Source organism: Pseudomonas sp. (genome assembly GCF_049590575.1).
Lineage (GTDB): Bacteria > Pseudomonadota > Gammaproteobacteria > Pseudomonadales > Pseudomonadaceae > Aquipseudomonas.
This window is the reverse complement of record NZ_JBAWDE010000392.1, coordinates 1-47,607: the sequence shown is the minus strand read 5'-3', so window position 1 is coordinate 47,607 and position 47,607 is coordinate 1. Positions and strand designations below refer to the sequence as shown.

Genomic DNA, 47,607 nt, shown 5'->3' with positions numbered 1-47,607 from the left:
GATGAACTGAAGCAACTCACTGTCGAATCCCGCATAACTCTTTGTTTACCAAGGAGTTTTCCGTTTCGACTGCGCCGGAAGTGGGGCGAATTATAGACTTCCAGAATCTGCCGTCAAGCCTTAATTTGGTTTTTCTATCAACCAGCCCTGAAACCTGCAATTCCCTTCTATATAGAGAGAAGCAACAGGACAGTTGAGCAATATATTGCTCAATGCCAAACAGTTAAGCATCATAGCGCCTTCTTATATATACGACCTCGGACGAACACCCCCTAATGACCACCTCCCCTCGCAGCCTAGCCTCGGCATTGTTCCCGGTGGGCCTGTTGTTAATCGCAATGGCGTCCATCCAGTCCGGCGCGTCGCTGGCCAAGAGCATGTTTCCTATCGTCGGAGCCCAGGGCACGACCGCCTTGCGCCTGATCTTCGCCAGCGTGATCATGCTGCTACTGTTACGCCCTTGGCGCGCCAGGCTGACAGCTAGATCCCTGCGCACCGTGGTCGTTTACGGAATGGCACTGGGCGGCATGAACTTTCTCTTCTATATGTCCTTGCGCAGCGTGCCACTAGGCATCGCGGTAGCCCTCGAATTCACCGGGCCGTTGGCAGTAGCCATCTATGCTTCGCGGCGCGCGGTAGACTTCCTGTGGATTGCGCTGGCGATCATCGGCCTTCTATTGTTGATCCCCATGGGGGAAGCCAGTGCCGGGATCGACGTGGTCGGAGCAGGCTACGCATTGGGCGCTGGTGTGTGCTGGGCGCTCTATATCCTGTACGGCCAGAAAGCCGGTAACGATAACGGCGTGCAGACCGCCGCCCTTGGCGTGATGATCGCCGCATTGTTTATCGCCCCCATCGGCATCGTCCATGCGGGTGCCGCTTTACTGACTCCAGCTTTGATTCCAGTGGCTATCGCCGTCGCCATACTGTCTACGGCCCTGCCCTACACGCTGGAGATGGTCGCGCTGACTCGCCTGCCCGCCCGCACATTCGGCACCCTCATGAGCATCGAACCTGCATTCGGCGCGCTCTCTGGTCTGCTTTTCCTCCATGAGCACCTATCCCTGGCGCAATGGCTGGCTATCACCTGCATTATTCTGGCCTCCGTAGGGGCGACAGTCACCATGCGCAAAGAGTCGACGCCGCTGGTTCCGGCGGATTGAAACATCTTTGATTGTAGCTCTGGCATTTGCCGCGCATTTAGGCCATGTTTAAGCCGTAAACGAATGTCATTCATGGAGATTTTCGACAGGGACAGCGCCAACGCTACACTCGAGAGCGAGTAGAGCCAGCTTCAAGCATAAAGAAGCGGCTATTAAGGATAGGAATGAAGCGAATTTTGATACTGTTAATGGTCGTGGTAATTACTGGCTGCGCGGCGACCACCAAGACAGAAGTAAAACGGGGCAAAAAAGGGCTGCATATCAACTGTTCCGGCCTCTCATCTTCTTGGGACCAGTGCTACACCAGTGCAACCAATTCGTGCGGCGCCAAGGGCTACCGGGTTATCGCCAAGTCTGGTGACAATTCCGAAGAGCCAGGGGACTACCCCTTCGGTCTCAACCCTGCCGGCTACACCAGCCGTAGCATGATTGTCATCTGCAAGTGATCGTCCGAGCAGTCCGTCCGCGACTGCTCATATTTAATTACTGATACAAGTCCGCCCCTTTACGGCGCGGCGGCGACGCAACCGGTGGCCCCATTACCAAACGCTTCGCCCGCGAAGGCTACGTGGCCTGCGTCACACGCCGCAGCACCGACAAATTGCAGCCTTTGGTTGACGGTATCCAATCGGCCCATGGCTTCGCCTGCGACGCGCGTAAAGAAGAAGACGTGATCGCGTCGAACAGATCGGAACCGAGCTGCGAGCCATTGAAGCGTTCGTGTTCAACATCGCCGCCAATGCGCCCTGCAGCACCCTCGAGGAAAATCCGCGCGCAAGTATTTCAAGACAGGGGAGATGGCCTGGTTCTCCGGCTTCCTGAATGCGCATGAAGTGGCCAAGCGCATGGTCCCCGCCATCGAGGCACGATCCTGTTCACCGGTGCCATTGCCGGCCTGGGTTCGAATACCCGGTGCGCCCAGCATGTTTGTAGGCAACTAGCTGTTCTTCGGTCAGGACCGTCTGGATTTTGTGCGCGAAGCCCTGAACTAGCTGTCTATCGCCAAGCGCTGTTGCCGGTGAATAACTGCACCTGATCAAATGGCTGCAGTACGCACCTGCAGCCATTCAAGCGCCGCGCCATTGAGCAGCGGGCTCAAGCGCTCACGCACCTCAGCGTGATAAGCGTTGAACCACTCACGCTCGTCCGCCGTAAGCAGCGACGGCTCCAGGCAGCGCGTGTCGATCGGGCACAGGGTCAGGGTTTCGAATTTGAGGAACTCACCGAATTCGGTCTTGCCCGCTTCACGGTTCAATACCAGGTTCTCGATACGCACGCCCCATCGCCCTGGGCGGTAAGTGCCCGGCTCAATGGACGTGATCATGCCCGGCTGCATCGCGGTCTGCGGTGCGGCGGCGGCCTGGTAGGCGATCACCTGCGGGCCTTCGTGGACATTCAGGAAATAACCTACGCCATGCCCGGTACCGTGGCCGTAGTCCACGCCTTCAGCCCAGATAGGCGCGCGCGCAATCGAATCCAGCAGCGGCGATAGAATGCCCTTGGGGAAATGCGCACGGGACAAGGCAATCACGCCTTTCAACACGCGGGTGCAATCGCGCTTCTGCTCGTCGCTTGGCGTACCGATCGGCACCATGCGCGTGATATCCGTCGTGCCACCCAGGTACTGGCCACCCGAGTCGATCAGCAGCAAGCCATCACCCTCGATCAGCGCATGCTCTTCTTCGGTGGCGTGGTAATGCGGCATCGCGCCATTGGCGTTATACGCGGCAATGGTGTTGAAACTCAGCGACACATAACCCGGGCGACGGGTGCGCGCAGCGGTCAGGTGTTCGTCGATGGTCAGTTCAGTGATGCGCTCGCGCCCCAAGGCGCTGTCGAGCCAGGTGAAAAATTCGCACAGCGCCGCGCCATCCTGCTCCATGGCCTGACGGATATGCTGCGCATCAGCCAGGCTTTTACGCGATTTAGCCAGGGTGGTCGGGTTCAGCCCTTCGACCAGCTTGACGCCGGCATCGAGGTTTTCCAGCAAGCCTGCGGTCACGCGCGCCGGGTCGACCTGCAGGCGGGCGCCCGAGGGTACCGCGCGCAGCGCATCCGCCACTTCGCTGTAATCACGCAACGTGACGCCGTCCTGCTCCAGCACGACTCGCAGCTCGGCATCGACCTTGCTCAGCGCGACAAACAACGTCGCTTGCTGTTGATTGATCAACGCAAAGGACACGAACACCGGGTTGAACGAAACGTCGCCACCACGCAGGTTGAATAGCCAGGCGATGTCATCCAGGGTGGCAATGAAGTGCCAGTCGGCGTCCTTTTCCTTCAAGCTGGCACGCAATGCGGCGAGTTTCTCAGCACGGCTGACCGTGGCTTGCGGCGGCAAGTGCTGATAGATCGGTTGGTTGGGCAACGGCGGGCGGTCTTGCCAGACTTCATTGAGCAAGTCGATATCGGTACGCAGGCGCGCGCCGCGTTCCGCCAGCTTGCCGCCCAAGGTGCGTGCCGAGGCCACGGCCATCACCGCGCCGTCGACTGCCACCACACCGCCTTCAGGCGTTTGCTCGGCCAACCACTCCAGCGGCCCGGGCTGGCCGGGTTGCAGTTTGACCAACTCGATGCCGCTGCCCTTGAGCTCTTTAGTCGCCTGTTCCCAGTAGCGGCTATCCGCCCACACACCGGCGAAATCCGCGGTGACGATCAGCGTACCGACCGATCCATGGAAACCCGACAACCACTGACGGCCTTGCCAATAACCCGGCAAATACTCGGACAAGTGCGGGTCGGCCGACGGCACCAGCAGGGCGTGAATGCCCTCGCGGCTCATCAGTTCACGGGTGTGCGCCAGGCGCTGGGGTACCGTTCCATGGGACAAAAGCTGCGTACTCATTGTGTCTCCTGCTGACCACGAATAATTATTATGTGTTGCGAATGAACAATCAGACCGCCCAGAACGCCGGCGCACTGGCCAGTGCAGCCTTGATCAACTGCGCGGCCTGGTCGATGTCCTGCTCGGTGGTGAACCGGCCCAGGCTCAAGCGAATGGTGCGACCGGCGCTGCGCGCGTCGTGGCCCAACGCCAGAAGCACGTGGGACGGTGCATTACTTGCCGAGTTGCAGGCCGAGGTTGCGGAAAAAGCGATGCCCGCACTCAGCGCGGCGGAATTAAATTCACCCTCGCCAAACGTAAGGCTGAGGGTGTGGGGAATGCGTTGGGTCGGGCTGCCATTGAGGCGCACGCCAGGCACCGACTCCAACTGGTCGAGCAAGCGCTGGCGCAAGGCGACGATCACCGCCTTCTCGTCAGCAAAAGACTTAGCCGCCAGCGCGAACGCGGTGCCCATGCCCGCGATCTGGTGGGTGGCCAATGTGCCGGAGCGCAAGCCGCCTTCGTGGCCACCGCCATGAATCTGCGCCAACACTTTCTGTTGCGCCCGTGGCCCGACATACAGCGCGCCGATACCTTTGGGGCCATACAGTTTGTGCGCGGAAAACGACATCAAATCCACTGGCCACTCAGCCAGATCAATCGCCACCTTGCCCGCGCCCTGGGCCGCATCCACGTGCAACAACGCGCCGTGTTCACGCACACGGGCGCCGATGGCCGGGATGTCATTGAGAGTGCCCAATTCGTTATTCACCAGCATCAGCGACACCAGGAAAGTGTCCTCGCGCAAGGCTTCGCTCACCGCGTCGGCGCTGATCAACCCGTCTGCGTCCGGCACCAGATAGGTCACCGCCACGCCGGCTTCCTGCAACTGCCGGGCGGTATCCAGCGTGGCTTTGTGCTCGATCTGGCTGGTGATGATATGCCCACCCGCCACGCCCCGCGCCTGGGCTACACCCTTGATGGCGAGGTTGTTGGATTCGGTGGCGCCAGAGGTCCAGACGATTTGCTCAGGCTGGGCACCGACCAATTCAGCGACCTGGCGACGCGCCTGCTCAACCGTTTGCCGGGCCGCTTGGCCGAACGCATGGGAGCTGGACGCAGGATTACCAAAATTGGCATTGAAGCCCAGGCACTCGACCATCACCTGGATGACCCGCTCATCCACCGGGGTGGTGGCGGCGTAGTCGAAGTACAGCGGACGTTTATTCATGACAGTTAAGACTCGCAGAGCAGGTTCCCGAGAGCAGCGTCTCAGGGGCGTCGACCGGGACAGAGATTGTCAGGTTTACCGGATCGAGTGCCATTAAAGAAGGACCACTTTATGTAAATGTGCGTAGGAACGCTCCTGAAATTCAGCTTAACAGGCTGAAGTCGCCGAATGGCAAACAAAAAGCCCGAGGTTCCTTAGGGGAAGCCTCGGGCTTTTTGCCGCTGTGCGCAGGCTCAACTGGGACGACCATGCAAGGTCACGCTGCGTTCGGCATTCATTTCGCCTTGGCGATCAAAGCCGAAGGGTTTCTGTGGCTGGCCGGTCAGTGCGGCGCGTTGCTGTTGGTATTCATCAAACGACAACCCGCGACGGCCAAGTGCCTCCAGGGCCAACTGTTTGGTTTCTTCTGCCGTGTAGGGGCGCAGTTCAGGCGAAAGATGGTTCGCACAACCGGCAAGGACGGAGGCGACAAGCAATAAGGAAACAGCGAGAAATCGGTTCATGGCGGTAGCTCTGCGAAGTAGGTTTCAAGTCAATGAACACAGGCTACTCCCGCCCAGGCACGCTGAAAAATCACCTCCCGTGATAGTTGCTATCAACCGCCGATACACCTTCGATAGCGGCGGCTATATATTCCTTTACGACCTATAAATATGGAAATACGTTCGTTTACGGAATAAACGTAACACTCTATAACTGGCTTTCATCTGCCCGTTACTGTTGCCCACGCAACTGTTGCCCGAGCAACAGCCATTCAACAAATCAGCAGTCAGACAACACCGGCTTTTTCAGCAGTGAACCTGCAGCCCTTGCCCATCAAGGCCTGTAGCCGTTGGTACAGCTCTTGCTCAACGCCTGCACCACACCTGCTATGAACCACTGTTGAAAAAGGAACTGTTCATGACCCGTCCACTGAATGTCGTTGCCCTCTCCGGCGGAACCTGGCGCCCGTCGCGCACGCTCGTGTTGACCCAAGCCCTGCTGGCCGAACTTGCCACCCTGCTGCCGATCCAGTCCACCCTGATCGAATTGGGCGATATTGCCCGGCCATTGGGCGCTGCACTGTCGCGCGAAGAGTTGCCGGCCGAGGTCGAGGCGCGACTGTTGGCCATCGAACAGGCCGACCTGCTGATCGTCGCCGCGCCGGTGTATCGCGGCTCCTACCCGGGGTTGCTCAAGCACCTGTTCGACCTGGTGGGCCTCAACGCGCTGATCAACACGCCAGTATTGCTTGCCGCTACCGGCGGCAGCGAACGGCACGCACTGGTACTCGATCATCAACTGCGCCCGCTGTTCGCGTTCTTCCAGGCCCTGACCCTGCCGATCGGGGTCTACGCCACCGAAGCCGATTTCACCGATTACCAAATCACCAGCGAGTTACTCAAAGCCCGTATTCAACTGGCGGCAGAACGCGCAGCGCCTTTGTTTGCCGCGCACTCCCCCTCCCTGCTGAAAATCGCTTAAGGATTTGTCATGGATGTTTTCTGGTTTCTGCCGACTCACGGCGACGGTCATTACCTGGGCACCACCCAAGGTGCGCGGCCAGTCACTCTCAATTACCTGAAGCAAGTCGCCCAGGCGGCTGACAGCCTGGGTTACTACGGCGTGTTGATTCCTACCGGGCGCTCGTGCGAAGACTCCTGGGTCATCGCCTCGGCACTGGTGCCATTGACCGAGCGTTTGCGTTACCTGGTGGCGATTCGCCCGGGGATTATCTCGCCGACGGTTTCCGCACGCATGGCTGCGACCCTGGACCGCTTGTCCAACGGCCGCTTGCTGATCAACGTGGTGACCGGCGGCGACCCCGACGAAAACCGTGGCGACGGCAGCTTCCTCGACCACGCCGAACGCTACGAAGTCTCCGACGAATTCCTACAGATCTGGCGCCGCGTATTGCAGGGTGAGTCGGTAGATTTCGAAGGCAAACACCTGCGTGTGCAAAACGCCAAGGCACTTTACCCACCGGTGCAGAAGCCTTATCCCCCCCTGTACTTTGGCGGTTCCTCCGACGCCGCCCACGACCTCGCCGCCGAACAGGTCGACGTGTACTTGACCTGGGGCGAGCCGCCCGCCGCCGTCGCCGAAAAACTCGCGGATGTACGCGAACGCGCTGCCCGCCACGGGCGCACCGTGAAGTTCGGCATTCGCCTGCATGTGATCGTGCGCGAAACCGAGGAAGACGCCTGGAAAGCCGCCGACAAACTGATTGAACACATCAGCGACGAAACCATCGCCGCCGCGCAAAAATCCTTTTCGCGCTTTGACTCCGAAGGCCAGCGACGCATGGCTGCCTTGCACGACGGGCGCCGCGACAACCTGGAAATCGCTCCCAACCTGTGGGCCGGTGTCGGCCTGGTGCGTGGCGGTGCCGGCACCGCGTTGGTGGGCAACCCGCAGCAAGTGGCCGAGCGCATCAAGGAATACGCGGACCTGGGAATCGAGAGCTTCATCTTCTCCGGCTACCCGCACCTGGAAGAAGCCTATCGCTTTGCTGAACTGGTGTTCCCGCTGCTGCCGGAACCCTACGCCAGCCTTGCCGGGCGTGGCATCACCAACCTCACCGGCCCGTTTGGCGAAATGATCGCCAACGATGTACTGCCGGCCAAAGCCTAGTGACGCAGGGATTTGCTTTAAGTGGGAGCCAGCTCCCACCTCTGAATGCCCTCGCCAATCAGAACGTGCTCGGCTTTTGACCTTATTGAGGAACACCGTGTGACAGCCAAACCCCACAGCGTCCTGCCATCCCCTTTGCAGACCGCCAGACTGCTGGCCGCCAAATTCGCCCTCACTGCCGTCGAACGCGACGAGCGCGGTGGCACCCCCAAAGCCGAACGTGACGCCCTGCGCCAAAGCGGTCTGTTGGCCCTGAGCATCCCCACCCAGTACGGCGGCCTTGGCGCGCGCTGGAGCGAGACATTGGGCATCGTGCGCGAACTCGCCAAGGTCGACAGCTCCATCGCGCATGTCTTCGGTTTTCACCACTTGATGCTGGCCACCGTGCGCCTGTTTTCGCGCCCGGACCAATGGCAGCCCTGGTTCGAACAGACCGCGCGTAAAAACTGGTTTTGGGGCAACGCCCTCAACCCGCTGGACACACGCACGCTGGTCAAGGATTTCGGCGGCTGGCGCGAATTTTCCGGCAAGAAAAGCTTCTGCTCCGGCGCCAGCGATTCGGAAATGTTGATCGCCTCAGCGGTGGATCAAAGCGCCGGCGGCAAGCTGCTGATCGCCGCGATTCCCAGCGGCCGCAGCGGCATCACCCTGCACAACGACTGGAACAATATCGGCCAGCGCCAGACCGACAGCGGCAGCGCCAGCTTTGAGCGGGTGCGTGTCGAGGAGTCGGAATTGCTGCTCGACCCAGGCCCGCTGAGTACGCCGTTCGCCTGCCTGCGCCCGCTGATCGCGCAGTTGACCTTCACACATATGTTTCTCGGGATTGCCGAAGGCGCCTTTGAAGAAGCGCGCAACTACACCCTGACCGAAACCCGCGCCTGGCACAAATCGTCGTCCGATGACGTACGCCAAGACCCCTACGTGCTGCATCACTACGGCGAGTTCTGGGTTGCCCTGGAGGGCGTGCGGCTGTTGGTGGAACGCGCCGCCGAGCGGCTCGACCAGGCATGGGCCAAAGGCCCGAGCCTCAGCGAAAACGAGCGCGGCCAACTGGCGATAGCCATCGCCACCGCCAAGGTCGCCGCCACCCGTCAGGGCCTGGACCTGTGCAGTCGCCTGTTTGAAGTCACCGGGGCACGCTCCACCCACGCCTCGCTGCGCCTGGACCGGCACTGGCGCAACCTGCGCACGCAAACCCTGCACGACCCGGTGGACTACAAACTCCACGAACTGGGGGACTGGGCGTTGAACCAGTCCCTGCCGATTCCGACGTTCTATTCCTAAGAGAGGTGCCCATGCAGCTTTTAACCTTACCGCCCTCGCCCGCACTCGCGACCTCGATCCGCGCCACGGCCCAGGTCTTCGAAGACCCGAAATCCCAGGCACTGCTCGACCATATCCAGCAAGTGGCGCCCAGCGAAGCCAGCGTGCTGATCATCGGCGAGACCGGCACCGGTAAAGAGCTGGTGGCACGCCATATCCACAACCTCAGTGCGCGGCGCAACCGGCCGTTCGTGGCGGTGAACTGCGGAGCGTTCTCCGAATCGCTGGTGGAGGCCGAACTGTTCGGGCATGAAAAAGGCGCGTTTACCGGCGCCCTCAGCGCCAAGGCCGGCTGGTTTGAAGAGGCCGACGGCGGCACGTTGTTCCTCGACGAAATCGGCGATCTGCCGATGGCGATTCAGGTCAAGTTGCTGCGCGTATTACAGGAACGTGAAGTGGTGCGCCTGGGTTCGCGCAAGAGCATTCCGATTGATGTGCGCGTACTGGCGGCGACCAATGTGCAGCTGGAGAAAGCCATCAATGCCGGGCATTTTCGCGAAGACCTGTATTACCGCCTCGACGTGGTCAGCCTGGAACTCAGTCCCTTGCGCGAGCGCCCCGGCGATATCCTGCCGCTGACCCGGCACTTTATCGAAGCCTACAGCCAGCGCCTGGGCTACGGCCCGGTCACCATCAGCCGCGAGGCCGAACACAAACTCAAGAGTTACAGCTGGCCGGGGAATATCCGCGAGCTGGAAAACGTGATTCACCACACCTTGCTGATTTGCCGCAACGGGCTGATCGAGCGCGACGACTTGCGCCTGTCGAACATGCGCATCGAGCGTCAGGACGACAGCCAGCACGGCGCCGACAACAGCGCCGAAGCATTACTGGAACGGGCCTTTCAAAAGCTCTTCGAAGAGCAGGCCGGCGCCCTGCATGAGAAGGTCGAAGATGCGCTGCTGCGCGCCGCCTACCGTTTCAGCCATTACAACCAGGTGCACACCGCCAACTTGCTGGGCCTGAGCCGCAACGTCACGCGCACCCGGCTGATCAAGATCGGCGAGCTGGCGGTGAACAAGCGCCGGCCGGGAGAAAACGTGCAGGGCGAACGGATGCTGCATCTATCCATTTAGGCGGCAGTGCAGCGCGTTGTCATGGCTGCGCTCGAAGCTGCGCAGCACCTGGAACGATCCAAAGGTCACGGCTGTGGCTTGGTGGGCACGGATCAGCGTCCAGAAATCCTCCTCGCCGTGCTCGAAGCATTTGAACGCCGCCTCGCCGTCCTCGCGCGAGCGCCATTGCAGGTAATTGAGTACCCGCCGCCCGTCATCGCTGACCTGCACGCTCGCATTGATAAAGCCGCCATGGCCCTGGGCCAGGCGCTCGCTTTGGGTGGACAAGGCCGCCACCAGGGCAAGTTGCTGCTGGGGCTCGATCTGAAACTCGATCAATTGAGTGAAGCTGCGACTTTTCTCTGATACCTGCATGAACACTCCCCTTTCTTTGTAGGCAGAATCTTGCGATTCGATGCCACGCAGGGTAAAACCTCTAGTTAAGTCAAGGTCAAGCGCTGTTTGGGAGTTTTTACATGCTCAACAAGGAACTCACCGTCGGCCAACTCGCGGCGCGCAGTGGCGTGGCGGTTACCGCCCTGCATTTCTACGAGTCCAAGGGGCTGATCAAAAGTAACCGCAACGCTGGCAATCAACGGCGTTATCCACGGGACGTGTTGCGGCGCGTGGTGGTGATCAAAATCGCCCAACGCCTGGGCATTCCGCTGGCAACGATTGGCGAAACCTTGCAGACGCTGCCGGACGGGCGCACGCCCAACGCCAAGGATTGGGAGCGTTTGTCGGCGCAGTGGCGGCAAGACCTGGATGACCGGATCAACAAGCTGATGCTGCTGCGCGACAAGCTCAATGGCTGCATTGGTTGCGGGTGTTTGTCGCTGGAGGCGTGCCCGCTGCGCAATCAGGGTGATCAGCTCGGTGAGCAGGGGCCAGGGGCGCAGCTGCTCGAGCCGACCGTGGCGCCCTGATCTGCAGGCCAGGTGAAACGTGGCCTATAGTGAAAGGGACGTGCCTCCATCACCACCACCCAAGGAGAACGATATGCGCACTAAACCCATTCCCGAGGGCTATCACAGCGTCACGCCTTATATGGGCATCGACAAAGCGGGCGAAGCCATCGAGTTCTACAAGAAAGCCTTCGGCGCCACGCAGGTCATGCGCCTGGACATGCCCGACGGCAGGATCGGCCACGCCGAGCTGCGCATTGGCGACTCGGCGATCATGCTGGGTACGCCTTGCGATCAAATGGCCCTGCGCAATCCGGATGAACACACCAGTGTCGGTTTGCACCTGTACGTGAACGACGTCGATGCGCAATTCAAACAAGCGATTGCCGCAGGCGCCTCGGTGGTTTCCGAGCCGAAAGACCAGTTCTATGGCGACCGGTCCGCGAGCGTGAAGGACCCGTTCGGGCACCTGTGGTTCCTCGCTACGCGCCAGGAAGACCTGACCGAAGGGCAGATCCGCGAGCGCGCCGAAGCCATGTTCAAGCAAGGCTGATGCACAGGGAGCCGGGCCACCGGCTCCTACACACTTCATGAACCCCTCCTCCACGCTTTCGCCCTTGCCGCGAACGCCGCGCGACTCCAGGATGCAGGCAGTCATCACAAGGAGTCATTCCATGTTCGCCGGATTCCAGAAAGACCAGTGCCACGTCAATGGCGTGGACATCAGCTACCGCAAAGGCGGCACCGGTCCCGGCCTGCTCCTGCTGCACGGGCACCCGCAAACCCATGTCATCTGGCATAAAGTCGCCGAGCAACTGGCCGAACACTTCACCGTGGTCGCTGCCGACCTGCGCGGTTATGGCGACAGCAGCAAGCCGCCAGCCGATGACCAACACCTGAACTATTCGAAACGCGAAATGGCCCGCGACGGCCTCGAACTGATGCAGGCCCTGGGCTTCGAGCTATTTTCGGTGTTGGCCCACGACCGCGGCGCCCGCGTAGCCCATCGCCTGGCGCTGGACCACCCCAAGGCGGTGCAACGCATGGTGTTGCTGGATATCGCGCCGACGCTGTCGATGTATGCGCAAACCGACGAAGCCTTCGCCCGTGCCTATTGGCACTGGTTCTTCCTGATTCGCCCGGCGCCGCTGCCGGAAGCCTTGATCGAGAGTAACCCCGAGCTGTACCTGCGCAGCGTGATGGGCAGCCGCAGTGCCGGGCTCAAGCCGTTTACCGATGAAGCCTTCGCCGAATACCTGCGTTGCCTGCAACTGCCGGGCACCGCCACGGGTATCTGCGAGGACTACCGTGCCGCCGCTGGCATCGACCTTGAGCATGACCAGGCCGACATCGACGCCGGGCATCAACTGACTCTGCCGCTGTTGGTCATGTGGGGAGCCGAGGGCACGGTCGGCCGCTGCTTCGAGCCGCTCAAGGAGTGGCAGAAAGTCGCCACCGACGTGCGTGGCAAAGCCCTGCCGGCCGGCCACTACATCGCCGAAGAAGTCCCCGAGTTGCTGCTTGGCGAAGTCCTGACCTTCCTTCACTGAACGTGCGGTATCGCAGTGCTATTCTGGCGGCTCATGCCGCCACGCCTGTTTCCGATGACGAATAAGAAAGATACCGTGCCCCTGCCCGAAGACCTGCGGGTATTCCTGACCGTGATCCGCAAGGCCGGTTTCGCTGCCGCCGCCGATGAGCTGGGGTTGTCGCCTGCCTACGTCAGCAAGCGTATCCAGATCCTCGAAACCACCCTGGCCACGCGCCTGCTGCACCGCACCAGTCGGCGTATCGCCCTGACCGAGGACGGTGAACGGGTGCAACGCTGGGCCGTGCGTATCCTCGAAGACTTCCAGCAACTCTCCGATGAGCTCTCCGACGCCCACGACAGCCCGCGTGGGCGCCTGCATTTGTGCAGCAGTTTTGGCTTTGGCCGCAACCATGTGGCGCCGGCTCTTTCGTTGCTGGCAGAGCAGTACCCGGACCTGGAGATTCGCCTGGACCTGTTTGATCGCGTGGTGGATATCGTCAGCGAAGGTTTCGACCTGGAGATTCGCGTGGGCGATGACATCCCTGGCCAGCACATCGGCCGGCGGCTGGTGAGCAATCGCCGGGTGCTGTGTGCAGCGCCGGCTTATCTGCAGCGTCGTGGTACGCCGCTGCACTTGAGTGACCTGGAACAGCACGACTGCCTGGTGCTCAAGGAGCGTGACAACACCTTTGGTATCTGGAACCTGGAACGCGACGGCGCCCAGCAAAGCGTGCGCGTGCGCGGGCCGCTGTCGTCGAATAATGGCGAGATTGTGTTGCAGTGGGCGTTGGATGGGCGTGGGGTATTGCTGCGTTCGATGTGGGATGTGAAGCCGCTGCTGGAACAGGGGAAACTGGTGCAGGTGCTGCATGGCTATACCCAGAGCGCCAACGTGTGGGCGGTGTACCCGACACGGTTGGCGTATTCCGGGAAGCTGCGCGCCTGCGTGGAGTTTTTGCAGGAGCACTTCAAGGGGCTCTCTGTTTAACCGAATCAAAAAGGCAGTGTGTCAGTTGAGCCAGGGGTTGGCTTGCAGGTGCCGAGCCTCGAAGGCCTTGATCGCGTCACTGCGCTGCAAGGTACTGCCGATGGCATCCAGGCCCAGCAACAGCGCAGTCTTGCGCAGCGTGTCGATCTGGAATGGAATCACTTGGCCATCGGCCAAGCGAATCTCCTGCTGTTCAAGGTCAACACTGATCCGCGCCTGTTCCGCCTGGCTCACGGTCTGCCCCAACCGCTGCGCCGCCGCCTCTTCCAGCGTAATCAACAACACCCCATTACGTTGGCAATTGTCATAAAAAATCCCGGCAAAACTGCTGCCGATCAACGCCCGAATGCCCATCTGCTTGAGCCCCCACACCGCGTGTTCACGGCTGGAACCACAACCAAAGTTCGGCCCCACCACCATAAAACTCGCGCCCTGCCAGGCCGGTTGGTTCAGCACAAACGCCGGGTTGGGTTCGCCGTTGGGCAAAAAGCGCAGGTCAAAAAAAAGCCCACGGTCCAGCCCACTGCGGTCGATGCCCTTGAGGAACTGCTTGGGCATGATCACGTCAGTGTCGATATTCGCCGCCAGCATGGGCGCGGCCTTGCCGGTGATCAGGGTGAAGGGTTGCAGGCTCATGGGCGGTCTCCAAAGTGGCGAATGTCTGTCAGGCGGCCGGTGATGGCGGCGGCGGCAACCATCGCCGGGCTCATCAGGTGGGTGCGCGCGCCAGCACCCTGGCGGCCTTCAAAGTTGCGGTTGGTGCTGGAGGCGCAGCGGTCGCCGGCGGCGAGCACATCGTCATTCATCGCCAGGCACATCGAGCAGCCCGACTGGCGCCATTCGAAACCGGCGTCGATAAAGATCGCCGCCAGCCCCTCGGCTTCGGCCTGGTCACGCACTTCGGTGGAGCCGGGCACGATCATCGCCCGCACATGGTTGGCCACGTGTTTGCCGCGCACCACGCGGGCGGCGTCGCGCAGGTCTTCGATACGTGCGTTGGTGCAGGAACCGATAAAGGCGTGGCTGATCACGATATCGCTCAGCGGCATGCCGGCTTCCAGGCCCATATAGTCGAGGGCGCGGCGCATGTCCTGGCGCAGGATCAGGTCGCTGACGTCCTGCGGGTCGGGCACGCGGGCGCCGATGGGCGCGGCCTGGTCGGGGCTGGTGCCCCAAGTGACCATGGGTTCCAGGGTGCTCGCGTCGAGGTGCACTTCCTGGTCGAACACGGCGTCGGTATCCGAATAGAGTTGGCGCCAGCCCAGCAATGCCTGCTCCCACAACTCACCCTTGGGCGCGCGGGGCTTGCCCTTGAGGTAGGCGAAGACTTTTTCGTCCGGCGCCATGAACGCGCCTCGCGCGCCTGCTTCTACGGCCATGTTGCAGATGGTCATGCGTGCTTCGACGCTCAATGCGTCGAGGGTCGAACCGCGAAATTCAATTGCATAACCTGTCGCACCGGACGCGCCGATCCTGCCGATCAGCGCCATGATCACGTCCTTGGACGTAAGGTCTGCGGCCAGCGCGCCGTCGACGGTCACCCGCATGCTTTTGAGGCGCTTGTAAACCAGGGTCTGGGACGCCAGCAGGTGTTCGATTTCCGAGGTACCGATACCAAAACCGAATGCGCCGAGGGCACCGTAGGTGGTGGTGTGGCTGTCACCGGCGGCGATCACCATGCCCGGCAGGATAAAACCCTGCTCCGGGGCGATCACGTGTTCGATGCCCTGGCGCTTGTCGAGGATGTCCAGCAGCTCGATGCCGAAATCACGGCAGTTTTGCGCCAGGTACGACACCTGCCGCGCGCCGCCCGCATCCGGCATTGTCGCGGTGCGTCTGGGGGTGGTGGGGTTTACATGGTCGACCACGGCCAGCGCCGTGCCGGGCCGCCACACCTTACGCCCGGCCTCGCGCAGGCCACTGAATGCCTGCGGGCTGGTGTATTCGTTGATCACCTGGCGGTCTATATAAAGCAGCACATGGCCCTGGTCATCCAGGGGGCACACTGTGTGGGAATCGATGTGTTTGTCGTAGAGGGTTCTGGCAGTCATTTGTCTTAAGGCTCACTCAACGGTATGAGCCCATCCTACGCAGCCACCCGGCCCCATCAATGGCGCCTGGGTGATGGCTTGGAACATGTTTCGTGTTCGATCGCGGCAATTCAGCCCTGCGAATGTGAATCTGAAACATTTACTTGCATCTTCGGCTTAGGGTTTTCCTGTTCTCATCCGTCTTAACTTAGATACAGCCCGTCGCGTCAGCAAAAGCTACGACTGGCCTTTTCCGGGCCTCCATCGCCCCCCTCCGATCAAGACCTCATTCACATGTCGAAGAAGTCACGCTCCAAACTCTGGTTTCTCGTACATAGCTGGCTGGCCTTGCCCATCTGGTTCTTTGTACTGATCGTCTGCGTCACCGGCACCCTGGCGGTGGTCAGCCAGGAAATCGTCTGGCTGGCCAACCCGGATATCCGCGCAAGCAAGCCGTCGGACGATGCCGAACTGCTGAGCTACGACCAGGTCATCAGCGCGATCAAGCGCGCCGAGCCCCAGGTGATCGTGCAGTCGCTCAGCCGCCCGGATGAATCGCACTTCGCCCTGAGTGTCGACCTCAGTTACCCCGACGGGCGCTCGGTCGAGGTCTACGTCAACCCCTACACCGGGGCGATCCAGGGGATCAGTCCGTCGTTCGACTTCCGCCAGTTCACCCGCGCGCTTCACGGCTGGTGGCTGGTGCCGTTCACCAATGGCTTCAGCTGGGGCTGGTACCTGGTGTCACTGCTCGGCCTGCCGTTGCTGGCGTCGCTGGTCACCGGGCTGGTGGTCTACAAGAAATTCTGGAAGGGCTTTCTCCGGCCGACCCTGCGCGTGCGCCACGGTGCGCGGATCTTCTGGGGCGACTTCCACCGCCTGAGCGGTATCTGGTCGATCTGGTTTATCGCGGTGATCTCCATTACCGGCACCTGGTTCCTGATCCAGGCGATCCTGTTTGACAACCAGATTTCAATCTCCAGCGAGCCCATCGTGCCGGTGATCGCCCGCGAAAAAGTCCCGACGTCGGCGCCCGGCGTGCCGGCACCGATGATTGCCGTGGATGACGCAATCGCAATCGCGACCCAGCGTATCCCAGGGCTGGAGGCGAGTTTCGTCAGCCTGCCGTTGAACGCCTACAGCCACCTGCAGATCGGTGGCCGAGGCTGGTATCCGTTGATGTACCAGACCGCGCAGATCAACCCGTATGACGGTGAAGTCGCCTCGGCGCACCTGCTGTCCGACCGCACCAAGCTGGAGTTTGTCACCGAGTCCATGCGCCCTCTGCACACCGGCGACTTCGGTGGCATCTGGATCAAGCTGATCTGGGCATTCTTCGGCCTGGTGCTGAGCATGATGGTCTTGAGTGGCCTGCTGATCTGGACCAAGCGCACCGCCCTGGCCACCCTTAACGCCCTCAAGCGCAGCAACCAGGCGCCGCGCCAACCGGCGTCGATCCCGGCGTTGCAGGCTGAAACCTCGGAGGCGAACCCATGAGCAAGGTCACTGCCGCTGCACCGCCTTCGCCACTGCGGGCCTTTTGGCTGAAATGGCGCTTCCATATCAACGTACTGCTGTTGCTGGTGCCCCTGGGCTTCATGCCCAAGTATTTTTCCGAGGCGGCCCTGTTTCGCGGCGACACCGGCATCGGCGAGCGCGTGGCGGGTGATGTGCAGGTGGGGCCCTGGAGCCTCAAGCTGGCCGAGTTCCGCAATGAAGGCCCACGCCCGAACCCGGCCGGCCCGATGAAGTTCTTCAATGCCGCCCTGTGCGAAACCTGTACCGAGCAGGTCAAGGCCACTTACCTGCGCATCGGCAAACCGCGCAGCCTGCGGGCCGCCGGGGTGATCTTCTTCGGCACCCCATACCGCATGGGCGCTGCCCTGCCCGTGCCGGCACGCACACCTGTCGACGCCGAACTGTGGGTCACCATGGAAGGCTGGGACGGCACCGTGCACCAGGGTTCCATCCCGCTGAGCCAGGCCTCGCCTGCCACTATTGCCTGGTTGAACAAGCAAGGAGTTAAACCATGACGTTGACGCCCCTGTCCCGTGTCTGCATTGCGCTGTTACTCGGCGCCGGCTTCAGTACCACTGCACTGGCCCACAACCCGATGTGCGAGTGCAAGGAAATCCCCGGCGAGCAGATCCAGTGCACCGGCGGTTTCTCCGATGGCAGCGGCGCCCCCGGCGTAACCCTGGATGTGATCGGCTACGACGAAACCATCCTGGTGCCCGGCAAGCTGGGCCAGGATTCGACCCTGACCTTCAAGAAGCCGTCGGCGGAGTTCTATGTGCTGTTTGACGCAGGCCCTGGCCATGTCGTCGAAATCGACCAAGCGGATATCCAGCCTCAATGAGCACGACACAGGTTGTACGCCCCGCCGGTGCTGGCCATGAAACCCTTTACGTCCTGCTGCTGTGCCTGATCATCCTCGCGGTGGCCGGCACGGTGGTGGCGCTGCACGGCGAAACCCAGGAAGTCGCCGCCGTGCCCAGCCACCAACTGGACGCACGCCGCGACCTCAGCGCCGCCGAGCAAGGCATCTATGCCGACTTGCGCGTGACCCTGGATGAAATCCACTTGCTGCAGGCCGAGCAAAACACGCTGCCCACGCCCGAGCAGCTGGCCGAGGAAGGCTTTGCGCCCTTCGCCCAGGACGCCAGTTCGGTCAGCCGTGGCGACCATCGCTGGCAACTGCTGGCGCCTTCGGCCTACCTGGGCTTGAGCCAGACGCCCGACACCAGCGGCTCGCTGCTGATGCGCGTGCACGGCGCCGAGCCGGATATCTGGCTCAACCGTCAAGCCAACCTCGCCGCCCCCTCTGACCTCACTGACCAGGCGCTGATCGCAGCGGGCTGGCGGCAGGTGGTCGCGCAATTCGATGCCGGCGTCACCCGCCAGCACCGTCACTGAACGAGAAGACCGATTGCCCATGTCTATTTCATCTCCCCTGTTGCGCCTGTTGCTGGTTGGCCTGCTCAGCCTGATGCTGGCCCCCCTGGCAAATGCCGAGGCGGCCAAACGCCTGCGCATCGGCATCACCCTGCATCCTTATTACAGCTACGTGGCGAATATCGTCGGCGACAAGGCCGACGTGGTGCCGCTGATTCCGGCCGGCTTCAATCCCCACGCCTACGAGCCGCGCGCCGAGGACATCAAGCGCATCGGCACCCTCGATGTGATCGTGCTCAACGGCGTCGGCCATGACGATTTCGCCGACCGCATGATCGCCACCAGCGAGCGCCCGGACATCGCGGTGATCGAAGCCAACGCCAACGTGCCGCTGCTGGCCGCTACCGGCAATGCCGCGCGCGGTGCGGGCAAGGTGGTCAACCCGCATACCTTCCTGTCGATCAGCGCCTCGATTGCCCAGGTCAACAACATTGCCCGCGAACTGGGCAAACTCGACCCGGACAACGCCAAGACCTACACCCAGAACGCCCGCGCCTATGGCAAGCGTCTGCGCCAGATGCGCGCCGACGCCCTGGCCAAGCTGACCAGCGCACCCAACCCGGACCTGCGCGTGGCCACGGTGCACGCGGCCTACGACTACCTGCTGCGTGAGTTCGGCCTGGAAGTCACCGCCGTGGTCGAGCCGGCCCACGGTATTGAGCCAAGCCCCAGCCAGCTGAAAAAAACCATTGATGAATTGCGCGCGCTGGACGTGAAGGTGATCTTCTCGGAGATGGATTTCCCCTCCTCCTACGTCGACACCATCCAGCGTGAATCCGGGGTCAAGCTGTACCCGCTGTCACATATTTCCTACGGCGAATACAGCGCCGAGAAGTACGAAGTGGAAATGACCGGCAACCTCAATACCGTGGTGCGGGCCATTCAGGAGTCGGGGGCATGACGGCGGCGGAACACCTGCAGGTCGCCAGCATTGGCCCGACCATCGATTTTGACCAGGTCTCGCTGACCCTTGGTCGTACCATGATCCTCGACGGCGTGAGCTTTCAGGTACAACCGGGCAGCATCCATGCATTAGTGGGCCCGAACGGCGGCGGTAAAAGCTCGCTGATCAAGACCCTGCTGGGGCAAACGCCGCATCAGGGTCGATTGAGCCTGCAATGGCCAACCGCCCCCGGCACCATCGGCTATGTGCCCCAGGCGCTGGAGTTCGACCGTGGCCTGCCGATGACGGTCGACGACTTCATGGCTGCCATGTGCCAACGCCGCCCGGCGTTCCTCGGCCTGTCCAGACATTACGCCGCGGCGATCGGCGAGGCCCTGGAGCGGGTCGGCATGCAAGACAAACGCAAGCGGCGCATGGGTGCCTTGTCCGGTGGTGAGCGCCAGCGCGTGCTGCTGGCCCAGGGCCTGATCCCGGCGCCACACCTGCTGGTACTGGATGAGCCAATGTCGGCCCTCGATGAGGCGGGTATCCAGGTGTTCGAACGTCTGCTGAATGACTGGCGCCTGGCCGGGATCACCGTGCTGTGGATCGAGCATGACCTGGAAGCCGTGGGCCGTCTGGCCGACCGCGTGACCGGGCTGAACCGCCGCGTGCTGTTTGACGCCACGCCAAAAGCGGCGCTGACCCCGGACCGCCTACTCACCCTGTTCTCCACCCACCCTCGGAGCCCGGCGCAATGAGTTATGAAGCGTTTCGCTTGATGGTCCAAGGCTGGGCCTCTTCCGGTTACCTGCCGGAGGCGCTGGCCTATGGTTTTGTGGTCAATGCCCTGCTCGCCGGTTTGCTGATCGGCCCGGTGCTGGGCGGCCTGGGTACGCTGGTGGTGGTCAAGCGCTTTGCGTTTTTCTCCGAAGCGGTCGGGCACGCCGCGCTGACCGGGGTGGCCGTGGGCATCCTGTTGGGTGAACCCTACACCGGCCCCTATGGCAGCCTGTTCGGCTACTGCCTGTTGTTCGGCATCCTGCTCAACTACCTGCGCAACCGCACGGGGCTGGCGCCGGACACCTTGATCGGCGTGTTCCTGTCGGTGTCGCTGGCGTTGGGCGCGAGCCTGCTGCTGATCCTGGCGGGCAAGATCAACGTGCACATCCTCGAAAACGTCTTGTTCGGCTCGGTGCTGACGGTCAACGGCAATGACCTGCTGGTATTGGCAATTGTCGGTTCGCTGGTGATGGCCCTGGCGCTGCCGCTGTACAACCGCATCATGCTCGCCAGCTTCAACCCGCAGCTGGCGGCGGTGCGCGGCGTGGCGGTAAAGACCCTGGACTATCTGTTCGTGATCCTGGTGACGCTGATCACCGTGGCGGCGGTCAAGGTGATCGGCGCGATCCTGGTCGGCGCGCTGCTGGTGATTCCAGCCGCGGCGGCACGCCTGCTGAGCCAGTCGCTCAAAGGCTTTTTCTGGGTCTCGGTGGTGATCGCCACCGTCAGCACCCTGTGCGGCATCCTGCTGCCGATCATTTTCGACCTGCCTGTTCCGTCCGGCGCCGCGATCATCCTGATGGCCGGCATTTTCTTCGCGCTCGCCGCCATCGCACGCGGCACTGTGCCCAGCCTCAAAGGAAATCTTGGATAATGCGCCCTGTTTTTCGCCCACTGGCCCTGGCCATCGCTTGCTTGATCAGTCCCTCGGCGCCGGCTGCCGTTGACGGCTTCCAGACCCGCGATTTCGTTGCCAACAACGGCCTAGGGCACGCCGCGCTGAGCAAGACAAAATCGGTCAAACCGCTCAAGGTGCTGGCCTCGCTGCCTATTACCTATGGGCTGGCCGACGTGCTGCTCAAGGGCACCGACGTGCAGCTGGAACGCGCGGCGCCAGCCAACCTGCCGGGCTCACGGCAGGTGTCGTACTTCACCGGCCGTGGCGCGCCGGCCTTGAATACCCTGGCCCAGGACGCAGACGCGGCGATCGGCCTGCGCTCTCTATGGCCGGATGACCCGCTTTACCCGGTGGCGCGCCGTAGCAATATCCGCATCGTTGAAGTCGATGCCGCGCGCCCGGTAGACGGCGGCTTGCCGGGGATCGCCGTGCAACCGGGCAGCACCGATGGCCTGAACAGCCAGCCGTGGCAATCGAGCAATAACATGGGGCGCATGGCCGATGTGATGGCCGCCGACCTGAGCCGCCTGGCGCCCGGCGCCAAGCCGAAGATCGACGCCAACCTCGCGGCCCTCAAGCAGCGCCTGCTCAAGCTGACTGCCGACAGCGAAGCGCGGCTGGCCCAGGCGGACAACCTGAGTGTGCTCAGTTTGAGTGACCACTTCGCTTACCTGGTCAGCAGCCTGAACCTGGAGCTGCTCAGCACCGACCCGCGCCCCGATGCCGACTGGACGCCTGAAGCCTTGCAGAAACTGACTGCCGACTTGAAAGACAACGACATTGCCGTGGTGCTGCATCATCGTCAGCCCAGTGAGGCCGTGAAGGCCGCCGTCACCGCGGGCGGTGCACAGCTGCTGGTGCTGAACGTCGACGGCGTGGAGCCGGTGACCGAGCTGGAAACCAATGTGGATCAGGTGATCAAGGCCCTCGCGCCCTGACGCCTGGAGGGCAGCCTTCTGTGCCAAGCAGTCCTCTGTGGCAAGCCTGCTCGCCACAGGAAGCCTGCCTCCCATAACAAACCCGCCGTCCATGACAAGTTTGGCAGCCACACGGGTTAAACCACATCCACGCCGACATGAATCGCATCATGCCGCCAGAACTCCAGGTCGCAGTCGATCAGCCGCTGGTGCTGGTCATAATTGACCCGGGCAATCCGCAGGCCTGGGCTGCCGACTGACACGCGCAACGCGGCGGCAGCTTCCACCGGCAGTGACGTCGGCACGATTTCGAAACGCACCCGGCCATAGTGCAAGTCGTACTTGCGGGCATACAGCTCGGTCATCGACTGATTCAAATCGCAGGCCAGAATCCCCGGAAAATACTGCGGGTTGAGGTAATGCTCCACATACAGCACCAGCCGCCCATCGATCCGCCGCCCCCGGCAGATCTGGATCACACTGGACAACGCCGGCAACTGCAACCAGGCGCACACCGCCGCCGACGCCGGTTGCAGCCGCGCGCTGATCACTTCAGTCGAGGCTACACGCCCCTGGTCGTTGACCATCGCGTGAAAGTGGCTGCGCTGCATCAGGTTGTAGGCCAGGCGCGGCGGCGAAACAAACCAGCCGCGGCGCTCCTCGCGGTAAATCTGCCCCTGGGCTTCCAGTTGTAACAAGGCTTCCCGCACGGTAATCCGAGTGGTACCAAACAACTCGCTGAGTTTGCGCTCGGCGGGCAGTTTACTGGCGGGCGGCAGCAGGCCATGGTCGATCTGCTCTTGCAGCGCCAGCCCGATGGATGTCACCGCCTTGATTGCCTCATCACGCATCAACGTTACCTATCTGGACTAGACCAGCACCGTTCAGGTGCACAAAACGCGCTGTATTCGGGCTTCTGCCATGGCGTGCCAGCCTAGGCAATACAGATGACCGACAGATGACAGCCCCTGTCGAACCGCTGCACCACACCCTGCAATACATCGGCCAAGTCCATGGCCTGCGGGCGCTTGGGCATGGTCTACGCTGAGTCTGAAGTGAGCGACACCCGCGATTTAAAAACGACATCGACATGAAACTGTCATCCATCACGCCTAGATTGGCTCAGGTATTGCTGACCTAGACCAACACCACCGCAAACGTCGACAAAAACGCAGCGTTGAAAACGCCCAAAGGAGCTTCGGATGAAACAGCTTTTCCTGGCATCACTGTTAGGCTCGACCATTGCCATGTGCACCGCCGCCATGGCCGCTGATACCGATTTAAAAACCCTTGAAGCTGCCGCCAAGACAGAAGGCGCGGTCAACAGTGTCGGCATGCCCGATGACTGGGCCAACTGGAAAGGCACCTGGGACGACCTCGCCAAGATTTACGGCCTGAAACACATCGACACCGACATGAGTTCGGCCCAGGAAATCGCCAAGTTCAAAGCCGAAAAAGACAATGCCAGCGCCGATATCGGCGACGTCGGCGCCGCCTTCGGCCCGATCGCGGTGAAGCAGGAAGTCACCCAGCCTTACAAACCGTCGACCTGGGCCCAGGTGCCGGATTGGGCAAAAGACAAAGACGGTCACTGGGCCCTGGCCTACACCGGCACCATCGCGTTTATCGTCAACAAGAAGCTGCTGCACGGCTCCGAAGTCCCCCACAGCTGGGCTGACCTGCTGACCGGCAAATACAAGGTGTCGGTCGGTGACGTAAGCACTGCGGCCCAGGCCTCCAACGCGGTACTCGCCGCCGCAATCGCCAACAAGGGCGATGAAAAGAACATCGCACCGGGCCTGCAATTTTTCACCAAGATCGCCCAGCAAGGTCGTCTCGGCCTGTCCAACCCGACCATCGCCACCATGGAAAAAGGCGAAATCGAAGTGGGCATCGTCTGGGACTTCAACGGCCTGAGCTACAAAGCCAAGATGGCCAACCCGGATGACTACGTGGTGCTGATCCCGTCGGACGGTTCGGTGAAATCCGGCTACACCACCATCATCAACAAGTACGCCAAGCACCCGAACGCCGCCAAGCTGACCCGCGAATATATCTTCAGTGATGCCGGCCAACTCAATCTGGCGCGTGGCAATGCGCGTCCGATCCGCGCCGAAACCGATCTGAAACTGCCGGAAGATATCGCCAAGAACCTGATTCCGGGCGAGCAGTACACCAAGGCCAATCCGCAGCCGATCAAGGATGCCGATGCCTGGGAAGCGACCTCCAAGAAGCTGCCACAGCTGTGGAACGAGCAGGTCATCGTAGAAATGAAGTAAGCGTTCTACTTGATCGAAACGCGGTCAGTGTGGGAGCTGGCTTGCCTGCGATAGCTGTCTGACATTCGGCATCCATGTCGACTGATACACCGCCATCGCAGGCAAGCCAGCTGCCACATTTGATCCGGTTTCAACCGACAAAAGATCCAAGCCCATCTGTTGCGGAGCGCCAGCCCCCATGAAGCACAATGTCATCCTTGTGGTGCTCGACGGCCTCAACTTCGAGGTTGCGCGGCACGCCATGGGACACTTGCAGGCCTATGTCGGCGCAGGACGCGCAGCCCTCTACACCCTGGAATGTGAACTGCCCGCGCTGTCCCGCCCATTGTATGAGTGCATCCTCACCGGCGTGCCACCGATCCAGAGCGGCATCGTGCACAACAACGTCTCGCGCCTGTCCAACCAGCGCAGCATTTTCCATTACGCCACCGAGGCCGGCCTTACCACCGCAGCGGCGGCTTACCACTGGGTGAGCGAGTTGTACAACCGCACGCCCTTCCTCGCCGCCCGTGATCGTCACACCGACGACAAGGCGCTGGCGATCCAGCACGGGCTTTTCTACTGGAATGACCATTACCCGGATTCGCACCTGTTCGCCGACGCCGAAAGCCTGCGCCGCACACACGCGCCGAATTTCCTGGTGGTGCACCCGATGAATATCGACGACGCCGGCCACAAGCACGGCCTCGACACCCCGCAATACCGCAACAGCGCACGCTCGGCCGACATCATCCTGGCCGACTACCTGCAATCCTGGCTCGATGCCGGTTACCAGGTGCTGGTGACCGCTGACCACGGCATGAACAATGATCGCTCCCATAACGGCCTGTTACGGGAAGAGCGCGAAGTGCCGCTGTTTGTCCTCGGCGATGCCTTCAGCCTGGACGCGAATGCCGCGCCGAAACAGACCGACCTTTGCGGCACCGTCTGCGAACTGCTGGGCGTGCGCCACGACAAACCTGTGTGCCGGGAGCTGTTGAAATGACCCGCAGCAAATGGCTGGCGCTGCTTTGCCTGGTGCCCTTCGCGCTGTTCTTTATCGTGTTCGAAATCGCCCCGCTGGTCTGGGTGCTGATCAACAGCCTGCAAACCGAAGAATCCGGCTGGGGCCTGGACAACTTCACGCGGATCTTCAGTTCGAAGTTCTACCTGCAAGCGATCCAGTTCAGCCTGGAGATCAGCTTCTACTCGAGCATCTTCGGGATCATCATCGCCACCCTGGGCAGTTACTCACTGCGCCGAGTGGATTCGCCGCTGCGCAACTTCGTCACCGCCTTCGCCAACATGACCAGCAACTTTGCCGGCGTGCCGCTGGCCTTTGCGTTCATTATCCTGCTGGGCTTCAACGGCAGCATCACCATCATGCTCAAGCAGGCGGGGATCATTCAGGACTTCAACCTGTACTCCAAAACCGGCTTGATCATCCTTTATACCTACTTCCAGATTCCCCTCGGCGTGCTGCTGCTTTACCCCGCATTCGATGCGCTGCGCGAGGACTGGCGCGAGTCGGCGGCGTTGCTCGGCGCCAACGGCTGGGACTTCTGGCGGCATATCGGCCTGCCGGTGCTCACCCCTGCCCTGCTCGGCACCTTCGTGATCCTGCTGGCCAACGCCCTGGGCGCCTATGCCACGGTGTACGCGCTGACCACCGGCAACTTCAACGTGCTGCCGATTCGTATCGCCGGTCTGGTGTCGGGGGATGTGTCGCTCGACCCGAACATGGCCAGCGCCCTGGCCGTGGTGCTGGTGGCGCTGATGACCGTGGTCACCGTGGTCCATCAACTGCTGCTCAAGAGGAGCTACCATGTCTCGCGCTGAAGCCGGCCCGGCCTCCCTCTACCACCGCGTGGTGGTGTACCTGTTGTTTGCGATCCTGGTGCTGCCGCTGATCGGCACGTTCGTCTACTCGATTGCCAGCAGTTGGTGGGCGACCATCCTGCCCGCCGGTTTTACCCTGAAGTGGTACGTGCAACTGTGGAGCGACCCGCGCTTCCTGATCGCCTTCGGCCAGTCATTGCTGGTGTGCGTGGGCGCGCTGGTCCTGTCGGTGCTGCTGATCCTGCCGCTGCTGTTCGTGGTGCATTACCACTTTCCCAGGCTCGATGCGCTGATGAACATCCTGATCCTGCTGCCGTTTGCGGTGCCGCCGGTGGTGTCGTCGGTGGGCCTGCTGCAACTCTACGGCTCGGGGCCGCTGGCGATGGTGGGTACGCCGTGGATTCTGATCGGCTGCTACTTCACGGTGGCGCTGCCGTTCATGTACCGCGCGATCACCAACAACCTGCAAGCCATCAACCTGCGCGACCTGATGGACGCCTCGCAACTGCTCGGCGCCAGCACCTGGCAGGCGGCAATTTTCGTGGTGCTGCCGAACCTGCGCAAAGGCCTGATGGTGGCGCTGTTACTGTCGTTCTCGTTCCTGTTCGGCGAGTTCGTGTTCGCCAATATCCTGGTGGGCACGCGCTATGAAACCCTGCAGGTGTACCTGAACAACATGCGCAACAGCAGCGGCCATTTCACCAGTGCCGTGGTGATTTCCTATTTCTTCTTTGTGCTGGTGCTGACCTGGGCCGCCAACATCTTGAACAAGGACAAAAGCCAATGAGCTTCGTCAGCGTCCAACACCTGCAAAAAAGCTACGCCGGCACGCCGGTGTTCAGCGATATCAACTGCGAAATCGCCAAGGGCGAGTTCGTCACCCTGCTCGGCCCCTCCGGCTGCGGCAAGTCGACCTTGTTGCGCTGCATCGCCGGCCTGACCTCGGTGGACAGTGGGAAAATTCTGCTCGATGGGCAGGACATCGTGCCGCTGAGCCCACAGAAGCGCCATATCGGCATGGTGTTCCAGAGCTATGCGCTGTTCCCCAACATGACCGTGGAGCAGAACGTCGCGTTCGGCTTGCGCATGCAAAAGGTCAATGCCGACGACAGCCACAAACGCGTGCAGGAAGTACTGCAACTGGTGGAGCTCAAGGACCTGGCCGGCCGTTACCCGCACCAGATGTCCGGCGGCCAGTGCCAACGGGTTGCCCTGGCCCGCTCCCTGGTCACCCGCCCGCGCCTGTTGCTGCTGGATGAACCGCTGTCGGCGCTGGATGCGCGGATTCGCAAGCACCTGCGCGAGCAGATCCGCCAGATCCAGCGCGAGCTGGGCCTGACCACGATTTTCGTCACCCATGACCAGGAAGAAGCCCTGACCATGTCGGACCGGATTTTCCTGATGAATCAGGGAAAGATCGTGCAGAGCGGCGATGCCGAGACCCTTTACACTGCGCCAGTGGACGTATTCGCCGCCGGATTTATCGGCAACTACAACCTGCTGGATGCCGACAAGGCCAGCCAGTTGCTGCAACGGCCGGTCAGCGGGCGCATTGCGATTCGCCCGGAGGCCATCGAGCTGAGCCGCAGCGGCGAACTCGACGCGCTGGTGCGCAGCCACAGCTTGCTCGGCAACGTGATTCGCTACCGCATCGAAGCGCGTGGCGTGGAATTGGTGGTGGACGTACTCAACCGCTCGGCCGGCGACCTGCACCCGGACGGCCAGCGTCTGGCACTTTCCATCGACCCGAGTGCGCTGTGTGAAGTAGCCTGATGCAACGATTTATTGAGAGAGCGTGACGGATGGCATTGGTAATTTTTGATTTGGACGACACCCTGATCCACGGCGACTGCGCCACCCTGTGGAGCGAGCAGATGGGCCGCCTGGGCTGGGTCGACCCCGAATCGTTCATGCGCAGGAACAACGAGCTGATGGACGCCTACGGCCAGGGCAAGCTGGCTATGGAAGACTTCATGGACTTCAGCCTGGAGCCGATGATCGGCCGTACCCCGGAAGAAATCGAGCACTTGGTGGAGCCATGGGTCGAGGACGTTATCGAACCGCTGATCTACAGCGACGCCACCAAGACTATCGCCCGCCACCGTGCGAATGGCGACCGGATCCTGGTGATTTCCGCTTCGGGCACACACCTGGTCACGCCGATTGCCGCGAGAATCGGCATCGACGAGGTGCTGGGGATTGATCTGGAGGTCGGTCATGGTGTGTACAGCGGGCGCACGGTCGGCGTACTCACCTATCGCGAAGGCAAGATCACGCGCTTGTTGGAATGGTTGGAGCAGGAAGGTGAAACACTGGAGGGCGCGTATTTCTATTCGGATTCGCGCAATGATTTGCCGTTGCTGTTGAAGGTGGATCACCCGCAGGTGGTGAACCCTGACCCGGTGTTGCGCGAGCAGGCTGAGCAGGCCGGCTGGCCGATTCATCACTGGGTCTGACTCAATCGAGATTCCGATGTGGGAGGGGGCTTGCTCCCGATGGTGGTGTGTCAGATGAAACATTCTTCACTGATCCACCGTCATCGGGGGCAAGCCCCCTCTCACATTGACTGCATTTCAAATTGAAATCAGGCCAGGCTTTCGTCAATCACCAACACCAACTTCCCGGAAATCTGATTACTCGCCAGTGCCTCGAACGCCGCCTCGGCGTCCTTGATCGGGAAGGTCTTCGCCAGTTGCGGCCTCAGCCGCCCTTCGACAAACAACGGCCAGACATGCTGGCTCAAATCACTGAACAGATCCGCCTTGAACTGATCGCTGCGGCTGCGCAGGGTCGAGCCGAGCAACTGAATACGCTTGCCGAGCACTTGGGCCAGGTCCAATTGCGCCTCGCGGCCGCCCATCAGGCCGATCAACACCCAGCGGCCGTCCAAGGCCAGCAGCTTGAGGTCCAGCGCTGCATAGTTGCCGCCGACCGGGTCGAGGATCACATCGAATGGCCCGAAATCCCGCAGCCCGTCGATGCCGTCGGTACGGACTACGCCGCCTTGGGCGCCCAAGGCTTCGCAGTACGCCAGGCGCTCTGCCGAGCCGACACTGACCCAGCAAGGGCTGCCAAACGCTTTGCACAGCTGGATCGCCGCCGAGCCCACGCCACTGGCACCCGCGTGCAGCAGAACTTTCTCACCGGGTTTCAGGCCCGCCAGCTGGAACAGGTTGAGCCAAGCCGTGCTGTACACCTCAGGCAAGGCCGCCGCTTCAACCAGCGACAAACCTTCAGGCACCGGCAGCACATGGCGTGCGTCCACCACCACGTCTTCGGCCATGCCACCGCCGGCCAGCAGCGCGCAGACGCGGTCGCCGACTTGCCAGGACGAGCCCGCGCCGACTTCGCTGATCACCCCGGAACACTCCAGGCCGAGTACATGGCTGGCGCCGGCCGGTGGCGGATACAGACCCGCGCGCTGCAATAAATCGGCGCGATTCAGGCCCGCAGCCGCCACACGAATGCGAACTTGGCCTACATCGCAGGTAGGACTTGGTTCTTCCAACCACTCCACATGACCTTCAACGCCTTGCAATGCTTTCACAGTGCCTCCATAGTGAGTCTGGACTGAGCCCGTAGCTGTAGCATCGGGTTTTTTGCATTATGCGACCGGACCATATGGAACCGGCTCCCTCAAAGACGGCCTAATATGCGTTATCAATTGCCCCCGCGTCGAATCAGCATGAAGCATTTGTTCCCCAGTACCGCCCTCGCTTTTTTCATTGGTCTCGGCTTCGCGTCGATGTCGACCAATACGTTCGCAGCCAACAGCTGGGACAATCTTCAGCCTGATCGCGATGAGGTGATTGCCAGCCTTAACGTCGTCGAGTTGCTCAAGCGTCATCACTACAGCAAGCCGCCGCTGGACGACGCTCGCTCGGTGATCATCTATGACAGCTACCTCAAGCTGCTGGACCCGTCGCGCAGCTACTTCCTGGCCAGCGATATCGCTGAGTTCGACAAGTGGAAGACCCAGTTCGACGACTTCCTCAAGAGCGGCGACCTGCAGCCCGCGTTCACCATCTACAAGCGTTACCTGGACCGTGTCAAAGCGCGTCTGGACTTCGCCCTGGGTGAGCTGGACAAAGGCGTCGACAAGCTCGACTTCACTCAGAAGGAAACCCTTCTGGTGGACCGCAAGGACGCCCCTTGGCTGACCAGTAACGCCGCGCTCGACGACCTGTGGCGCAAACGCGTCAAGGACGAAGTGCTGCGCCTGAAGATCGCCGGCAAAGAGCCCAAGGCCATCCAGGAACTGTTGACCAAGCGCTACAAGAATCAGCTGGCACGTCTGGACCAGACCCGTGCCGAAGATATCTTCCAGGCTTACATCAACACCTTCGCGATGTCCTACGACCCGCACACCAATTATCTGTCGCCGGATAACGCGGAAAACTTCGATATCAACATGAGTCTGTCGCTGGAAGGCATCGGTGCCGTCCTGCAAAGCGACAATGACCAGGTCAAGATCGTGCGTCTGGTGCCCGCAGGTCCGGCGGACAAGACTAAGCAGGTCGCCCCGGCCGACAAGATTATCGGTGTGGCCCAAGCCGACAAAGAGATGGTCGATGTGGTCGGCTGGCGCCTGGACGAAGTGGTCAAGCTGATCCGTGGACCGAAAGGCAGCGTGGTGCGCCTGGAAGTGATCCCGCACACCAATGCGCCGAACGACCAGACCAGCAAGATCGTGTCCATCACCCGTGAAGCGGTGAAGCTCGAAGACCAGGCCGTGCAGAAGAAAGTCCTCAACCTCAAACAGGATGGCAAGGACTACAAGCTGGGCGTGATTGAAATCCCGGCCTTCTACCTGGACTTCAAGGCGTTCCGCGCCGGTGACCCGGACTACAAGTCCACCACCCGTGACGTCAAGAAGATCCTGACAGAACTGCAGAAGGAAAAAGTCGACGGCGTGGTCATCGACCTGCGCAACAACGGCGGCGGTTCCCTGCAGGAAGCCACCGAGCTGACCAGCCTGTTTATCGACAAGGGCCCGACCGTGTTGGTACGCAACGCTGACGGCCGCGTCGACGTGCTTGAAGACGAGAACCCAGGTGCCTTCTACAAAGGCCCGATGGCGCTGCTGGTCAACCGCCTCTCGGCTTCGGCTTCGGAGATTTTCGCCGGCGCCATGCAGGACTATCACCGTGCACTGATCATCGGCGGCCAGACCTTCGGTAAAGGCACCGTGCAGACCATTCAACCGCTGAACCATGGCGAGCTGAAACTGACCCTGGCCAAGTTCTACCGGGTTTCCGGCCAGAGCACCCAGCATCAGGGCGTCCTGCCGGATATCGATTTCCCGTCGATCATCGACACCAAGGAAATCGGCGAAAGCGCCCTGCCGGAAGCCATGCCGTGGGACACCATCCGCCCTGCGATCAAGCCGGCATCGGACCCGTTCAAGCCATTCCTGGCGCAGTTGAAGGCTGACCACGACACGCGCTCCGCCAAGGATGCCGAGTTCGTGTTTATCCGCGACAAGCTGGCCTTGGCCAAGAAGCTGATGGAAGAAAAAACCGTCAGCCTTAACGAAGTGGATCGTCGCAAGCAGCACACCGACATCGAAAACCAGCAACTTGTCCTGGAAAACATCCGCCGCAAGGCCAAGGGTGAGGATCCACTCAAGGAGCTGAAGAAAGAAGATGAAGACGCGCTGCCGACCGAAGCTGAAAAAACCAAGCCGGAAGACGACGCCTACATGGCCGAGACAGGCCGGATCCTGCTGGACTACCTGAAAATCAGCAAGCAGGTGGCCAAGCAGTAAATGATGGCGATTTAGTCTGATCACCCCCCGGAGTGTCATCATATAGACATCATTCTGTCGTGAAATGAAGGACCGCTGGCATTGAGCCTGCGGTCCTTTTTTTTCGATCGAGATCGCCATGACCATGACCGAACAGCTGAGTGCACTGGGCTCTATCCTGGCTCAAGGCAGTTTGCACAGCCTGTTCCAACCGATCATTTGCCTGTCCGAGCGGCGCATCCTTGGCTATGAAGCCCTAAGCCGTGGCCCCTCCAACAGCCCACTGCACTCCCCCGTCGCCCTGTTCTCCGTAGCCAGCCATGCGGGGCGCCTCAGTGAACTGGAGATCGCCTGCCGCGAAAGCGCGTGCCGACGCTTCAGCGAACAGAAGCTGCCGGGCAAGCTGTTTCTGAATATCTCGCCGGAATCCCTGATGGAGACCGCGCACCAACCGGGGCGCACCCTGCAACTGCTGCGCGATTTCGGGATCCCGCCGAGCCAGGTGGTGATCGAACTCACCGAGCAAACACCTACCGACGACTTCGACCTGCTGCAAACCGCCTTGCACCATTACCGTGACATGGGCTTTGCCATCGCGCTCGATGACTTGGGGGCCGGCTATTCCAGCCTGCGGCTGTGGTCGGAGTTGCGGCCGGATTACGTGAAGATCGACCGGCACTTTATCGACGGTATCCATCAGGACGCGCTCAAACGCGAATTCGTCGGCTCCATCCTGCAAATCGCCAGGGCCTCCCGTGCGCAGGTAATTGCCGAGGGCATCGAGCTGCCCGAAGAGCTGGCGGTACTCACTGAAATGGGGGTCGACCTGGTCCAGGGCTACTTGCTCTGCCGTCCGCAAGAGCATCCGCCGCAGGAGGCTCGCTTGATGCTGCCCAAGCCGGACAACGCCAACATCGCCCCCAGCGAAGAAGCCAGCGACCTCAGCGGGCTGCTCAGCGAACAACCGGCGGTGGACCAGGACACCGCCACCGCCCAGGTGCTGGAGTCGTTCCGGCGCCAGGCCAACCTCAATTCGCTGGCGGTGCTGGATGGGCGCGGTCACCCGGTTGGCATCGTGCATCGGCATTCGCTGTCAGACGCCCTGCTCAAGCCGTTCGCCACCGACCTGTTCGCGCGCAAGCCCATCAGCCGCTTGATGAGCACCGATTTTCTGGCCGTGGAGTTGAGCCAGTCCCTGCAGCAAGTCAGCCGCCTGCTCACCAGTCGCGCACGCCAGCGCATCGAAGAAGACTTCATCATTACGCTCAATGGCGACTACCTAGGCCTGGGCCGAGTGATCGATGTGCTCAAGCTGATCACCGAGCTGAAGATCCAACAGGCCCGTTATGCCAACCCGCTGACCCTGTTGCCGGGCAATGTGCCGATTCAGCAGTGCCTGACGCGGTTGTTGCAGCAACAGCGCGAGTCGGTGATCTGCTACGTGGATATCGACAGCTTCAAACCGTTCAACGATATCTACGGCTACGGGCGCGGGGATGAGGTATTGCTGTGCCTGGCGCAGTGCCTTAACGACCGGGTAGACCCGAGCCGCGACTTTGTCGGGCATATTGGCGGGGATGACTTTTTGCTGGTGCTGGGGCCGCAGGACTGGCGCAAACGGCTTAACCAGTTGCTGGATGATTTCCACACCCAATGCCGACGTTTTTACCGTGCCGAGCACTTGGACGCCGGCTGCTTTGTGGCGTTGAACCGCCAGGGTGTGCGCCAGGAGTTTGCGTTGTTGTCGCTGTCCATCGGCGTGGTGCATTTATATCCACAGGCCTGTGGACAACTCGATGCCAGCCAGTTGGCGGAGCTGGCCTCGCAGGCCAAGCACCATGCCAAGGATATGGCCGGCTACAGCATTCATGTGATCGACAGCATGGATATGCTGTCCCAACCGCTTTAGGCCTCGGCGGATTCCGGGTACTCGTATTCGAACACCCGCACCACTTCCGAGGCGTGCCAGGAGGCTGCGGCCACGCCGTCAGACGGCCCGCTGAAACGCCCCAGGCGCTCCACGCACTCGAAAAACCCGGTACGCGGCAGGCGGCTGGCGCCCTGGCTGATCACCAGGGAGCTGCGCAATGGCTGCTCGGCCTTGGCGTCCAGTGCAGCCAGGTGTTCAAGGGCGGCGGCCAGGGTCTGCATGGCCGGCGTGGGAAATTGCAGGCGTTCCAGCAGCGCGCGGTAGGTCAGCAGATGGCGCTGGCGGCGCGCCTGGTCCAGCTCGTTAAGCAACCCATCCCAGTGTTGACGGCTGATACGTAGGCTCAAGATTCATCCCTCCAACCTGCAACGCCCAATTCCCAGGCCAGGCTGCGGCGGATCGCGGCATCCGGCTGGCGCTCACCACTTTCGATCAATCCAAGATACGAGGGGCTGATACCCACGGTGCGTGCCAGGGTCTCGATGGCCAAGCCCTTGGTTTCGCGCAAGCCGCGCAGGTCCGCGAGTGGGCGCAGGTCCTGTTTGGGGGCGGCCTGGGCAGAAGCAGTAGAAGGCGATTTAGGTTGTTGCTGACCGGCAGCTTTTAGCAGCGCCTGATACTGGTCCCACGGCAGAACCGCGTATTCGGGTTCGCCATTGCGTGAAATTATCTGAATATCCATGACTGCCCCGTAGGATAACAACACTTACTAAGTAAGCACTTTCCTTAAGCACCTTCCTCGAGAGTGTAATCCTAACAGCCACAAAGGTCGCAGGGGGATATAAGAGTCGTCAGTTTTTTTGTGGGCTTTCCCGGGTCAGCAGCTCGGGCGTCGCCGGCAACCTCTCAACCACGGCCAGCTTCTCCGGGCGCTGCGCGTCACGCCAGGCGCGAAAGGCGCTCAATTCGCCATCCAGGGTCTTCATGACCCACGCCAGCACGGCGATGTCATCGAGCATGCCGAACATCGGGATAAAGTCCGGGATCGCGTCAATCGGGCTGAGAAAGTACATCAGCCCCGCCACCACCGAAATCAGTGCCTTGGGGCTGATCGCCCGGTACTCACCGCGCCAGTAGGCCAAGCATAGAGCCTGCAGCAACTTGAGATCATCCTTGAGCTTGCCCAGGCGGTTGCCCTGGCTCGAGCCCTTGGCGGCGACGGCGAACAACAGCGTCGGCAAACGCCCACGGCCCAGGAGACGGGCGGCCATAGGCAAGAAACGGGTGAAATTGAAGGGTGGTTTCATTCGTCACTCCAGTTCCAGGCGACATAAAAGGTTATCCACACAAATTGTGGATAACCTTGTGAACAGAGCCTATTTTCAAGGCTGAAAGCCGCGAATTACAAGGCTTTCAGTCAGATCGGGCGTTTTTTGCGCACATTAAAAAAACCCAAGATTTCATTGACTTGGCGCTGATGTGCGGCTACCCGTACTCGAGTCTTTTATCAGACTGTTTCAGATTGCAGGCGTTCGGTTGGATTTGTACAGGTTCAATTTTTGAAAGATCCAGAAACAACAACGCCCCGTCGAGACGGGGCGTTGAATGTTCAGGCGCCGATTACTTTTTGGCGGCTGGTGCAGCAGGTGCGTCAGGGGCTTCAGCCTTGGCTGGGTCCTTGATGGCCAGCAGCTCCAGGTCGAAGACCAGTACCGAGTTGGCCGGGATAGCCGGGCTCGGGCTCTGGGCGCCGTAAGCCAGGTCGGATGGGATGTACAACTCGACCTTCTCGCCGACGTGCATCAGTTGCAGACCTTCGACCCAACCTGGAATCACGCCGCTGACCGGCAGGTCAATCGGGCTACCACGGTCCACGGAGCTGTCAAAGGTAGTGCCGTTGGTGAGCTTGCCGGTGTAGTGAACAGTCACCACGTCAGTCGGCTTAGGCTGAGGGCCATCGGCTTTCTTGGTGATCTTGTACTGCAGACCGGAAGCGGTGGTGACTACGCCGTCTTTCTTGGCATTTTCTTCGAGGAATTTCTTGCCGGCGGTTGCCGACTCTTCGCTCATCTTGGTCATACGTTCTTCAGCACGCTTCTGCAGTGCCGCAAACGCTTCAACCAGCTCGTCGTCTTTGAGCTTCTGCTCTTTCTTGCCGACGGCATCTTCGATGCCTTGGGCTACTGCCTTGGAATCCAGGTCATCCATGCCTTCCTGAGCAAGGCTCTTGCCCATGTTCAGGCCGATGCCGTAGGAAGCTTTCTGCGCCGGGGTTTTCAGCTCTACGCTGGTCTGCGAATCACAACCCGCAAGTACCAGGCTAACCAGGGCCACCGCCGCCGCCAACCGATGCTGTTTCATGCTATTTCCTTGTTCATGCGCCAAAAGGGCATTTGAATAAAGTCGCGAGCTTATCAGGCGGCCACGACCAATGGCTACCGGCATGTGAGCAGGAAACTTCCGATAAGTTCACGTGTTTAAAAGCATTTTCATTCATTATGGAGGCCCGCGAAGGATCGCGGGACCGCCTACCTCCAGGCTCATGGCCACTTGCCGCGTTGATGGCGTAGTGGCATAACAACGCCACGCCTCGGCAAGGCCGAGACGAGGGTTCAGACAAGGATAGTTATCTTGCGCATTTTTTCCCGCGTTTTACTCCTGATACTCATCGCACTGGGCCTGCTCCTGGCCGTGGTGCTCTATTACGTGGTCAATCCGAAGCTCCCGGACTACGCACCCGTGCAGCAGGTGCACTACCAGGACCAATGGAGTGCGGCCGACCGCCAGACCTATTACTTCACGCCCCAGGGCACCCAGGTAAAGGGCTTGCATTACGACTGGTTTACCGCCCTGGAGCTGCCGTTTTCCGGGCGACGCTTCGCCACGCCGGAGTATCTGGCGCGTTTTGGTTTCCTGGTCGACCCCCAGCAGGTGCCCACCAAGCAAAACCCCGGCAACCTGCCCGTAGGGTTCGCCCGGCACAGGAATGCCGACAGCAACGTCGAGTACCTGGACATCACGTGCGCCGCCTGCCACACCGGCGAGCTGCACTACAAGGGCCAGGCCCTGCGCGTCGACGGCGGCTCGGCCCAGCACGTGTTGCCGTCCAGCGTACCCACCCTGCGCGGTGGCAGTTTCGGCCAGGCCCTGGTCGCCAGCCTTGCCGCGACGTATTACAACCCATGGAAATTCGAGCGCTTTGCACGCAAGGTGCTGGGCGATCAATACGACGCCCAACGCAGCCAGCTGCGCCAGGACTTCAAGCAGTCACTGAACCAGTTTCTAAAGGTCGCCTGGAACGACACCCATCGCGGCCTCTACCCCACCGAGGAAGGCCCGGGGCGCACCGACGCATTTGGCCGCATCGCCAATGCCAGTTTCGGCGACGCGATTTCCCCGGATAACTACCGGGTTGCCAATGCGCCGGTGGACTACCCGCACCTGTGGGATATCTGGACCTTCGACTGGGTGCAATGGAACGGCTCGGCCCAACAGCCGATGGTGCGCAATATCGGCGAAGCCCTCGGCGTGGGCGCTACCCTGACTTTTTTCGACAGCGCCGGCCAGCCGCTTCAGGGCGATGCACGCTACCCCTCAAGCGTGCGGGTGCGCGACCTCAACCTGATCGAAGAAAGCCTGCAACGCCTCAAGCCACCGACCTGGCCCGAGGACGTATTCGGCGCCATCGACAAACCGCTCGCCGCGCAAGGCCGCGCGCTGTTCGCCGAGAACTGCGCCGGCTGCCATGTGCCCGCGGTTTCTCAGGAAGACGGCCGCCCGGTGCAGCACCTTAAGATGCTCCCCCTGGACTACATCGGCACCGACCCCGGCACCGCCAGCAACATTGCCGACCGGCGCTACGACCTCAGCGCACTGCAATGGGACATGGCGGAGTTGGCCAGGATGAACGTCGACCTGCACCCCGCGCCCACCGAGCCGCTGGACGTGGAAAAAATCTCGGTGGCCAAGGGCCTGGCCTATGTCACCGCATTTGTCGAGGACCACGCCTACCGCGCCGCCGGCGTTACTCCCGCCGAGCGTCCGCGCCTGGATGGCTTTGGTCTGTCCATTGGCGTACGCGAGTTACGCGCCTACAAGGCCCGCCCGCTGGCCGGCGTGTGGGCCACCCCGCCGTTCCTGCATAACGGCTCGGTGCCGACGATCTACCAATTGCTCTCGCCCCAGGACGAGCGCAGCACCACTTTCTATAAAGGCACCTTCGACTACGATCCGCGCCACCTGGGCTTCGAGACCGCAGCGTTCAAGAATGCCTTTCTGTTCGATACCAAAATCACCGGCAATCACAACAGCGGCCACGAATTCCGTGCCGGCGCACGCGGCAATGGCGTCATCGGCCGTGGCCTGCTGCCGCAGGAACGCTGGGCGCTGCTGGAATACCTGAAAGTGCTGGGCGGCCCACTGGAGCAACAATTGCCATGATTATCCGATCTCAATACAACCAACGCTCCCTACTCGCCCGCCTCTGGCTGCGCCTCGGCGCATTTCTCGGCAAGACCCTGCTGTGGCTGGTGGGCCTGGGCCTGCTTGGCTGGCTCGCCGCCACGGTTTGGTACGCCTGGCAACACAGTGGCCCGGTGTCACCAAACGAGCAGGTCCCCGCCGGCGAAGCGGCCATGACCCAAGGCATCATCCAGACGGCGGTGCGCATCGTCGACCAGCACCGCGAAGGCACGCGCTACCTGCGCGATGCCCACGCCAAGGCGCATGGGTGCGTGAAGGCTGAAGTCAACGTGCTGGCCGATCTCGACCCGGCGCTGCGCCAGGGCGTGTTTGCCGAGCCGGGCAAAACCTGGCAGGCGCTGATACGCCTGTCCAACGGCAACGCCTACCCGCAGTTCGACAGCATCCGCGATGCGCGGGGCATGGCGCTCAAGCTGCTGGAGGTGCCGGGCAAACAGCTGCTGGCCGACCAACAAACGCGCACCGAACAGGACTTCGTGATGTTCAGCCACCCGAACTTTTTTGTCAGTGACGTAGCGGAATACGCGCAGAACATCGGCGCGCAAGCGGATGGCAAAAAAGTCCTGGCGTTCTTCCCCAAGCTCGACCCGCGCAGCTGGCAGGTGCGCCACCTGTTTATCGCCCTGGCGACCCTGGCCCCCGCGCCGGCCAGCCCGACGCAGACCACCTATTTTTCGGTATCGCCCTACAAGTTCGGCACGGCCAACGCCAAGTTCCGCGTCGCGCCCGACCCGCAAAGCTGCCCGGAATACGCCCTTCCCAAGCAGAATCAGGACCTGCCGAACTTCCTGCGCAGCGCCTTGAACCAGCAGCTGTCCACCGACCGCGTTCCGGCGTGTTTCGTGTTGCAGATCCAGCGGCAGAACCCGCAGACGTTCATGCCGCTCGAGGACACCAGCATTGAATGGAAGGAGAGCGACGCGCCGTTCGAAACGGTGGCCAAGGTGCGTATCCCGGCGCAGGATTTCGATACGCCGGAGCAGAACCTGGCGTGCGACAACCAGTCGTTCAACCCCTGGTTCGGTGTCGCCGAGCACCGCCCCATCGGCGGCATCAACCGCTTGCGCAAGGCGGTGTACGAAGCGGTGAGCGAGTACCGCCACAGCCGTAACGCCCCGTAAAGAGTGCGTAACGATAGGCCCGGCGTCGTAAGGTTTGCGTCGGGTCTATTGAGCCGCTTTCGCCGCGCCTCTACCGTGAAGACCTACCCCATCACGTAGGAAAGTTCACCGTGGAAAGCTCAACCCTCGGCATGCTCGTACTGACCCTCATCGCCGTGTTCGGCGCCGCCTCGTTTTGCTTCGAGCACCTGGCTACGCGCCAGCCGCGCAAGAAAAAAGCCAAGTAGACGTCAGGGCTTGCCGCCGGCCGGCGGATCGTTGATCACCAGTTCTTCGGGGATTTCATCCACGCGGGGGTCGAGCACTACAGCCATGCCGCCCATTGGATGTTCAGGCATGGCGACGTGGTGCAATGGCGCCCCTTCGACCAAGTATTCACCCGTGACCTTCTTCGGTTGCACGCGCCAGATCAGCAACAGCGCGCAGGCCGAAAACAGCATGTAAAAGGCGCCGTGCCCGTAGCTGTTCATCAGCGCGCCGCTGAGCATCGGCCCCAGGCTGGCGCCAATGCCGTGGGTGGCGAGCATCATTGCACTCAACGGCACACGCCGGGGTTGCTCGACGTTGTCGTTGGCCAGCGCCACCGCCAGCGGGTAAAGGGTGAACAGCAGCAAACCGCTGAGGAAGCCGAACACCAGCAGCCAGGCATACGGCAGTTGCACCAGCCCCCACAACGGAATCACCAACAGGCCCAAGGCCAGCGCGCAGGCGCGAATCAGCCGCGAGCGGTCGATGCGGTCCGACAGCCAGCCGATCGGCCACTGGCCGCACAGCCCGGCAAAAATCGACACGGCGACAAAGGTACTCGCCTGCCCGGTGCTCAGGCCGTTGCGAGTGGCGAACACCGGTGCCAGCGCATAAAACGCGCCGATCATCAGGCCTGTCACAAACACCGTGGTCAGCGCCTGCGGCACGCGCTGCCAGAAAAACCCGACTTCCAGCGGCGCCGCCACCAGCTTGGCCGGGTGCAAGCGCTTGGTCATGGTCACCGGCAGCAGGCACGCGGCAAAGCAGATCGCGACGATCACCAGCGGCTTGAAATCCAGCTCCGGGCGCGAGATCAACACGCCCTGCCCCAGCATCAGGCCCAGGGACACCGCCACCATATAGCCGGCAAACACCGCGCCGCGCTGGTTGTTTTCCGCCTGCTCGTTCAGCCAACTCTCGATGACCATGTATTGGTTCATCATCACCAGGCCCATTACAAATCGCAGCACCAACCAGAACGCCAACTGCTCGAACAGCACATGCAGCAGCACGATAATGGTGGCGGCGCCGGCACAGGCGACATACGAGCGCACATGCCCGACGCCGGCAATCATGCGGTGGCCGAACTTGGCGCCGCAGACCATGCCGCCGTAGTACGCCGCCGTCAGCGCGCCGATCCACACCTCGTTGATGCCCTGGCTGCTCAGGCGCAGGCCGATAAAACTGAAAAACAGCCCGTTGCCGGTGAGCATCAGGATGGTGGCGCTGTACAGCGCAGGAAAGGTCAGGAAAGTCAGGTTCATGAGGGCAGTCGGCGGTTAAAGGGAGGCATTCAAGTCGCGGGTGTGGGCCAGCAACCACTGGCGAAAACTGCGCGCCGCCGACGGCGGGTTGCGGTGATGGGGTTGCATCAAGTGCAGGCGACCACGGCTGTGCATGCTGTGCGGCAGGGCCATTTGCAGGCGGCCGGCGGCCAGCTCGCCCGTCAGCAGGCTCCTCCAGCCCAGGGCGACGCCGTGCCCCATGACCGCCGACTGCATCAACAACTGATAGCTGTTGGTGCGCAACGCGTGGCGCGGGGTGTGGTACTGGGCACCGCCATCGGCGAACCAGTCAGTCCAGGTCAACCAGTCGTGGTGGTGGTCCTCGACGATCAGCAGGGTATGGGCGTAGAGCAAGTGTTGCAGATCGTGAATCGGCCCGTGCCGCTCGATGTAGCCAGGGCTGCACACGGCAATTACCTGCTCGCGGTCGAACACCGGCGCCAACTCCAGGCCGTGGGGCGCCGGCAGCTCATCGAGGTGATAGAACAGGCCCAGGTCATATTCGTTGACGTCCAGGTGGCTCGGGCTTTCGCTGCACAGGATGCGGATATCCAGGTCCGGGTGCTCGCGCTGGAATTGCGGCAGCAGGCCGGCAAGCCAGATCGAGCTGATGGTCGGCGTACTGGCCAGGGTCAATTGGCGGTCGGCACCGCGACGGCGCAATTCGGCGGACTCACGGTCGAGTTCGCGCAACAGACGCTGGATGGTACGAAAGTAGCGCAGCCCCGCCGGCGTCAGGCTCAACCCTTGGGCCAGCCGATAAAACAGCGGGCGGGCCAGGTCTTCTTCCAGGCGTTTGACCTGGCGGCTGACCGCGCTCTGGGTCAGGTTCAGTTCATGGGCGGCTTGGGTAAAGCTCAAATGGCGCGCAGCCGCTTCGAAGGTCTGCAGACAGTTGAGTGGCGGAAGATCGACGTTTCGGCGCGACATGAAGAGTCCCAATAGCAGAAACCGGCCCAGGGGTGCCTGGGCCCGCAGAGATCACGTTGGCCGGTATCCTGCCAGTTGCTCACTCACAGCGCGACCCTGGCCACGCGTTTGCTCCATTGCCGACGATGTTCCAGCTGGCCATTTTCCCAGGCCGTCTGCTCCGCTTCCACGTAGAACCACTCGGCGTCGGCGTGCACGCTGAGGCGGCTTTCCACTTCTACAGCCCAGGCGTCGCGGCTGACAGCGTAGTGCCACTGGATATCAGCACGGGTCGACAGCGGGTCCCACGGCAACACGCGATATTGCTCGGTGCAACGCTGGTCCACGGACAAACCATGCTCGGTAAAGCGCATCGCGCCCAAGTCGTCCTCGATTTTCACGCAGACTTCGCCGCTGCCGACGTCTTCGATCAAGGTGCGTTTCGGTGCCGCGGCGCGCAGCACGTCGAGGGCGGCCGGGGTGGCCGCTTGCGGCGTCTCGAATGGGCAGTCCACCGCTTGGCCGGTGAAGATCGGCAGTTGCAGGCTTTGCACGCTCGGCAGCAAGGTCAGGGTGGTCAGCTCGCGGCTCGGCCACAGCAGCGGGAAACTCGCGGTGCTCAGCGCCAGGCGCAGACGGTAGCCGGCGGGCAAGCGCATGCCGATATGGTCGAGGTTCAGGTGCACGTCCATCGCCTGGCCCGGCACGACCGGCGTCACGTGGGAAAAGTCCTCGCGCAGAGTGAGATTGAGCACGCCATAGCTGATCTGGGTGACTTGCCCGTCCGGCGCTACCGCGTTCAGGCGCGCGACCAATTGCCCGCAGGTGGTGTCACTGGCCAGGCGCAACCTGAGTCGCGCATCGCCAAGCAGTGCCAGGGGTTCGGTCAGCGGTTGCGAGTCAAAGCACAGCGAGTGGGCGTCATCGCGGCGCTGGTCCGTCGGGCCGTCGGGGCCAAACCAGATGGCGCAGTACTCGCCCTGGTGCAGGCCGGTGGTCAGCGGCGAGCACACACTGCGCTCAGTGGCCAACGCCTGGTTGCCGGGGCTGAGGCCGTGATCATCGAGGCTGAAATCGGTCCACTGCACCTGTGCGTCCGGCCACCCCGACGTCTGCACCCAAATGCCCGGCCGCTCGGCGTAACTGCCCTTGGGCGGCAGAATATCCTGTAGGTAAAAAGTACAGGCTGCGTCGTCCATCACCCCATTTTCGATGCCCTTCAGCCAGTGATCCCACCAGCGCTTTGCTTCTTGCAGGAAGCCGATGGCCGGGTTGGGCACGGCAAAATGCGGGTACTTGTGAATCCACGGGCCGATCATCGCCTTCTTCGGCCCCGGCAAGTGCTGCATCATGCGCGACACTGTATTGCGGTAGGCATCGCCCCAACCGCCTACGGCGTACACCGCTGCCTTGATCTTCGAATAGTCCTCACACACCGAGCCATGGCGCCAGTAGTCATCGCGGGTCTGGTGCTGCAGCCAGGTTTCGGCGAGCAACGGCATGGCTTCCAGGCGTTGCTGCCAGAGGGTTCTCCAGGCCTCGCCGACCAGCGCGGGGTCAGGCACCGCGGCGCTGAAATTGAGCATGGTCGCGGCCCAGCCGAAGTTCTCCATCAGCAGGTTGCCGCCTTTGTAATGGATATCGTCGGCGAAGCGGTCATCGGTGGAGCACAGGGTAATGATCGCTTTCAACGCCTCGGGCTGGCGAGCCGCGACTTGCAGGCCGTTGAAGCCGCCCCACGAGATGCCCATCATGCCGACCTTGCCGTCACACCAGGGTTGCTGGCACAGCCAGTCAATCACTTCGAGGGCGTCGTCCTGTTCCTGCAGCAGGTATTCATCGGCCATCAACCCCTGGGATTCGCCATTGCCGCGCATGTCCACGCGCACACAGACATAGCCCTGCCCCGCCATCCACGGATGGGTCAGCGCATCACGCACGGCGGTGCCGTCGCGCTTGCGGTATGGCAGGTATTCGAGGATCGCCGGGAAGGCCTGCAAACCGGCGACGTCCGGCAGCCAGATGCGTGCGGCCAGTTGGGTGCCGTCCTTGAGGGGGATCAGGCAGTGCTCGATTTCACGGACCTTGTAGGCAAACTCGGTAACGATTTCCATCGATAACTCCAAAATTTATTGCGAACAAACGACTCCCCTGCGCTCGTCGCGGAGCGCAGGGAGGCACACAGGATTGATGACTCAGCGGGCGAATTGCGCGACCGGGCTTGCGCCGCGCGGCCCGGGGTCAGCGGCTGGCTGCAGGCTTTTTACATCCAGCAGCGCCGGATTCTTCAGCCAGAAGATCAGCGAGGTACTGGCCAGCAACACCAGGATCATGCCCGGCAAACCGCCGAGGTTGGAGAGCATCTTCACGCCGTCGATGCCGACAAAGGCGACCATCACCCACGACACTGTGCCGATGATCACGCCCCACACAATCTTCAGCATCGGGTTGCCGTCGAGGTCGGAATCGGCGGTCACGCCTTTGCTGCACAGGTTGGCGATTACGTCGGTGCTCGAGTCTGCCGCCGTGACGAATGAGATGAACGCCACGAACAGCAGGAACGCGATCATCAAGCCGCTGGCCGGCAGTTGCTGGAACATCTGGTACAGCACGTGCTCCACGCCCTGCTCGTTCAGCACGCGATTGAGGCTGCCGTCGCCCAGCGCGTCGAAGTACAGGCTGGTGCCGGAAAAGATGCAGATCCAAATCGCGGTAAACAGTGCCGGGTAGAGCATGTTGATATGGATGAACTCGCGCACGGTGTAGCCCCGGCCGATCTTGCCGAGGAACAGCGCACTCACCGGCGCCCAGGCGAACCACACCGACCAGTAGAACACCGTCCAGCTCTGCGGCCAGGTGTCGCCACTGGCGGCACCGGTGAACAGGCTGCGGCTGAAGAACGTGTCGAGGTAAACACCGAGGGATTCGACGCCGAGGCTGAACATGTACAGGGTCGGCCCGCACAGCAGCACGAACAGCCCCAGCGCCAGCATGATCCAGGTGTTGAACGAGGACAGCATCACAATCCCGCGCTGCAGGCCGCTGGCCGCCGAAGCGACAAACGTGATGACGATGATTGCGATGATGATCGCCAGGCGAAACGGCGTGGTTTCGCCGCCGATGTATTGGCTCAGGCCGCCCGCCAAAGTCAGTGCGCCGGTGCCCAGGGACGAGGCCATGCCGGCCACCAGGGCGAACATCGCCAGGGTGTCGATCAGCCCGGCGTAGCGCTTGACCCGCGCCGCGCCCAGCAAGGGTTCGAGCATGGCGCCAATCGAAAAGTTACTGCGACGGTTATAGAACACCAGCGCAAACACCAGCGAGGGCACCAGGTAAATCGCGTAGGGGGTAATGGTCCAGTGCAGGAACATCGTCGACATAGCAAAGCTTTTTGCTGCTGAACTGCCCGCTTCGATCGGCAGGCTGGAGGGAGGCGCGTAGAGATGGTAGAGCGGCTCGGCGGTGGTCCAGAACAGCACGCCCACCGCCAGCGTGGTGCACAGCGCCACCATGAACCAGCGCCATTTGCTCAGCAATGGCTGAGCGTCTTCGCCACCGATGCGCACCTTGCCCAGTGCGGAGAAGTAAACGATAGCGGTCAGCACCACCATGGCAAACGAGCCCGCACTGAACAACCACGAGAAGTTCTTGAGGATCACGCCATTGAGCTGTTTGCTGATCGCCAGGAACGCATCCAGGTCAATGTAGCTGGCGACTACCGCCGCCAGCAGGATCAGGAACGTTGGCCAAAACACCAACGGACGTAAAGGATATTTCATCGAGTGCCATTCCCCTTGCAGACTATTTTTATCGCCTCGAAAGGCCATTGTTGGAGAGCGGGCACCGCAGCATCCTGCTGCCGGTAGCTCGCCTGGAAGTCTTCGCGTGGCTATAGATAACCGTTTAAGCGGCAAGTGGCGCAATCGACCAATGGGCATGGGGGTATTCCCCCACGTCATGACGCACCAGCACAGTTCAGGGCGAGTATGCAGTGCACAACGGCAATGCGCAGGGAGGCTGAATCGCAGGCAAAAAAAAGCCCGCTCAGATGAGCGGGCTTTCTTGTGGTGACCTGGCGTTCAGCGTTCCAGGTAACCGAATATGGCGCAGCGGACGGGACTCGAACCCGCGACCCCCGGCGTGACAGGCCGGTATTCTAACCGACTGAACTACCGCTGCGCGTAACACGTGAAGCGAATGGTGGGTGATGACGGGATCGAACCGCCGACCCTCTGCTTGTAAGGCAGATGCTCTCCCAGCTGAGCTAATCACCCTTCGTTTCGGTGTGGGCGCATCATACACCAAAAAATCGTAATGTCTTGATTTAAATGCAATTTATCTAAAAAAAGTTTACCGCACGACTTTTTGCCATATTTCGGGCAGAAAAAAGCCCGCGATTAAGCGGGCTTTCTTTTGGTGACCTGGCGTTCAGTATTCCAGGTTACCGAATATGGCGCAGCGGACGGGACTCGAACCCGCGACCCCCGGCGTGACAGGCCGGTATTCTAACCGACTGAACTACCGCTGCGCGTAACACATGAAGCGAATGGTGGGTGATGACGGGATCGAACCGCCGACCCTCTGCTTGTAAGGCAGATGCTCTCCCAGCTGAGCTAATCACCCTTCGTTTCGGTGTGGCGCGCATTCTACGGAGCGACCCTGGGTCTGGCAAGCACTTTCTTAAATCTTTTTTTTGAGGCCTTCCAATGGCTTAGGCAGGGTTGGCCTCAGGCGCTATCAAGAGAATAATGCCCCCCTTTGTATAAAGGAGAGACTCACCCCATGTGGTTCAAGAACCTGCTTATCTATCGCCTGACCCAAGATCTGCCTGTTGATGCCGAGGCGTTGGAAGCGGCCATGGCCACCAAACTGGCGCGCCCATGTGCCAGCCAGGAGTTGACCACTTACGGTTTCGTCGCGCCTTTTGGTAAAGGTGAAGACGCTCCCCTGGTTCACGTCAGCGGTGACTTCCTGCTGATCGCCGCGCGCAAGGAAGAACGTATCCTGCCGGGTAGCGTGGTGCGTGATGCACTGAAAGAGAAAGTCGAAGAGATCGAGGCCGAGCAAATGCGCAAGGTCTATAAAAAGGAACGCGACCAGATCAAGGATGAAATCATCCAGGCCTTCCTGCCGCGCGCCTTTATCCGTCGCTCGTCGACCTTCGCCGCCATCGCGCCGAAACAGGGCCTGATCCTGGTCAACTCGGCCAGCCCGAAACGCGCCGAAGACCTGCTGTCGACCCTGCGTGAAGTGATCGGCACCCTGCCGGTACGCCCACTCACGGTGAAAATCGCACCGACCGCGATCATGACCGACTGGGTCACCACCCAGAAACCGGCGGATGATTTCTTCGTGCTCGACGAGTGCGAACTGCGCGACACCCATGAAGACGGCGGCATTGTGCGCTGCAAGCGCCAGGACCTGACCGGCGAAGAGATCCAGCTGCACCTGACCACCGGCAAGGTGGTGACCCAACTGTCTCTGGCCTGGCAGGACAAGCTGTCGTTCATGCTCGACGACAAGATGACCGTCAAGCGCCTGAAGTTCGAAGACCTGCTGCAAGACCAGGCGGAACAGGACGGCGGTGAAGAAGCCCTGGGCCAACTGGACGCCAGCTTTACCCTGATGATGCTGACGTTCGGTGATTTCCTGCCGGCGCTGATCGAAGCGTTGGGCGGCGAAGAAACCCCGCAGGGCATCTAAAGCCATGTGAAGATCAACATGTGGGAGCGGGCTTGCTCGCGAAGA

Annotated in this window: 45 protein-coding genes, 4 tRNA genes and 2 pseudogenes; 31 read left to right on the top strand and 20 right to left on the bottom strand. The window is 61.4% G+C overall.

Annotated features, from left to right (window positions below; translation table 11 throughout):
- Window positions 1–275: 275 nt before the first annotated feature.
- The 4 genes and pseudogenes from rhtA to WBR57_RS27370 all read left to right on the top strand — a co-directional run.
- A complete protein-coding gene (gene rhtA, locus WBR57_RS27385) occupies window positions 276–1,163 on the top strand; it encodes a threonine/homoserine exporter RhtA (RefSeq protein WP_424088322.1) in 888 nt (295 codons plus the stop codon).
- Window positions 1,164–1,327: 164 nt separating this feature from the next.
- On the top strand, window positions 1,328–1,609 hold the full coding sequence (locus tag WBR57_RS27380) for a hypothetical protein (RefSeq protein ID WP_424088320.1): 282 nt from the start codon (window positions 1,328–1,330) through the stop codon (window positions 1,607–1,609).
- A 92-nt stretch (window positions 1,610–1,701) separates the two neighbouring features.
- A pseudogene (locus WBR57_RS27375) lies at window positions 1,702–2,061 on the top strand (SDR family NAD(P)-dependent oxidoreductase); the annotation flags it as partial.
- A gap of 13 nt (window positions 2,062–2,074) precedes the next feature.
- A pseudogene (locus tag WBR57_RS27370) lies at window positions 2,075–2,155 on the top strand (2-hydroxychromene-2-carboxylate isomerase); the annotation flags it as partial.
- Window positions 2,156–2,199: 44 nt separating this feature from the next.
- Here the strand turns inward: WBR57_RS27370 and WBR57_RS27365 are convergent.
- The 3 genes from WBR57_RS27365 to WBR57_RS27355 all read right to left on the bottom strand — a co-directional run bounded on the left by WBR57_RS27365 (window position 2,200) and on the right by WBR57_RS27355 (window position 5,721).
- The gene (locus WBR57_RS27365; RefSeq protein ID WP_424088318.1) at window positions 2,200–4,008 is read right to left on the bottom strand and encodes an aminopeptidase P family protein; all 1,809 of its coding nucleotides are present in this window, start codon (window positions 4,006–4,008) and stop codon (window positions 2,200–2,202) included.
- A gap of 49 nt (window positions 4,009–4,057) precedes the next feature.
- Window positions 4,058–5,218 (bottom strand): cysteine desulfurase family protein, encoded by a 1,161-nt coding sequence (locus WBR57_RS27360; protein ID WP_424088316.1) that lies wholly within the window; start codon window positions 5,216–5,218, stop codon window positions 4,058–4,060.
- Between the two features lie 233 nt (window positions 5,219–5,451).
- Window positions 5,452–5,721, bottom strand: coding sequence for a hypothetical protein (locus tag WBR57_RS27355; RefSeq protein ID WP_424088314.1), 270 nt, complete (start codon window positions 5,719–5,721; stop codon window positions 5,452–5,454).
- A gap of 397 nt (window positions 5,722–6,118) precedes the next feature.
- Between WBR57_RS27355 and msuE the strand changes: the two genes are divergently transcribed.
- The 4 genes from msuE (at window position 6,119) to WBR57_RS27335 (ending at window position 10,233) form a co-directional block, all read left to right on the top strand.
- Window positions 6,119–6,682, top strand: a complete 564-nt coding sequence (gene msuE / locus WBR57_RS27350) for an FMN reductase (protein ID WP_424088312.1) — start codon at window positions 6,119–6,121, stop codon at window positions 6,680–6,682.
- A 9-nt stretch (window positions 6,683–6,691) separates the two neighbouring features.
- Complete coding sequence (gene ssuD, locus WBR57_RS27345; protein WP_424088310.1) at window positions 6,692–7,831, top strand: FMNH2-dependent alkanesulfonate monooxygenase; 1,140 nt, start codon at window positions 6,692–6,694, stop codon at window positions 7,829–7,831.
- 99 nt (window positions 7,832–7,930) lie between these two features.
- Window positions 7,931–9,118: an acyl-CoA dehydrogenase family protein gene (locus WBR57_RS27340; protein ID WP_424088308.1), complete on the top strand. Its 1,188-nt coding sequence runs from the start codon at window positions 7,931–7,933 to the stop codon at window positions 9,116–9,118.
- Window positions 9,119–9,129: 11 nt separating this feature from the next.
- Window positions 9,130–10,233 carry a sigma-54 interaction domain-containing protein gene (locus WBR57_RS27335; protein ID WP_424088306.1) on the top strand — a complete coding sequence of 368 codons (1,104 nt, stop codon included), beginning with the start codon at window positions 9,130–9,132 and terminating at the stop codon, window positions 10,231–10,233.
- Here the strand turns inward: WBR57_RS27335 and WBR57_RS27330 are convergent.
- Window positions 10,222–10,587 (bottom strand): antibiotic biosynthesis monooxygenase, encoded by a 366-nt coding sequence (locus WBR57_RS27330; RefSeq protein ID WP_424088304.1) that lies wholly within the window; start codon window positions 10,585–10,587, stop codon window positions 10,222–10,224. The genes WBR57_RS27335 and WBR57_RS27330 overlap by 12 nt on opposite strands.
- Window positions 10,588–10,688: 101 nt before the next feature.
- On the opposite strand from WBR57_RS27330, the gene soxR reads away from it, so the two are divergent.
- From soxR to WBR57_RS27310, 4 genes are all read left to right on the top strand, one after another.
- Window positions 10,689–11,138, top strand: coding sequence for a redox-sensitive transcriptional activator SoxR (soxR, locus tag WBR57_RS27325; RefSeq protein WP_424088302.1), 450 nt, complete (start codon window positions 10,689–10,691; stop codon window positions 11,136–11,138).
- A 73-nt stretch (window positions 11,139–11,211) separates the two neighbouring features.
- Entirely contained in the window at window positions 11,212–11,670 is a 459-nt protein-coding gene (locus WBR57_RS27320; RefSeq protein WP_424088300.1) for a VOC family protein, read from the top strand.
- 121 nt (window positions 11,671–11,791) lie between these two features.
- Window positions 11,792–12,667 carry an alpha/beta fold hydrolase gene (locus tag WBR57_RS27315; protein ID WP_424088298.1) on the top strand — a complete coding sequence of 292 codons (876 nt, stop codon included), beginning with the start codon at window positions 11,792–11,794 and terminating at the stop codon, window positions 12,665–12,667.
- Between the two features lie 54 nt (window positions 12,668–12,721).
- A complete protein-coding gene (locus WBR57_RS27310; RefSeq protein ID WP_424088296.1) occupies window positions 12,722–13,636 on the top strand; it encodes a LysR substrate-binding domain-containing protein in 915 nt (304 codons plus the stop codon).
- Between the two features lie 21 nt (window positions 13,637–13,657).
- On the opposite strand, the gene leuD is transcribed toward WBR57_RS27310, so the two are convergent.
- Entirely contained in the window at window positions 13,658–14,272 is a 615-nt protein-coding gene (gene leuD / locus WBR57_RS27305) for a 3-isopropylmalate dehydratase small subunit (protein ID WP_424088295.1), read from the bottom strand.
- Window positions 14,269–15,687, bottom strand: a complete 1,419-nt coding sequence (gene leuC / locus WBR57_RS27300; protein ID WP_424088293.1) for a 3-isopropylmalate dehydratase large subunit — start codon at window positions 15,685–15,687, stop codon at window positions 14,269–14,271. Before leuC ends, leuD begins: the two co-directional genes overlap by 4 nt.
- A gap of 273 nt (window positions 15,688–15,960) precedes the next feature.
- Between leuC and WBR57_RS27295 the strand changes: the two genes are divergently transcribed.
- From WBR57_RS27295 to WBR57_RS27260, 8 genes are read left to right on the top strand one after another with little or no spacing between them, the layout of a single operon-like run.
- The gene (locus WBR57_RS27295) at window positions 15,961–17,163 is read left to right on the top strand and encodes a PepSY-associated TM helix domain-containing protein (protein ID WP_424088291.1); all 1,203 of its coding nucleotides are present in this window, start codon (window positions 15,961–15,963) and stop codon (window positions 17,161–17,163) included.
- Complete coding sequence (locus WBR57_RS27290) at window positions 17,160–17,699, top strand: thiamine pyrophosphate-binding protein (protein WP_424088289.1); 540 nt, start codon at window positions 17,160–17,162, stop codon at window positions 17,697–17,699. The genes WBR57_RS27295 and WBR57_RS27290 overlap by 4 nt, the downstream gene beginning before the upstream one ends.
- Complete coding sequence (locus tag WBR57_RS27285) at window positions 17,696–18,025, top strand: hypothetical protein (RefSeq protein ID WP_424088287.1); 330 nt, start codon at window positions 17,696–17,698, stop codon at window positions 18,023–18,025. Before WBR57_RS27290 ends, WBR57_RS27285 begins: the two co-directional genes overlap by 4 nt.
- The gene (locus WBR57_RS27280; RefSeq protein WP_424088285.1) at window positions 18,022–18,582 is read left to right on the top strand and encodes a DUF6162 family protein; all 561 of its coding nucleotides are present in this window, start codon (window positions 18,022–18,024) and stop codon (window positions 18,580–18,582) included. Before WBR57_RS27285 ends, WBR57_RS27280 begins: the two co-directional genes overlap by 4 nt.
- A 19-nt stretch (window positions 18,583–18,601) precedes the next feature.
- A complete protein-coding gene (locus tag WBR57_RS27275) occupies window positions 18,602–19,522 on the top strand; it encodes a metal ABC transporter substrate-binding protein (protein ID WP_424088283.1) in 921 nt (306 codons plus the stop codon).
- Window positions 19,519–20,265 (top strand): metal ABC transporter ATP-binding protein, encoded by a 747-nt coding sequence (locus WBR57_RS27270; protein ID WP_424088281.1) that lies wholly within the window; start codon window positions 19,519–19,521, stop codon window positions 20,263–20,265. Before WBR57_RS27275 ends, WBR57_RS27270 begins: the two co-directional genes overlap by 4 nt.
- Complete coding sequence (locus tag WBR57_RS27265; protein WP_424088279.1) at window positions 20,262–21,161, top strand: metal ABC transporter permease; 900 nt, start codon at window positions 20,262–20,264, stop codon at window positions 21,159–21,161. The genes WBR57_RS27270 and WBR57_RS27265 overlap by 4 nt, the downstream gene beginning before the upstream one ends.
- Window positions 21,161–22,123, top strand: coding sequence for a metal ABC transporter solute-binding protein, Zn/Mn family (locus tag WBR57_RS27260; RefSeq protein ID WP_424088277.1), 963 nt, complete (start codon window positions 21,161–21,163; stop codon window positions 22,121–22,123). The genes WBR57_RS27265 and WBR57_RS27260 overlap by 1 nt, the downstream gene beginning before the upstream one ends.
- Window positions 22,124–22,239: 116 nt before the next feature.
- On the opposite strand, the gene WBR57_RS27255 is transcribed toward WBR57_RS27260, so the two are convergent.
- Complete coding sequence (locus tag WBR57_RS27255; protein ID WP_122541318.1) at window positions 22,240–22,953, bottom strand: UTRA domain-containing protein; 714 nt, start codon at window positions 22,951–22,953, stop codon at window positions 22,240–22,242.
- 351 nt (window positions 22,954–23,304) lie between these two features.
- Here WBR57_RS27255 and WBR57_RS27250 point away from each other — a divergent pair, with 351 nt between their 5' ends.
- From WBR57_RS27250 to WBR57_RS27225, 6 genes are all read left to right on the top strand, one after another.
- Window positions 23,305–24,381, top strand: coding sequence for an ABC transporter substrate-binding protein (locus tag WBR57_RS27250; RefSeq protein WP_424088274.1), 1,077 nt, complete (start codon window positions 23,305–23,307; stop codon window positions 24,379–24,381).
- 178 nt (window positions 24,382–24,559) lie between these two features.
- Window positions 24,560–25,366, top strand: coding sequence for an alkaline phosphatase family protein (locus tag WBR57_RS27245; RefSeq protein ID WP_424088272.1), 807 nt, complete (start codon window positions 24,560–24,562; stop codon window positions 25,364–25,366).
- Window positions 25,363–26,199 (top strand): ABC transporter permease, encoded by an 837-nt coding sequence (locus WBR57_RS27240; protein ID WP_122541321.1) that lies wholly within the window; start codon window positions 25,363–25,365, stop codon window positions 26,197–26,199. The genes WBR57_RS27245 and WBR57_RS27240 overlap by 4 nt, the downstream gene beginning before the upstream one ends.
- Complete coding sequence (locus WBR57_RS27235) at window positions 26,186–26,986, top strand: ABC transporter permease (protein WP_424088269.1); 801 nt, start codon at window positions 26,186–26,188, stop codon at window positions 26,984–26,986. Before WBR57_RS27240 ends, WBR57_RS27235 begins: the two co-directional genes overlap by 14 nt.
- The gene (locus WBR57_RS27230; RefSeq protein ID WP_424088267.1) at window positions 26,983–27,972 is read left to right on the top strand and encodes an ABC transporter ATP-binding protein; all 990 of its coding nucleotides are present in this window, start codon (window positions 26,983–26,985) and stop codon (window positions 27,970–27,972) included. Before WBR57_RS27235 ends, WBR57_RS27230 begins: the two co-directional genes overlap by 4 nt.
- A gap of 29 nt (window positions 27,973–28,001) precedes the next feature.
- Complete coding sequence (locus tag WBR57_RS27225) at window positions 28,002–28,655, top strand: HAD family hydrolase (protein ID WP_424088265.1); 654 nt, start codon at window positions 28,002–28,004, stop codon at window positions 28,653–28,655.
- 128 nt (window positions 28,656–28,783) lie between these two features.
- On the opposite strand, the gene WBR57_RS27220 is transcribed toward WBR57_RS27225, so the two are convergent.
- A complete protein-coding gene (locus tag WBR57_RS27220) occupies window positions 28,784–29,746 on the bottom strand; it encodes a zinc-binding dehydrogenase (protein WP_424088263.1) in 963 nt (320 codons plus the stop codon).
- Between the two features lie 138 nt (window positions 29,747–29,884).
- On the opposite strand from WBR57_RS27220, the gene WBR57_RS27215 reads away from it, so the two are divergent.
- Together WBR57_RS27215 and WBR57_RS27210 are read left to right on the top strand one after the other, a co-directional pair.
- Window positions 29,885–31,966 (top strand): carboxy terminal-processing peptidase, encoded by a 2,082-nt coding sequence (locus WBR57_RS27215; protein WP_424088261.1) that lies wholly within the window; start codon window positions 29,885–29,887, stop codon window positions 31,964–31,966.
- Between the two features lie 118 nt (window positions 31,967–32,084).
- Window positions 32,085–33,854 carry a bifunctional diguanylate cyclase/phosphodiesterase gene (locus tag WBR57_RS27210; protein WP_424088260.1) on the top strand — a complete coding sequence of 590 codons (1,770 nt, stop codon included), beginning with the start codon at window positions 32,085–32,087 and terminating at the stop codon, window positions 33,852–33,854.
- Here WBR57_RS27210 and WBR57_RS27205 read toward each other — a convergent pair.
- The 4 genes from WBR57_RS27205 to WBR57_RS27190 form a co-directional block, all read right to left on the bottom strand.
- Window positions 33,851–34,222, bottom strand: coding sequence for a hypothetical protein (locus WBR57_RS27205; RefSeq protein WP_005786715.1), 372 nt, complete (start codon window positions 34,220–34,222; stop codon window positions 33,851–33,853). The genes WBR57_RS27210 and WBR57_RS27205 overlap by 4 nt on opposite strands.
- The gene (locus WBR57_RS27200) at window positions 34,219–34,557 is read right to left on the bottom strand and encodes a helix-turn-helix domain-containing protein (RefSeq protein ID WP_424088256.1); all 339 of its coding nucleotides are present in this window, start codon (window positions 34,555–34,557) and stop codon (window positions 34,219–34,221) included. Before WBR57_RS27200 ends, WBR57_RS27205 begins: the two co-directional genes overlap by 4 nt.
- Window positions 34,558–34,666: 109 nt before the next feature.
- Window positions 34,667–35,122: a YkvA family protein gene (locus tag WBR57_RS27195; protein WP_424088254.1), complete on the bottom strand. Its 456-nt coding sequence runs from the start codon at window positions 35,120–35,122 to the stop codon at window positions 34,667–34,669.
- A 313-nt stretch (window positions 35,123–35,435) separates the two neighbouring features.
- The gene (locus WBR57_RS27190) at window positions 35,436–36,176 is read right to left on the bottom strand and encodes an FKBP-type peptidyl-prolyl cis-trans isomerase (protein ID WP_424088252.1); all 741 of its coding nucleotides are present in this window, start codon (window positions 36,174–36,176) and stop codon (window positions 35,436–35,438) included.
- Between the two features lie 270 nt (window positions 36,177–36,446).
- On the opposite strand from WBR57_RS27190, the gene WBR57_RS27185 reads away from it, so the two are divergent.
- Window positions 36,447–38,255: a di-heme-cytochrome C peroxidase gene (locus WBR57_RS27185; RefSeq protein ID WP_424088250.1), complete on the top strand. Its 1,809-nt coding sequence runs from the start codon at window positions 36,447–36,449 to the stop codon at window positions 38,253–38,255.
- The gene (locus WBR57_RS27180) at window positions 38,252–39,418 is read left to right on the top strand and encodes a catalase family protein (RefSeq protein WP_424088248.1); all 1,167 of its coding nucleotides are present in this window, start codon (window positions 38,252–38,254) and stop codon (window positions 39,416–39,418) included. The genes WBR57_RS27185 and WBR57_RS27180 overlap by 4 nt, the downstream gene beginning before the upstream one ends.
- A 230-nt stretch (window positions 39,419–39,648) precedes the next feature.
- Here WBR57_RS27180 and WBR57_RS27175 read toward each other — a convergent pair whose 3' ends face one another.
- From WBR57_RS27175 to WBR57_RS27140, 8 genes are all read right to left on the bottom strand, one after another.
- A complete protein-coding gene (locus WBR57_RS27175) occupies window positions 39,649–40,929 on the bottom strand; it encodes an MFS transporter (protein WP_424088246.1) in 1,281 nt (426 codons plus the stop codon).
- A 15-nt stretch (window positions 40,930–40,944) separates the two neighbouring features.
- Entirely contained in the window at window positions 40,945–41,880 is a 936-nt protein-coding gene (locus tag WBR57_RS27170) for a LysR substrate-binding domain-containing protein (protein ID WP_424088244.1), read from the bottom strand.
- A gap of 83 nt (window positions 41,881–41,963) precedes the next feature.
- Complete coding sequence (locus tag WBR57_RS27165; RefSeq protein WP_424088242.1) at window positions 41,964–43,973, bottom strand: CocE/NonD family hydrolase; 2,010 nt, start codon at window positions 43,971–43,973, stop codon at window positions 41,964–41,966.
- An 81-nt stretch (window positions 43,974–44,054) separates the two neighbouring features.
- On the bottom strand, window positions 44,055–45,638 hold the full coding sequence (locus WBR57_RS27160) for a BCCT family transporter (protein WP_424088240.1): 1,584 nt from the start codon (window positions 45,636–45,638) through the stop codon (window positions 44,055–44,057).
- Window positions 45,639–45,961: 323 nt separating this feature from the next.
- Window positions 45,962–46,038, bottom strand: a tRNA-Asp gene (locus tag WBR57_RS27155).
- Window positions 46,039–46,057: 19 nt separating this feature from the next.
- Window positions 46,058–46,133, bottom strand: a tRNA-Val gene (locus WBR57_RS27150).
- A 177-nt stretch (window positions 46,134–46,310) separates the two neighbouring features.
- Window positions 46,311–46,387: transfer RNA gene (locus tag WBR57_RS27145), tRNA-Asp, on the bottom strand.
- 19 nt (window positions 46,388–46,406) lie between these two features.
- Window positions 46,407–46,482, bottom strand: a tRNA-Val gene (locus WBR57_RS27140).
- Between the two features lie 159 nt (window positions 46,483–46,641).
- Here WBR57_RS27140 and rdgC point away from each other — a divergent pair.
- Complete coding sequence (rdgC, locus tag WBR57_RS27135; RefSeq protein ID WP_424088239.1) at window positions 46,642–47,562, top strand: recombination-associated protein RdgC; 921 nt, start codon at window positions 46,642–46,644, stop codon at window positions 47,560–47,562.
- Window positions 47,563–47,607 lie beyond the last annotated feature (45 nt).

Coding starts and splice junctions, on each gene's coding strand:
- rhtA (WP_424088322.1), top strand. CDS start 276: ATGACCACCTCCCCTCGCAGCCTAGCCTCGGCATTGTTCCCGGTGGGC.
- WBR57_RS27380 (WP_424088320.1), top strand. CDS start 1,328: ATGAAGCGAATTTTGATACTGTTAATGGTCGTGGTAATTACTGGCTGC.
- WBR57_RS27365 (WP_424088318.1), bottom strand. CDS start 4,008: ATGAGTACGCAGCTTTTGTCCCATGGAACGGTACCCCAGCGCCTGGCG.
- WBR57_RS27360 (WP_424088316.1), bottom strand. CDS start 5,218: ATGAATAAACGTCCGCTGTACTTCGACTACGCCGCCACCACCCCGGTG.
- WBR57_RS27355 (WP_424088314.1), bottom strand. CDS start 5,721: ATGAACCGATTTCTCGCTGTTTCCTTATTGCTTGTCGCCTCCGTCCTT.
- msuE (WP_424088312.1), top strand. CDS start 6,119: ATGACCCGTCCACTGAATGTCGTTGCCCTCTCCGGCGGAACCTGGCGC.
- ssuD (WP_424088310.1), top strand. CDS start 6,692: ATGGATGTTTTCTGGTTTCTGCCGACTCACGGCGACGGTCATTACCTG.
- WBR57_RS27335 (WP_424088306.1), top strand. CDS start 9,130: ATGCAGCTTTTAACCTTACCGCCCTCGCCCGCACTCGCGACCTCGATC.
- WBR57_RS27330 (WP_424088304.1), bottom strand. CDS start 10,587: ATGCAGGTATCAGAGAAAAGTCGCAGCTTCACTCAATTGATCGAGTTT.
- soxR (WP_424088302.1), top strand. CDS start 10,689: ATGCTCAACAAGGAACTCACCGTCGGCCAACTCGCGGCGCGCAGTGGC.
- WBR57_RS27320 (WP_424088300.1), top strand. CDS start 11,212: ATGCGCACTAAACCCATTCCCGAGGGCTATCACAGCGTCACGCCTTAT.
- WBR57_RS27315 (WP_424088298.1), top strand. CDS start 11,792: ATGTTCGCCGGATTCCAGAAAGACCAGTGCCACGTCAATGGCGTGGAC.
- WBR57_RS27310 (WP_424088296.1), top strand. CDS start 12,722: ATGACGAATAAGAAAGATACCGTGCCCCTGCCCGAAGACCTGCGGGTA.
- leuD (WP_424088295.1), bottom strand. CDS start 14,272: ATGAGCCTGCAACCCTTCACCCTGATCACCGGCAAGGCCGCGCCCATG.
- leuC (WP_424088293.1), bottom strand. CDS start 15,687: ATGACTGCCAGAACCCTCTACGACAAACACATCGATTCCCACACAGTG.
- WBR57_RS27295 (WP_424088291.1), top strand. CDS start 15,961: ATGTCGAAGAAGTCACGCTCCAAACTCTGGTTTCTCGTACATAGCTGG.
- WBR57_RS27290 (WP_424088289.1), top strand. CDS start 17,160: ATGAGCAAGGTCACTGCCGCTGCACCGCCTTCGCCACTGCGGGCCTTT.
- WBR57_RS27285 (WP_424088287.1), top strand. CDS start 17,696: ATGACGTTGACGCCCCTGTCCCGTGTCTGCATTGCGCTGTTACTCGGC.
- WBR57_RS27280 (WP_424088285.1), top strand. CDS start 18,022: ATGAGCACGACACAGGTTGTACGCCCCGCCGGTGCTGGCCATGAAACC.
- WBR57_RS27275 (WP_424088283.1), top strand. CDS start 18,602: ATGTCTATTTCATCTCCCCTGTTGCGCCTGTTGCTGGTTGGCCTGCTC.
- WBR57_RS27270 (WP_424088281.1), top strand. CDS start 19,519: ATGACGGCGGCGGAACACCTGCAGGTCGCCAGCATTGGCCCGACCATC.
- WBR57_RS27265 (WP_424088279.1), top strand. CDS start 20,262: ATGAGTTATGAAGCGTTTCGCTTGATGGTCCAAGGCTGGGCCTCTTCC.
- WBR57_RS27260 (WP_424088277.1), top strand. CDS start 21,161: ATGCGCCCTGTTTTTCGCCCACTGGCCCTGGCCATCGCTTGCTTGATC.
- WBR57_RS27255 (WP_122541318.1), bottom strand. CDS start 22,953: ATGCGTGATGAGGCAATCAAGGCGGTGACATCCATCGGGCTGGCGCTG.
- WBR57_RS27250 (WP_424088274.1), top strand. CDS start 23,305: ATGAAACAGCTTTTCCTGGCATCACTGTTAGGCTCGACCATTGCCATG.
- WBR57_RS27245 (WP_424088272.1), top strand. CDS start 24,560: ATGAAGCACAATGTCATCCTTGTGGTGCTCGACGGCCTCAACTTCGAG.
- WBR57_RS27240 (WP_122541321.1), top strand. CDS start 25,363: ATGACCCGCAGCAAATGGCTGGCGCTGCTTTGCCTGGTGCCCTTCGCG.
- WBR57_RS27235 (WP_424088269.1), top strand. CDS start 26,186: ATGTCTCGCGCTGAAGCCGGCCCGGCCTCCCTCTACCACCGCGTGGTG.
- WBR57_RS27230 (WP_424088267.1), top strand. CDS start 26,983: ATGAGCTTCGTCAGCGTCCAACACCTGCAAAAAAGCTACGCCGGCACG.
- WBR57_RS27225 (WP_424088265.1), top strand. CDS start 28,002: ATGGCATTGGTAATTTTTGATTTGGACGACACCCTGATCCACGGCGAC.
- WBR57_RS27215 (WP_424088261.1), top strand. CDS start 29,885: ATGAAGCATTTGTTCCCCAGTACCGCCCTCGCTTTTTTCATTGGTCTC.
- WBR57_RS27210 (WP_424088260.1), top strand. CDS start 32,085: ATGACCATGACCGAACAGCTGAGTGCACTGGGCTCTATCCTGGCTCAA.
- WBR57_RS27200 (WP_424088256.1), bottom strand. CDS start 34,557: ATGGATATTCAGATAATTTCACGCAATGGCGAACCCGAATACGCGGTT.
- WBR57_RS27195 (WP_424088254.1), bottom strand. CDS start 35,122: ATGAAACCACCCTTCAATTTCACCCGTTTCTTGCCTATGGCCGCCCGT.
- WBR57_RS27190 (WP_424088252.1), bottom strand. CDS start 36,176: ATGAAACAGCATCGGTTGGCGGCGGCGGTGGCCCTGGTTAGCCTGGTA.
- WBR57_RS27180 (WP_424088248.1), top strand. CDS start 38,252: ATGATTATCCGATCTCAATACAACCAACGCTCCCTACTCGCCCGCCTC.
- WBR57_RS27175 (WP_424088246.1), bottom strand. CDS start 40,929: ATGAACCTGACTTTCCTGACCTTTCCTGCGCTGTACAGCGCCACCATC.
- WBR57_RS27170 (WP_424088244.1), bottom strand. CDS start 41,880: ATGTCGCGCCGAAACGTCGATCTTCCGCCACTCAACTGTCTGCAGACC.
- WBR57_RS27165 (WP_424088242.1), bottom strand. CDS start 43,973: ATGGAAATCGTTACCGAGTTTGCCTACAAGGTCCGTGAAATCGAGCAC.
- WBR57_RS27160 (WP_424088240.1), bottom strand. CDS start 45,638: ATGAAATATCCTTTACGTCCGTTGGTGTTTTGGCCAACGTTCCTGATC.
- rdgC (WP_424088239.1), top strand. CDS start 46,642: ATGTGGTTCAAGAACCTGCTTATCTATCGCCTGACCCAAGATCTGCCT.